Source organism: Aestuariibacter sp. GS-14, from assembly GCF_006494365.1.
GTDB classification, from domain to species: Bacteria; Pseudomonadota; Gammaproteobacteria; order Enterobacterales; family Alteromonadaceae; genus Alteromonas; species Alteromonas mangrovi.
In genome coordinates, this window is the sequence record NZ_VHIP01000001.1 from 115,343 (window position 1) to 173,013 (window position 57,671).

A 57,671-nucleotide genomic window follows, 5' to 3' on the forward strand; every position below is an offset into this window, starting at 1 on the left:
GTTATCTGGGCAATTTGGTTAGTGGTTAATCTGATCTAATCTGAGTTTTATATCAATGAGAAGCGGGCCTCGATGGCCCGTTTTTTTATTGCGGTTTTGGCTACGCCTGTGCGGTTATACCGGAATTAACGGTAGTTGCAATGTAGGCTTTGCGTTTGCCGACAGCGGCCTAAAATACTCAGTATTGGAATAAAAAGCATTGTTTTGCATTTCAAGCCAACCGGGGATCCCCAGCACGGGCAGTGGTTTTAGTATGTGTTTACTATGTAATCCGTCAAAGTGCACCAGCCGTTGTTCAAGCGAGTAATCTGCCATCTGATACTGTTGCTGCACTGAAACCTGCGTAAACTCGTCAGGCACTACCACCGCCAGCCATTTTGCCGTTAAGCCAATAAACGGATTAAGCAACATTTCGTAAATGGCATGCCCAAAAACAAGCGGATACACTCGCGAATACCAATCTTGCTGTAACTCACAAAATGCCCGCGTCCAATGGTGATGCGCCAATGCGTCAAGTAGCTGATTGCCTTGCTCAACAAAGGATGCCGGCACCGCCAGCACCACACCGCATTCGTCAAAATGCGTCAGCCTGTTTCGTCTTGGTGTTCTGGGATGCGCCCCAAACGTATTGATGTCGGCAATATGATATTGGTTTAAGCGCTGCTTGCTTGTTGGAAAAAGCGTCCAGATCATCGCATTGAACGCATCATGCCAACTGCCCTGCCGGGTGGGCACCTGCCCCGCTTCAGCAACAATGATTTCATAATACCGGGGGTCATGTTCAAACTGCTCAGCGTTAACAAATGCCGGCACTTCGCTCCCAGCCAGCGGCGAAAACTGCCTGGCTATCTGATTTAAAGTCGCAATGTCAGGTGCGTTTTTAGCATCTTGCAAAGAAAAATACGCAAACAAAGAGCGCAAAGGTAATGTGAGGGAAGCACTTTGGTTCAATGAATGGCTGACTGCGACGGATTTCATGCTGAATGATTGGTAGTTACGACTGATTTCTCTATACTGGGTCGCTATTGTAATGCAATAAGAGACAATAATATGAAAAAAATCGTCCTACCACTGGTGATGTCTGGCTGCGCACTGCTTACCGCCTGCTCACCCGCACCCCAGACAGAAAAGAACAACTTTGATGACGTATATGCGTCTATTACGCCGGAAAAAATTGCACCGCCACTGAAAACCCTGGCGTCTGACGAATTTGAAGGCCGTTTACCTACCACCGAAGGCGAGCGTAAAACGCTTGAATACCTCACCTCAGAATTCAAACGTATGGGTTTACAACCCGGAAATGGCGATAGCTATTTACAGGAAGTGGCCTTAATGGAAATCACCGCTGATCCCAATATGGTGATGACGATTGGCGATAATGAGTTTGTGTATAAAACAGATATGGTCGCGTCGTCAAAACGCGAGCAGTCTGTTGTGTCACTGGAAAATTCCGAGCTGGTATTTGTTGGTTACGGTGTTAATGCCCCGGAGTACGACTGGAACGATTATGAAGGCCTGGATGTCACCGGCAAAACCGTAGTCATTCTGGTAAACGACCCAGGTTTCGAAAACCCTGAAAGTGGTAAGTTCCAGGGCACCACCATGACCTATTACGGACGCTGGAGTTACAAATATGAAGAAGCCAGCCGCCAGGGTGCAGCGGGCGCTATTATCGTTCACGAAACCGCGCCAGCGTCTTATGGCTGGTCGGTGGTTGCCAATAGCTGGAGCGGCCCGCAGTACGGTCTGGTTAGCCCGGATCAAGGCGCGAGCCGCGTGGCTGTTGAAGGCTGGTTAACACTGGAAGCCGCTACCAAAGTGTTTGCTGATGCCGGGCTGGATTTTGCTACAGAAAAAGCCAATGCCATGCAAGGCCCCTATTCAAAAGCACTTGGTCAATCGATGACGGTAACCGTAAACAACACCTTTAAGGCATCTAAGAGCTACAACGTACTGGCTACGCTGCCTGGCACTGAAAAGCCGGATGAGCATGTAATTTACACCTCTCACTGGGACCACCTGGGTAAAGATGAAAGCCTGGATGGCGACCAAATCTACAATGGCGCCCACGATAACGCCACTGGCACAGCAGCCGCGTTGGTAATGGCAGAAGCCTTCACACAGCTAACTCCTGCCCCAAAACGCTCCATTTCGTTTTTGATTGTAACAGCGGAAGAACAAGGCTTACTGGGCTCAAAATACTATGCAGATAACCCGGTAATTCCATTAAACAAAACCGTTGCTAACATTAACATGGACGCCATGAACGTGTTGGGTAAAACCAAAGACGTGGCGGTCATTGGCATGGGTAAATCAGATCTGGAACAGGAACTCACTACCGCGGCCCAGCGTCAAGGGCGCGTGCTGACACAGGAAGACCGTCCTGAAGCGGGTTACTACTATCGCTCTGACCACTTCAGTTTTGCTAAAGCCGGCGTACCCGCATTATATGCCAAGGGCGGAAACGACCCGTTTGACGAAGCTACGGCACAATACCGCAAACACATGAAAGTAGTGGTAACCGGTTGCTATCACCAGGTATGTGACAAATTCCGCGATGGCTGGGATTTAAGCGGTATCTCTCAGGATACCCAGTTGCTCATGGAAGTGGGCTACATGGTAGCCAATAAAGCGGCGTGGCCAACCTGGAGTGAATCCAGCGAGTTTCAGCGTCCTTAATGTACGTTATGCGGTTATTCCCCACTGCGGGAATAGCCGCTCTCCTGCCTTGATCTTGCTACATCCCTGCTACATTCATGCTCCAATGCTACTAGCGGGGCGTTCCAGCCGCTTTTTTTATACTTAATAGCGAATTAATCAAAGATTAAGCTTGCATTTTTTACTCATGCTGGCACATTCAGTACTCGCGAGTGAAAAGGTTTATCCTGCAAAAAAATAATCCACCGCTGTATATCAAATCGAGCACCGACAGAAAACATTATCCTTTAACTATGTGACAAGAGAGAACGCTTCCTATGTGTGGTATTTTCGGTATCTTAGATATCAAAACCGATGTGTCTGAACTCAGAACCCAAGCACTTGAATTAACCAAAACGCTGCGTCACCGTGGCCCTGACTGGTCGGGTATCTGGAATAATGACAATACCATCTTATGTCACGAGCGTTTAGCTATCGTCGATGTCGACACTGGTGCACAACCGCTTATCAGCGATAATGGTCAGCAAATTCTGGCTGTTAACGGTGAAATCTACAACCACAAGCAGTTGGCCAAAGAACTGGCTACCCCGTATAACTTTAAAACCCGTTCTGACTGTGAAGTAATCCTTCCTTTATTCCAGCAACGCGGTGCAGAGTTTATTGACGATTTACAAGGCATGTTTGCCTTCGTTCTTTACGACGAAGCGCAGGATTCCTATCTGATTGCCCGTGATCATATTGGTATTATTCCGCTGTACACCGGTTACGATGAGCACGGTAATTTCTATGTAGCGTCAGAAATGAAAGCCCTGGCGCCTGTATGTAAAACTATCAGTGAATTTCCTCCGGGCCACTATATGTGGAGCAAAACCGGTGAATTAGTGAAGTATTACAAACGCGACTGGATGCAGTACGACGCCGTTAAAGACAACGAATCAAACATTGATGAGTTGCGCAAGGCGTTTGAAAAAGCAGTTAAGTCTCACCTGATGTCAGACGTACCTTACGCGGTATTGCTATCCGGTGGTCTGGACTCCTCACTGGTGTCGGCCGTAGCGGCTAAATACGTTGCCAAACGCGTAGAAGACGAAGACAGATCTGACGCCTGGTGGCCGCGTTTACACTCATTTGCGGTAGGCCTTGAAGGCGCGCCGGATTTGATTGCTGCCAAGAAAGTGGCAGACATGATTGGCACAGTGCATCACGAAATTCACTTCACCATTCAGGAAGGTCTGGATGCGATTCGCGATGTTATTTATCACCTGGAAACTTACGACACAACCACCATTCGTGCCGCTACCCCAATGTATCTGATGACCCGTAAAATCAAAGCTATGGGTATCAAAATGGTACTGTCAGGCGAAGGTTCAGATGAAATCTTTGGTGGTTATTTGTATTTCCACAAAGCGCCAAACGCCAAAGAATTCCATGAAGAAACAGTACGCAAATTGGATCGCCTGCACATGTTTGACTGCGCGCGCGCCAACAAGGCTACGTCGGCATGGGGTGTGGAAGCACGTGTTCCGTTCCTGGACAAAGAGTTCATGGACGTGGCAATGCGCCTGAATCCAAAAGATAAAATGTGTGGCAACGGCAAAATGGAAAAACACATTTTACGTGCTGCGTTCGACAATGGTGACACACTACCGCCTGAAGTACTGTGGCGCCAAAAAGAACAGTTTGGTGACGGCGTAGGTTACTCTTGGATTGATTCGATTAAAGACTTCGTTGCGAAGGAAGTAAGCGATCAACAGTTGGCCTCGGCTGAGTTCCGCTTCCCAATCAATACGCCTGATACCAAAGAAGGCTATTACTACCGCACCATCTTTGAAGGTTACTTCCCGCAAGAAACAGCAGCGCGCTGTGTACCGGGCGGTAAATCCATTGCGTGTAGCACAGTGGAAGCACTGGAATGGGATGCAAGCTTCAAGAACAACGCCGATCCGTCAGGCCGCTCTATGAAAGACGTTCACGGTAAAGCGTAAGCTTTATCAAATACAAAAAAACCAGCGAATTCGCTGGTTTTTTTTGCTTAATTTTTGTTACTGATTGGCTTCCGGCGTATGCTTTTCAGGGTCGAACCACAATGCCTCATCATCCAATGGTGTGCCCGGTGGCAATAATGGATTCTCCAGATGAAAGATCTTGCGATTACCAATGTCCATTTTTAGCAGTGCCTCGCGATGGTGGCTCACAAATATATTATCAAATGAGCCATCTTCCAGCGCACGTCTCAGTCCTGTTTCGATTAACCGGGCCATTGTAGGATTGGAGCGGTTAACGAAAAAGTACATTGCCGTTGGATAATGAATAATCAGATTTTTCTCTAAAACGATGTCGGGATCTAACGACGAATAACTCAACTCCCCCAATACTTCACTGATAGCACGTGGAAAGAAATCGCCCTGATGCATTGCCAGTCTGCTAAATGCCTCAGGAAAGTCACTGACTGTTTGCACGTTAAACCCGTTAGATTGCAGTATTTTGGTGTCTGGCCATTCCGCTCCCTGTAAAGGTGTAAACTTGGTAAGTGACTGAAAATCGGTTACCTGATCAAATCGGTCGATCATGCTTTGGTTAATTAAAAACACCCGCCAGCCTATGAGACCTTTGTGGATAGGAATGCGAATAGGCAACAATTCCTTTTCCCGCTGGGCATCGGTCATTACCCACAAGATATTGATTTCGCGGTTTTCTTTTAACTGCCGAATGGACTTGCCTTGCAACAAGATCCTTTCAGAAGGCGTAAGTGTATAGCGCACACCGGTTTTACTTAGCGCCAGTTTAAGCAACGTTAGAGGGTATTCGTGTCGCTGATCGTTTTCATCGATTGGCCGCGGGTAGTGAATTGACCAGTTGGCAGCCGACACCCACGCAGGCCACAACATAGCCCCGGCAGTGAACAGCCCTAGCGCTACTGATTTCAAGTTCATACCCTGTACCCGATTAACAACCCTGTTCCACAGCGTACCAAACATTCAGGCAATTCCCAGATATTTATGGGTTTGCAGCGACAAACGCCAGTTGCGCTCGATACAGGTTTTAATTGCCAGCTCAGTTGCCCTGGCCTGCTGACTGATTGGCTGTAAACACACTACTTTGTTGCCAAGCTCGATATTCTTTAGCAACGCATCCAGCTCATCAATGTGCTTTTGCATTGCAATAGGATGCTTTATCTCATTAGCGCGTTGAAGGGCGCTGGTTAGCACTTCATAGCCGCCTTTCATGTTGACCTTAGGCGATACCGTTACCCAGGTTTGCGGCGCGCACTTCACTTCAAACGTGCCACTGGTTTCAATTTGCGACGTATAACCGCGCTCATGCAACAACGTAGTTAACCCGGTGAGATCGTACATACAGGGCTCGCCACCGGTGATCACAACGTGTTTGGCGTGATACCCCTGTTGTTCAAACAAAGCCAGCAAACCTAAATCGGAGATACCAAAGAAACGTTCTGACTCTTCGCTTTTCCTGATCACTGCATCTACGCTGTCAATCAGGTTTTCATCGAGTACCCAGGTATGTTTGGTATCGCACCAGGGACAACCAACCGGACATCCTTGCAAGCGCACAAAGATTGCAGGTACGCCGGTGTACACCCCTTCGCCCTGAATGGTTTCGAACATTTCGTTAATATTGAGTACCTGATCTGTCAAATCTGTATTCCTGTCGTCTTGGTAGTTGGGATTTTAGCAGGGATAGCTTAAAATTCCGTTATGATTTCTATAATTATACTCCGTTATGTCTGAAAAAGTGATTGTGATCTATTCCGGTGGCATGGACAGTTTTACCGTGCTGAATAAAGCTATCGAAGAGGGCAAAACCCCTTATGCCCTGTCGTTTGACTATGGCCAACGCCATAAAAAAGAACTCGATTATGCGGCCAACGTCTGCAAAGAGCTGGGTATTTCCCACAAAATTGTAGACATCTCCGCAATTAATAGTTTGGTTGGCGGTTCGGCATTAACCGACGATATCGATGTGCCGGAAGGCCATTACGCCGAGCCCAGCATGAAGCAAACTGTAGTGCCAAACCGCAATATGATCCTGCTTTCGCTTGCGGTTGGTTATGCGGTAAGTATGGATGCCAACAAGGTATATTACGGCGCCCATACTGGCGATCACGCCATTTACCCCGATTGTCGCCCGGAATTTGTCGAGAAAATGAATGCGGTTTGCGCCATTGCCAACTACGAGGCCATTGAAATTGTTACGCCTTACCTGAAAGTCAGTAAGACGGCAATTTTAACGGATGGTCTGCGTATGGGGCTGGATTACAACAAAAGCTGGACCTGTTACAACGGACGTGAACTGGCCTGTGGAAAATGCGGCGCCTGTCAGGAACGTCTTGAAGCATTCCGTGACAACAATGCTACCGACCCACTTCAGTACGAAAGTTAATAACAATAAAAGACTGGCCAGGTAGTATGGAGTGATGGGGCAGTTATTGCTCCACACTGCTACCATACCTGGTTAGCTGACCCGTCAGTGCGGATAAATGGTAATTCGGCTTTGCTGGCGGTGACATAACCCTTAACCACTGCCAACAGGAAATTACAACAATGCTGCCGTGGCAGTAGCCTGATAACAGGCTACTTTTGACTTTCGGTAATAAAGTGGCTCAGTTCTTTAATGCAATAACGCAGCACAGGGTTGAGTCGGGTATTTTTGCCGTTCATTACAAATAATTCGTGGCTAAAGTTAAACATTTTACCGTTAGCAATGGGCACCAGTCCCAGTGCTACGCCCTGCTCTTTTGCCATGTAATCAGGCAGAATAGCAATGTACTCGCCCGTCATCATGGCAGACATAGCGGCGTCGAATGAATCGGAAAAGGTTTGAATTGCCAGGCGACTGTCGCCGTCGATGTAGTTAGCCGAAGACAAACCGGAGATCCCAATTGCTGGATAATTTTCAATCCGAACATTGTCGGGCAGTTTATCTACGTCGCGGAACTTGGCCAGCGGATGTGATGGCGCACAGTACAAGCGCCCCTTACAGGACGTACCAATGGTATGGAAAGTGACCGATTCCGGCTTCACCATATCATAAGTAGATACAACCAGGTGGCATTCACCTGAAAGCGCCACGTGCTCTACTTCGTTGTACAAGCGGGTTTGAATATTCACGTGAATATCATCAAACTTTTTCATGGTGCTTTTTACGGCACGACTCACAGCCAAGTGAATTGACAAAGGCAAGCCTGCCATCAGTACCAGCGTAATGTGACCTGAGTAATCGTCGTGCAGCGACTTCAGATTGAACACGAAGTTATCGAACGCATTAAAGATGCGCTTGGTTTCCTGAAATACCACTTCGCCTTCTTTGGTCATTTGAAAGCCACCACGACCTCGGTGACACAATACCAAATCCAGTCGTTCTTCCAGCTTTTTAATTGCCGCACTGATGTTAGGGCGTTGCATACGTAACACCGGCTCAGCAGCGGTAAATCCATTACAACTCGCTACGGCGTAAAACACCCGCAGCAGCTTAATATCTGACTCTTGCAATCGATTTAGCATGGTCGCACCATCTTTTGTTTTAGGTATAGTTATTGATACTCAAACCATAATAGGCAGAGAAACCAACATTTACAATCACAATTTGAACAGAATTTTTGTAAATTTTTGTTCCACTTAGCTCAGCGTAGTAAAAAGTCGTCACACATTAACGCAGACAAACGTATAAAGAGCCGCAATAATGTTACAAAATCAGGCAACTCATTTTGTTTTAGCAGCATGCGTATTCCCACTCTCATTGCGGCAATACTGGTTTTAATGAGTGCATGAGTAATACCCGGACACTGCTAGGAAACGGTGAACTTAAATATACAGCTGCATAGACAGGCGCCCATACTGCAGCACAAGCAACGCATTTAGCTAAATGAGACGTAACCGGCCATTGTAAGCTTGCCCGATAACACGGTAATCGAGCTGAGAGTTCAGGAAGACCACGAATACACGCTGGTTATTCAAACTATCGATGGCAAATTGAATAACGCTTATTAGTTGGATGGCAAAGAGGCAGCGTTTGATGAGCAGGCTAATCAGTGGTTTGCTGAGTATGTACCGATGATTGCGCAGGCTGTTCATTCAAAGTAGCACTTAATTGGATAAGTTCTGACCTGACGAAGTACAAATAAAGAACTCTATAAATTCTGACATTTCAGCTATTGGTAAAAAGCAGCCGTAGGGCACTTCAAGTGCCGATGGCTGCTTTAGTGTGAGTAGCGGACTTTTACAGACGTGGGACTCAACACCTGAGTTTTGTGGGAATTGTGCCTGATAGTAAGTACATCATTGTTGATTCACTCTCGCCATGGAATGCATTAGTGTTTTACAGCTTTATCCGTATTCTCCATATAGGGGAAGTAAAACTCACCTTTTCGCTGCTTTTCCAACTTGAGCGGTGTATCAGGAAATACTCCCATATAGACATCGGTTCGATTAGGTTCAACCAGCCACCATTCGGGAAATGGCGCAGCTTTAAGGCCATCCTTATTGCGTAGATTCATCCCCTCAGCCAGCTTTGCATTAAACGGTACTGACGGTTTGCTCCCATCTGCCGGCCTGAGGGCATTATAAAGCGCCTTGCGCAGGGGTAAAAGTTGTGACGCATATTTGGGATCTCTGATCAGATTACGCATTTCATTTGGGTCTGAATCCAAATCATAAAGTTCTTCGATATCCCAAACTCCGTGATATTGAATATACTTCAAATTATCTCTACGAATAGCAAAAGTGGTTGGTGTAGACGGGAACGACCATTCCCAATAATACTCGTAGACAAAATCGGGAGTATCCCAGTTTTCTTCATTGACTTTACCCGATGCTACCGGTAAAAAACTTTTACCTTCAAATTGCACAGGAGATGCCACGCCTGCTAAATCCAGAAAAGTCGGCGCTAAATCTAAATTTCTTACTACCGTATTTTTAATTTCCCCTTTCGGGAGTAGTCCGGGAGCGCTGATTACAAGCGGCACTCGTACTGAACCTTCATAAGCATTGCGTTTGTCTATCAGACCATGATCACCAATTAAAAAGCCGTTATCACTGTAAAATACAACCATTGTGTTGTCGATGAGATCGTTTTTTCTAAGATAATTCATCAATTCACCTAAACTTTCGTCAACGGCTGACAATGTTTCATAGTAATGTTTAATATACTCTTTCATGGTTAAGTCAGTGGCAAAAATAAAATCATTGCCATGCCAGCTGTTACGCTGATTATGAACCCACATCGGCTTATTCTTGGCGTCCTCTTCTGTCACTTCAGCAGAGTCTGGTAGTTTGAAATTTACATTATCATACTGACCTTTGTGCCTCTCAGCAGGTAAAGGATCTGAGTGAACAGCCTTATGACTTAAATACAAAAAAAATGGCTTTGATTTATCAATACCGCTTTCCAGCCAGTTCAATGCATAGCCAGTGAGTTCATCCGTTATGTAACCTTTCTGGTCAACATGTTGACCATCTACATTCAACTGATTTACCACACCCTGTTCTTGTAAATGGGGCGGAATATAATCGCTGGGATAGTAAGCGCCCTGCCCCGGAAAACTCACCCACTTATCAAATCCCTCTCTTGGCATATCCGAATGCTCACCCATATGCCACTTCCCAAAAAAGCCAGTTTGATAACCCGCACCCTGCAAGTATTTTGGGAAAAACACCAACCCTTCTTCTGAGGAGTTATTGTTGTCTACAATCTTATGATTTCGTGCTGTCATCCCCGTTAGAATAGTTGCCCGACTAGGCGAACAAAGTGAAGATGTAACAACTGCATTTGGAAAATAGACGCCACTTTCAGCGAGCTCATCTATGTTGGGAGTTTCAAGCTCGTCCTGTAAGAATCCCATACCGTCAAACCTGAGGTCATCGACCAACACAAAAATAATGTTTCTGGCACCGTCTGTTGACTCTGCTGAGACGATAGTGGCATTTATGAACAGCATAAAACCCACTGCATACGAGATTTTTTTAAAAAGTGAAGACATCTTAATATTGACCTTTTAGAAATGATTAATTGATGATGGTGTCCATTGACAAAGGTGAATCAGAAAATATTCTGTGACCTTGACTCAAACTCCTGAATCAGATTAATTTCAAGTAAGGTACGACCAATTTTATCGACACCTCCAATCAGATTATTCTTATGATGACTTTCTATATCGAAGGTATATGACTTACTTCCAACATGCAGCACCTGTTCAGGTAAGTCTAGTTTGAGTAACGTATCAGGCATACGCGAGACCAGGTCACCAATCTCGTCGATTGCAGCTGCAGGCAACGTTACAGGTAGAATTTGATTATTCAGGCAATTTGCCCTGAATATGTCGGCAAAACTTTTAGCCACAATAATGCGAATCCCGAAATCAGCAATCGCCCAAGGCGCATGTTCGCGACTGGAACCGCAACCAAAATTATCGCCGGTGACTAAAATCTCCGCCCCTCGATACTGCGCCTGATTAAGCACACAATCGGGATTCGGCACCGATTCCTCGCTATCAAGATATCGCCAGTCATGCAGTAAGTGTTTTCCAAATCCCTGGCGGGAGATTTCAGTTAAAAACTGCTTAGGAAGTAACTGATCGGTATCAATATTATCTTCTAATAGTGGAATTGCTTTCGCACTAACTACAGTGATTGCCTTCATATCGACTCTCCTACCGGTAACTGACGAACATCAACAAATTTTCCGTAAACAGCGGCAGCGGCAGCCATAGCCGGACTGACCAAATGAGTTCGAGCCCCCCTGCCCTGACGACCTTCAAAGTTTCGGTTGCTGGTAGAGGCGCATCGATCGCCGTCTTGCAGTAAATCGTCGTTCATGCCCAAACACATGGAACAACCGGGTAAGCGCCATTCAAATCCAGCGTTAATAAAAATCTGATCGAGGCCTTCCTGTTCAGCTTGTACCTTTACGCGATTAGAACCCGGTACAACAATAGCTGTTACTGCTGAGGACACTACTTTCCCCTTTACGACCAAGGCTGCTTCTCGTAAATCCTCTATCCGACTATTGGTACAAGAGCCAATAAAAACGTGAGAGACCGAAATATCGGTGGCCAGAGTATCAGGCGTCAGACCCATATATTGAAGAGCTTTATCGTTCGATATCCGAAGCGTGTCATCCATTGCAGAAGATGGATTTGGGACTGCTCCATCGACACCGATTACTTGACCGGGATTCGTCCCCCAGGTTAGTTGTGGGGCAAGGTCAGAGACCTCAATCGTAACAACTTTATCAAAGCTTGCGTCAGCATCAGACTGCAGTGAACGCCAGTAGGCCTTAGCTCGTTCAAAGTCTGCACCGGTCGGTGCATTCGCTTTACCAGCCAGGTACTCAAAGGTAGTCTCATCCGGTGCAATCATGCCTGCTTTTGCTCCGGCCTCAATGCTCATATTACACATTGTCATCCTGCCTTCCATCGACAGCGACTGCACCGCATCACCGGTATATTCGATCACATAGCCTGTAGCACCAGCTGAGCCAATCGCTCCGATAAGCGCCAGGATCAGGTCCTTAGCAGTGACGCCTTTAGACAATTGACCGTTAAACACCACTTTCATACTTTTAGCTTTCGACTGACGAATAGTTTGGGTAGCCAACACATGCTCGACGTCCGAAGTGCCTATACCAAATGCTAACGCTCCAAAGGCACCATGTGTGGCGGTATGAGAGTCACCGCATACCACTGTCATACCGGGATGAATTAATCCCATTTCGGGGGCCATTACATGCACAATACCCTGACTTTCATGACCTACCGGATACAATACAATGCCGTGTTCATTACAATTTTTTGCCAAGGTTCTCAGTTGCTGAGCGTTCTTTGGACCACATGCATCCAGAGAAAGCGAGCGTGTTGAAATACTGTGATCCATGGTAGCAATGGTTTTTTCGGGTCTTGCTACCTTGCGTCCTTTTTGGGCAAGTCCATCAAAGGCTTGCGGCGATGTCACTTCATGGATGAGGTGTCGGTCAATATACAACAATCCATCACCATCGATATCCGTGATGAAATGTGCATCCCACAATTTATCGTACAGTGTCTTACTCATCTTTCTGGTACTCTTTTGTATTCAATTAGTCGTCTATAATGCGATGCTGTGATTTTTCTTAAGCCAAGGCTTGGCGCGTCCTCCGGGAGAATTGCCGGTTAGCACAGAAACAAGATCAGAGGCTTTCAATAGCGCGGGCATATCTATTCCTGTCTGATATCCCATCTGTTCCACTAATAAAACGACATCTTCTGTAGCAACATTACCCGTCGCGCCGGGCGCAAAAGGACATCCTCCCAAACCACCTATTGAAGCATCAAACTGGCGTATCCCCGCCTCAATAGCGGCATAAACATTTGCTACGCCCATACCTCGGGTATCATGAAAATGACACGACAAATTATAAGCACCGACCTCATTCGCCAGCCGTCTCATTAACTTATACACTGCATCAGGATCTGCTGCGCCAATTGTGTCTGCAATCACAATTTTGCTTGCCCCGCCTTCCAGAAGTAAGGCACTTAATCGCAATACCTCATCTCCCGATACACGGCCTTCAAATGGACATTCCCACGCCGTAGCGACATAGGCTTGTACCGCCGACGCTCTCTCTTTTGAGAGTTCGAGAACAGACTGTGCCATCTCAAGGGCATACGCCGTCGTCATGCGAATATTTTTTTCGTTCATCGTTGAACTGGCAGCCAATACTAACGACATTAAGGGAACATTGAGATCTGCTCCATGCTTAAAACCCTTTGCATTTGGAATTAACGCGGAATAAACCACACCATCGGAATGATCCAATTGCTGAAACACTTCGTCGGTTCCAGCCATTGCGGGAACCGCTTTGGGTGAAACAAAAGCGCCCACCTCAATTGCAGGTAATCCCGCATCAACTAAAGCGTTAATGAGTAACAAGCGTTCATCAACTGACAAGTGTTTCGTCTGATTTTGGAGCCCATCACGTGGCCCTACGTCGTTAATCGTAATAATTTCCCTGGTCGTCATCGAATTGCTCCGATTTCACGCAACGTGGCAACTTGCTCTTTAGATAAGCCAGCAACTCGCATCAGGACTTCCTCGGTATGCTCGCCTACCTCAGGCGCGGCACTGAAGGATTCTTCGTTGGTACGGGAAAATTTGATCGGATTTCCAGGCCCTTTTGTCACATTGCCCTTCGAAGATGTGAGTTCTACCACCATATTGCGGTGCAGAACCTGCGCGTCGGACAACGCATCAGAGAATTTATTAACAGGGGCACATGGGATCCTTGCTTTTTCAAGCTTTTCAATCCAGTAAGCGGTGGCTTTCTGTGACAGAACATCATTGAGCTTATTTTCAATAAAGTCCCGCTGTGCCCAGCGGCCCGGCTGACCATCGAGTTCCGGAATGTCTAATTCAGGAATATTGACGACGCCTTTCAGGTTTTGCCAAAAATTATCGGTAATCACCGCGATCACTACAAAGCCATCTGCGGTTTTAAAGGTGTTATATGGCACATGAACAAAATGCGAGTTACCAATGGGCTCGGGGTTTTCTCCTGACAGGAAATACATAGTAGCCATATAATTGAGTAGCGATATCTGACAATCCAGCATCGATATATCAATATCCTGACCAAGACCACTACGTTCCCGCTCTAGCAAAGCGGCTTGGATCCCCATCACCGCAAACATACCACCGCCAAGATCGCCAATAGGAATACCGGCCCTAACCGGGCTTTCCGGATCCATCCCGGTAATCGACATACCACCACCGGTCGCCTGCGCCACCTGATCAAAAGCCGGCCGTTTAAAGTTTGGTCCATTGCTGCCAAACCCGGTAATAGAGCAACAAATAATGCGAGGATTAATGGCTTTCAAATGCTCGTGGTCAATTTTTAACTTAGCTGGAACGCCCGCACCAAAGTTGTTGACCACCACATCTGCAGCTTTTACCAGTTCGTAAAATACTGCCAGTCCGTCTTCAAACTTTAAATCAATACAGACACTTTGCTTGTTTCTGTTTAGCGTTATGAAGTAGGCCCCCATCCCATCCAGAGAGTTTTTCGGATCAGTTGCCAGTAACTTTCGTGTACCTTCGCCCTGAGGCGGCTCTACTTTAATCGTTTCGGCACCTAAATCAGCCAGAATCATGCCGCAGTAAGGGCCCGATAGCATATGCGTCAGGTCGAGAATTTTAATGCCATTTAAAGGTTTACTCATGGTGATCTCTAATTTTTAATAACAAGGGTTAATCTAATCATTACAACTGTCCGTTTTTGACTTTATTCGCTGCATAGGCAGCCGCTCTGGCGGTAAATGCCATATAAGTTAAAGACGGGTTTTGGTTGGCTGACGAGCTCATTGCTGCGCCATCGGTTATAAATAAATTGGGGATATCGTGGGTTTGATTCCATTTATTCACCACGGAGGTGCGCGCATCGCTACCCATTCGTGCGCCTCCCATCTCATGAACCGCGCTGCCCGCATTTTCCGGTTCATCAAAAGAGGCCAGTATCTCGCTTTTCGTCAGGCCAAGCATTGCACGTGCTTGCTGTGCGGCATCCTTAAGAAGTTTATGTTCGTTGTCGCCGTGTTTGAGTGAAATATCAAGGAGTGGCAACCCCCATTTATCCTTCTTATCAGCAAGACGAATACGATTACTGGCTACCGGAAGACTTTCCGCAAAAGCAACCATTAGTAGACGCCATTCACCTTGCTTCGACAGCTTATTCTTTAGTTTTTCGCCGGTACCGGCTTCATGGGCACCGCGTTTCCAGTTAGCTCTGAATCCAACCCCCTGGTAACTGTAACCACGAAGAAACTGTTCTGACGCCGTATTGATATTTCTGAATCTGGGAATAATAAAATTAGAAGGACGATTACCAAAATAGCTGCGATCGTTCAGTTCATCGATACTTGCAGCGACAGACAATGTTGTCGCATGGTCCATAATATATTTGCCCAACGTGCCGCTGGAATTTGCCAGACCGTTTGGGAAAGTGTCATTTTGGGAACGCAAAAGAATGCCAACACTGTTAAACGCCGACGCATTCAAAAATACGATTTTTGAAGTAAATTGCTCTCGTTTACCAGTAATGGCGTTAATACATGATATACCCGACACCTTTTTTGCTGTTGGGTCATAATTTACCTTTTCGACAATCGTATCAGTCAATAACGTGAGTCGACCGGTTTTTCGTGCAGCCGGCAAGGTAGAACTTTGCGTTGAAAAATAAGCGCCAAAACTACAGCCCCGATGACAGATATAGCGATACTGGCAAGGTGCCCGCCCCTCTTTTGGAAGCGTGAGATTAGCGGAGCGACCAGGAATCAACCGCCGATCGTCATAGGAACTTGCAATTCTGTCTGCCAATAGCTGTTCAATCGCACTCAACGGCATATGCGGTTGGAAAATACCGTCAGGGAGTTGTATCAACTCTTCCTTTGTTCCGTTAACGCCAATGAAAGATTCAACATGATCATACCAGGGCTTGAGATCTGCATATCGTACAGGCCAATCAGTGCCATATCCGTCTTTAGCATTAGCCGAGAAATCAATATCGCTCCATCGGTAACATTGCCTGCCCCAGGTTAAAGACCGACCGCCAAGCTGATAGCCTCTGCGCCACTGAAATGGCTTTTCTAACGTTGTTTGATAGGGATGGTCAGAATCTTTAACAAAATGATGCATTGACCATTCATCAAAGTTAGTACCTTTGCTTTGAACGGCATAATCTGCTGCCAGCATTTCAGGATTATTAAAGCCTTTAAAGGGCATTTCCCACGGCGACTTCATTTCATTTTTGTAATCAACGCGATGCTCAACAGCAGGACCGCGTTCAACCATCAATACAGTAAGTCCTCGCTCGGTTAATTCTTTGGCTGCCCAGCCACCAGAAATACCAGAACCTACTACAATTGCGTCGTAATCATTTTTCATGTGAACCACACTGCTAACCAATCGTTATACATCGCCGGCGTTGCTTCGGCTATTGAGATATCCGGACGCCATTGCCCAGGTACGGGGTGATAGGACAAAGTTCCTGAAGCTCCAATCTCAGAACTGAAATACAGACTCAGCAAACCGTTTTTTAAAAGAAGCCAGTGTTGGGACTCAAGCTTATCAGGGCTGTTGTAACAGCACTCATCAAACTCAGACAAAACAGCACGCTGTTGTGCCAGTGTCAGCTCAGAATATTTGTTGCCTTTAAATGAATCCAAACTGTGTTTAACCACAGCAATAGAATTCTCCGTTAGACCGAGCCACCCTACTTTGACTAAATCCTTGAGCAACTTCGATGGTTGTATTTTAAGCGCCCCGGGGATCAGCGCTTCGGCGACACAACATATAAACGCATCATTTTCATTTTTTTCAACCACGCTAAAAGTATCCATGGATACCACCAGCGGCAGCGCTGCTAATAGCTTTACCAGCGTGCGTCGCTGAAGTAATTTCGCGTTTTGCATAACTGTAAACCCACTTCTTTGCCAAAATGATTTTTTTACTTTTACTTAATTTAGAGATAAATGTAAAGCTTTACATTGACGCATCAAAACAGTGCAATTGCACTAAAATCAAACAAAAACACTCGCTAAAAATCAATTTCCAACAAAACTAGATATATAACAAAAACAACCATAAAAACTTAAATCATTGTTTTATATTAAATTTAAAAATTATCTTCAGCATAAGATAAAAATGGTTTTATTTTTGAATGATATTATGTAAACGTTATCATAAATAACCAAGTGGAGTTAGAAACTATGTTCATTAATGTCAACCGACAAATGTCGACGCTAGCAGTAGCTATATCCCTAGCACTACTTCCTCACGCAGCCCAGTCACAAACGACTGAAATGCCGAAAGAAGATAATGGGACTATTGAGAAAATTCAGGTTACCGCGACAAAGCGAGCTACCGAAGAGCAAACCACAGGTATCGCTATGGTGGTACTCGATGATAAAGCGTTGAAAGACTCGGGCGTAACTGAGCTTAACGACTTAGCCAACGTCGCCCCAACATTGAACATTGCTCAGAATAACGACAACACCCTCATCACCATACGTGGCGTATCTAGCCGCGATTACTCTGAAACGGGTGATCCTGCAGTTGCGGTCAGTATTGACAACTTTTACCTCCAGGACTCCAAAGGCCTTAATGCGGCAATTTTTGATATCCAACAAGTGGAAGTATTGCGCGGACCTCAAGGCACTCTGCATGGAAGAAATGCAACAGCCGGCGCGGTCAACATGATTACAGCAAAACCAACATTCGCCAAAGAATACCGGGCAAGTGTTGATGTTGGTAATTATGACACCGTTGATACCGAGTTAATGGCAAATATCCCCGTTAATGATGAACTTGCTGTGCGTGTTGCAGGTATCTTCCGTGACACTGATGGCTATCGCGATAACGGATTAGCTGAAAACGGCGATGCAAAACAAGAAATGGCCGGCCGTATACATGTTAGATACGAACCAAGTGAAGATTTTTCTGCCTTATTAACTGCTGAACTTGTTGATGTCGATGGCACAGGCTCAGTACTCAAAGGTATTTCCTATGAAGACATCAATAGTGATGGTACTTTGCAGTTAGGTGACGATAAAAAATGGGACCTCAATAATCAGGGCGTCCTGAATATTAAAACGCAAACGTTCCGTTGGGAGTTTAACTATAACCTTAACGACTATACAGTGAGTTATTTAGGTGGTAACCGGAACCTGGAGTTTGATCGCAATAACGACCAGGACGGCGGAACAAACGCCGGTTGGGGATTTAAACAAGGTTCAGAAGTCGACACAGTCAATCATGAAGTTCGTTTAACGTCTAACTTAAATGGCCCTTTTAACTTCCAAACAGGATTATATTATTTTGACCAAGAAGGCAAAGGACCAGCTTATTTCCAACTTGATGTCGGTGCCGATGAACCTCTTGATATCTATACCTTTGATTATGTTACAACCTCTGAATCAAAGGCCGTTTTCCTCCAGTCTACGTTTGATATTACGGACGATCTAATGTTCGAATCAGGTATTCGTTATACCGATGATAAAAAAACACAAACGGGTCAGGCTGATGTCGGTACGGGCACTTTCTCACAAGTTGATAATGCATTTTCCGATGATGAAGTTACCTGGCACCTGGGATTAAACTGGACACAGTCTGATGATCACTTCTTTTACGCCAAAATAGACCGTGGCTACAAGGCGGGTGGATTCAAAGATACCTCATCATATACCTCAGAAGAGATTTTGGCTTATGAAGTCGGCTCTAAGAGTTTCCTGCTCGATAACACCATGCAGTTGAATTCAAGTGTTTTCTACTATGACTACACTGACTTACAGGTGCAACAGACCAACCCTGACACAGGCGTAGCACAGGTATATAACGCAGGTGAAGCCAGCATTTATGGTGCTGAGCTAGACATGAAATACCGTCCTACCAAGCAGGATAATGTCACACTCAACTTATCTTTGCTGAAAGCAGAGTATGATGATTTTTGCACAGTTAGCTCTTCTACCTGTCCTTCTGAAAACGATTACAGCGGCAATGAACTACCACAGGCTCCGTCTTTTGCAGCGGCCTTTGGATATTCACATGATTTCGTGTTTGAAAACTCTCTGTTGACTGCAAAATTTCAAACACGATACCAAGGTGAAAACTACTTTAGTTATCGAAACATCGCTACGGAATATCAGGAAGCTTACACAAAATCAGATCTTATTCTGAAGTACTCTATCGACGGCTCGGCCTTTGAATACAGTGCCTATGTCCGCAATATCGAGGATCAGAAAATTCTGACATTGTCGGAAGAAGCAGGCTACGCTGGCGGATATCTTGTGCAATTTGCAGCACCACGAACCTTTGGCGTAAAAGTCACCTACGAGTATTAATTTTAGTAATTTAGATACCAGAATGTAAACGTTTGTTGGAAATCTGAAATATGCGCTTTTTATTCTGAATCAGGATGATTAACATAGGCAGATCTCCAACAAAACAGGTAATAGCCGGTGGCTAATATTAAGGATATAGCTGAACACGCGGGAGTGTCCATTGCGACGGTTTCCAGAACCCTGAGAGAACCGCACAAGGTAAAACCCGAAACTGCCAAGAAAGTCATGGAAGCAGTAGACTCGTTGTCTTATAGAACGAACATGCTGGCAAGTGGCTTAAGAACACAACGTTCTGACTCAGTCATCGTGGCGGTACCAGATATTTCCAACCCGTTTACTTCTGGATTTGTACAGGGCATTGAAAATATAGCGCGTGAAAATGGCATCAAGGTGATGCTTGGTATTACAGAAGGTAAACAGGAACTACTCGACCGGCATTACGCCATGGTCGCAGGTAAACAGGCTGATGGCATGATTATTCTCGATACGAATATCCCGGGCCCGGTGAAGCACTTAGATGTGCAAACGTCACCTACACCGGTCATATTAGCTTGTGAATATAATAGCAACGCGCAATTACCGCGCGTACGGTTTGACAATATCGAAGCTGCTGCACTGGCAGCAGATCATATTGCTAAACTGGGCCATACCAAAGTTGCCTGTGTAGGTGGTGTAGCCTCACTCCAAATGAGCAGAGACCGCCAAAAAGGGTTTCGGTTGGGGTTGAGAAGACAAGGGATCATAATCAACGAAACACTTTTTGTTGAAGGTGGTTATACCCTTGAGTCGGGCGCTAAGGCAACCAAATACCTGTTATCTCTGGATATTCCATTTACAGCCATCTTGTGCGAAAACGATGAAATGGCGATAGGAGTCATTCATACACTGGCGAAAGCAGGAATTAGAGTTCCTGAAGATGTCAGCGTTACTGGAATGGATAATTTGCGTTATGCAGAATATGCCAATCCAGGACTTACTTCTGTCGCTCTTCCCTCTTCGTTAGTGGGCGAACAAGCGATGCGGTTGATGTTAGATTATTACATTGATCCGGCATCTTCAGTACGAGAAGTCGTATTGGGTCATGAACTTGTCATCCGCAACAGCACCGCGCATATAAATTAATGCCCCTAAACCAACAACCGGACTGACCACTTGTAAGTTAGTTCGTTGGAGTTAGGAGTTAACCTTGAAACGTCGAGAATTTATCAAGGCATTATCATGCTTGGCGGCGGCGTCTTACGCTGCCCCCTCAATGGCCTTAGGACGTGAATACTATTCAAAACCTGGCCTGCAACTATTTACCGTCATGAAGTTGCTGGATGCGGATTTTAGCGGCACTTTACAAAAAGTATCTGAAATCGGATATCGCAAAGTAGAGACCATGGGCTCATTTAACCTGGAACCTACTCAGTTAAAAGCGCAACTAGACGAATTTGGCCTGAAAACGTATTCCCAGCATCTGATGCCTGGAAATTTATATGAATCGTTCTCAAAGTATAACCGCGGCCTTATCAGTTGGGATGAAATCATTAAGATATTCATCGCAGCATTTGATTTTAACCGGGTCGACGCATTCGTAAGCGAAGCTATAGAACGCGCGCAAGTTTTAGGTCAAAAATACATAGTCTGGCAGCTTAACTGGCAAGAATCCTATGGTTTAGCCGAAGTTAAACAACACATCAAAGCGTTTCATCTTGCCGGAGAACTCTGTGCGCAAGCAGGGATGAAGTTTGCCCTGCACAACCATAATCATGAATTTGCGCCGCTTGATAACAGCACTGCATACGACCTGATGGTGCAGGAAACTAACCCAGACCATGTGAAACTTCAAATGGATTTCATGTGGGCAAGTTTTGCTGGTGTTGATCCTGTGAAATACCTTGAGCGATACCCTACCAGATACCGCCTTGTGCATCTTAAAGACCACGATAAAAAGGGAAAAATCGTTTTGCCTGGTCATGGCGTTGAAGACTTTGGGCGCTTATTAAAAGCCAGCCAAATAGCCGGCGTTGAACATGCTTATTTCGAGTTTGATCAACCAGTCAAACCTTTAGAAGAAATAACCCAAGCTTACGACTTTCTATCTAAGGTCCCACGCCGGTAACCGAATGCGTCAGGTAGTTCAACCTGCATAGCACCGTATTGCTATCGCAAACACGTTAACTACCTGACCACCTGCGGTTATTGCCGTTATAAAAACTGTAAATCACCGGTTTGATTCTCAATTTCAGACCGGAGGGCACTGCTGTGCCCGAATTTAGGCACGAGCATGAAATAACCGATGAAAGCGATGCCTCACGGCAACGCTTGAAGGAAAGTAATTCGCTTTTATTTGAAACGGGTATAACCCAAAACACTCTGCATTAGCACAGAGGCAAGGAGACAATTATGGCTTACCGATTAGGTGTAGATGTAGGGGGAACCTTCACGGACCTCCTTTTAATAAACGAAGAAACCGGTGAGAAGTTCACCGCTAAGGTACCTTCAACCCCGCAGGACTCCTCTATTGGTGTTCTCAATGGGGTAAATCGAATCTGTGAGGAATCTGGCGTTGATCCTAAGAAAATAAAACGCGTAATGCACGGAACAACCGTAGCAACCAATGCGGTTTTAACCGGCAAAGGCGCTAATGTTGGTCTGGTGACCACAGCAGGATACGAACAGATATTGCAGGTAGCACGTTCTTATTGCCCTGGCGGTCTGGGTGGCTGGGTTAACTATGTCAAACGCCCATTGTTGGCGCCGCTCACTAATACCATTGGTGCAACGGGCCGTATTGATGCCAAAGGTAACATCGTCACTGAACTGGATACCGATAAGTTGCGTCAGGATCTTATCAGGCTGAAAGCAAAAACGTCGTTGGAAGCACTTACTATTTGCTTTATCAACTCTTACATTAACCCAGCCCAGGAACAACAGGCGCGTGACATTGCGGCGGAAATTTTTACCGAGATTCCGATTTCCATATCCAGTGAAGTAGTGCCGGAAATGCAGGAGTATGAGCGCACAGAAACCACGGTAGTGAATTCTTTTGTTCGCCCTGAAGTGTCGCGCTATGTACACAATCTGAGCCAGTCTCTTGAAGAGAAAATGGGGAAAGACGTTCAACTGTCTATATTACGTTCTGATGGCGGCCTCGCCTCAACAAGAAGTGCCGCAGACTCACCGGTTAACCTGCTAATGTCAGGCCCGGCTGGCGGCGTTGCCGGTGCAACCTATTTTTGTAGTCGCGCCGGATACAACGATATTCTGACCTTTGATATGGGCGGCACCTCAACAGACGTTGCGTTGATTCAGGATGCTAAAGCCATGGTGCGCCGCGAGACTATCGTGGGTGATGTGCGTGTGCGCGCTCCATCAGTTGATATTCGTACGGTTGGGGCTGGTGGTGGCTCAATTGCGTTTGTTCCCGAATTAACCAAAGCGTTGCGAGTGGGTCCTGAGTCCGCTGGCGCGGTGCCCGGCCCTGCCTGTTATTTAAAAGGTGGTGAAGAACCCACAGTCTGTGATGCAAACGTGGTGTTGGGTTACCTGCCCTCCGATGCGCAACTTGGCGGCAAGATGACAATAAGTCGCGAAGCCTCTGAAAAAGCAGTTAAAAAAGTAGCTGATGCCATGGGCATTGACATTATGACGGCTGCTGAAGGGATCATTGAGATTGTTAACGAAGCCATGTTTGGCGCACTGCGTTTGGTTTCTGTTGAACAAGGCTATGACCCACGTAACTTTGCCTTAGTAGGTTTTGGCGGTGCCGGTCCACTACATGCTAATGCACTGGGGATTTTATCCAACGCCTGGCCAGTAATTGTGCCGCCGGGCCCCGGTGTACTGTGCGCCTATGGTGATGCGACTACGCAAGTACAGGATGAAGCATCGCGAACTTACCTGACACAGGCATCATCGCTGGATAAAGCCACGCTTCTGAGCGATCTGACAGCGCTGAAAGATAAAGCCAGTGAAACCTTACTGGCAGATGATATTCCGGTTGAGCAGCATGAAGTAACCTATCAGGCCGATCTGCGTTATGTGGGTCAGGCGTTCCAGATTACAGTCAACTTTACTGAAGCTGAACTGCAATCGCAGGGCGTTAGCCTACTCACTGAGCAGTTCGATAAAGAACACGAACAGTTGTTTAGTTTCAAGCTGGAAGATGGTCACGAAATTCTCATGATCCGTGCGGTGTCTAAAGTGAAAAGTCAGTCATTGGAAATTGTAAGCAACGCCAACAGCGCCAATACCCTGGCAGACTGTAAGATTTCTGATACGCGCTTTTACTACAGCGGCCAATGGCATGACGCGGTGATTTACAATCGCGCAATGCTTCACGAAAACCTCATTGTGGTAGGTCCTGCCATTATCAGTGAAATGGACTCAACCACGGTCATTCTGCCAGACCATCAGGCTAAAACCGATGCCGTTGGTAACTTATTGATCACCCCTGTTGAGTAGGAGAGACACATGTCAGCTAGAATTATTGAAACAAACAATACACCGTTTACCTCACCTGACGTCCCTGGCGTAACGGTCGACCTTATTGAAAACGCATTGCGCAATGCCCGTGAAGAAATGGATGCGGTACTGTTCAGAACCGCCATGTCACCGGGGATCCGCGAGCAAGGCGATTGCTTTCCGATGATTGCAAACCGTGATGGCAAAATGGTCGTCGGTCAGTTTGGTTCTTTTATCCGCCCTTTTTTAGAGGTGTATGAAGCCGATATTGAAGAAGGCGATATCATTCTTACCAACGACCCTTATATGTGTAATGCAGCGGTTTCTCACCTACCCGACTGGCTTGTACTGGTGCCGGTATTTAAAGATGGGCGACTAATTGCCTGGACGTCGATGTTTGGTCATATGTCTGACAATGGCGGTATGGTGCCGGGTTCGATGCCGATTGAAGCAACCAACATCTTCCAGGAAGGTGTGCGTATTCCCCCCACCAAGCTGTATAAGAAAGGTCAGTTACAAAGCGATTTGCTGGAGCTTATTTTACACAATGTAAGAACACCACAGTGGAACCGCTTTGACTTAAACGCCTTGGTTGCTGCCTGTAACACCGCTTCGCGTCGCTGTGTGGAAATTGCAGAACGTTTTGGTGACGATGTGTTTAACACTACGATGGACGTCATGTTAAAACGTAACTTTGATGCTATGGAACATATCATCCGCAATTTTATCCCAGAAGAGCCACGTACCTTCACCGATTACCTTTGTGATGATGGCATGGGCATGGGTCCATATAAGATTCAATGCAAAATGTGGCGCGAAGAGTCCAAGGTCTTTTTCGACTTTGATGGCACCGATCCTCAGGCGCAAAGTTCGGTTAACTTCTTTATGAATGAAGACATGTTCAAAATGTTCTTCGGTTCTTTTACCATTAACGTGGTCGACCCGCAAATTGTCTTCAATGACGGATTTTATGATCTGGTTGAAGTACGCATTCCTCAGGGCAGTCTGTTAAAACCAAATTATCCTGCAGCCTTATCTGGTCGTACCCACGCGCTTGGGCGTATTTTTGACATTCTTGGTGCCTTGCTCGGTATGGGCGCGCCAGAGCAACTGCTCAACGCAGCGGGCTTCTCTGATTCACCGCACCTGTTCTACTCAGGTTACGATGACAAAGGCGAATGGTTCCAATTGTTCCAAATTGGCTTTGGCGGCATTCCGGGTCGGCCTGTGGGCGATGGACCAGACGGTCATTCCTTATGGCCAGGTTTCACCAACGTCCCTAACGAATTTATTGAATCGTATTTCCCACTGCGTGTTGAGCGTTACGAGACCATCCCGGATTCAGGCGGTGCTGGTTTGCATCGCGGCGGTAACGGCCTGAGTGTGGCATATCACTTCCTGTGTGATGGTGAAATTGGTATTCACGATGACCGCTGGTTAACTTACCCCTGGGGTGTGTTGGGAGGAAAACCCGGTGCCCGCTCCACTAAGAAGATGGTACGTTCAGACGGCACTGTCGAATGGCTGCCCGCGAAAAAAGAAGGCATTAAAGTACAAGCCGGTGATGTGCTGTACTTCAATACCTGGGGTGGAGCTGGTTGGGGTGATCCGCTTAAACGCGACCCTCAATTAGTGAAAGATGATGTTGATCGTAATTTAGTTACCATTGAAGGTGCTAAAAACTATGGTGTCATCATTACCAGTAACGGCGAGGTGGATGTAGAAGCAACAACTGCATTACGTGCGTCTATGGCTAGTGAAAGACCCGATGAACTCCCCCTCTTTGACGGCGGTAACGACATCGAAACGCTTCGCGCAAATTGCGAAAAAGAAACGGGTTTACCCGCACCCGTGGCCCCTGTATTCATTAAATAACTATGTAAATGGAGCATGCGCAAGCATGCTCCAGGAGTTTTTATGTCTCTACAATCTACACCTGTTCAGATTGGCAAACGACCAGCACTAATACTGGTAGACCTGGTAAAAGGGTTTACGGATCCGGCTTGTCCATTAGGCTGTGACTGCCCCGATGTTATTGCTGCCAATCAAAAACTGCTGGCAAGCTTCAGGGCAAAAAGCTTACCGGTCATTTTCACCACCGTTGTTTACCACAATGAAGCGCAAGCCAGTGTATTTAGGGCAAAGCTGCCTGATTTAAACGTTCTGACTCCGGACTCTGAATGGATTCAAGTTGATCACCGATTGTCCCCGTTACCGACTGAGAAAGTCATTGAGAAACGTTGGGCAAGTTCCTTTTTTGGTACATCTTTAACAGAAGACCTTAAAACAATGGAAGCTGACTCTTTAGTCGTTACAGGCTTAACCACCAGCGGCTGTGTCAGGGCAACGGCGATAGATGGCTTACAATCAAATTATCCTGTCATTATTCCTGAAGAAGCCGTAGGCGATCGCAATCAAGCTGCCCATCAGGCCAATCTGCACGATTTGAACTTAAAATACGCTTCCGTTGTGCCCCTGGATAAACTTTTATCTCAATTATCATAATGTTGAGAGAACTTCTCAGGCCAACAGACATAAAGGGTAGTCATGATTACTGAGCTTCTGAGCGTCATTGCGCCTATTTTCGTGTGTATAGGTATTGGTATATTCTGGGGACGAAGCAGTCATGCTTATCCCGCCGATTTTATTACCCGTATGGTCATGAATATTGGTGCACCTTGCCTGGTTGTCTCAGTATTGGGTAAGGCGGATATTGAGTTGCAACTGTTGCAGAAAGTTTCCCTGGCTGCTTTTACAGTGTTTACTTTCAGCGCCATCGTCATTTCTGTTATTTTGTATTACTCACGCCAAACAATAAGGCAAATTCTCCCTCCCTTACTATTTGGTAATAACGGGAATATGGGCCTTCCTTTGGCACTTTTTGCTTTTGGTCAAAGTGGATTAGCATTAGCGTTAGGCTACTTTTGGACCCTGGCGATGCTGAATTTCACGCTGGGTATTGCCATGCTCACCTGGGGCGGCAATCTCTTAAAGTCACTGTTAAATATGTTCAAACAACCATTGGTATATAGTTCAGTAGTTGTGCTCATGTTGTTTGCCACAGATAGCACATTACCGTTAGGGCTGCAGAATACCGTTGATTTATTAGCAGGTATGACGATTCCACTGATGTTAATTACGCTTGGCGTGTCATTAACACAACTTAGTATAGCTGATGTTAAAGGAAGTTTTTTTCTTGGCCTACTGCGCTTAACTGTTGGTTTTACTATCGGCTATTTAACAGCAAAAGCGCTCGATTTAGAGGGTATTTTGAAAGGTGTCGTAATACTACAGGCCTCAATGCCTGCGGCAGTGTCAAACTATTTACTGGCTTTAAAGTATACTGAAAAGCCAGAAAAAGTTGCTGGTATTGTAGTACTTTCAACCATCATGTCACTGGCTACGTTACCTATTCTGATCAGCTTTATCACACCGTGACAGCACTTATATTGAGCTTAAACCAGACGGCCTGGTATTGAAACGTTGAAGCAGTATCTAAACCCCGTTCCAATTCAAGTAATCAAAAAGCATTGAATAGCTCGAAAGAACTTGTTTAGGAACGGGCAAATAAATTTATTGACCGCGCTCACTGTTCAACAGGATTACTTTTACTACTTCTTTTACTTGCAGCATAAGCACTAAGAAATGCGTATCCTCCAATACATTCCATTGCATCTGGACAAAATTTAGCCACACCCATGTTACCGGAACCTCTATTTTTTTAATATATTTTGAGTTCCACTTAATGAATTATAAATATCAGCATCACTCCAAGAATTATCTCTACCCCCTCTGTAAATGACTCCGAGAACTGGGTCTAAAGTCAGTCTGGTTCTAAATCCAGGTGGTAGGTCGCTCTCATCACTTGCATTCACGGATAGCGAAAAACAGAGCGTAAATGCGAAACCAAAAAACTTAGAAAGTGAGCGTTGTAGTCTGTTGTACATTGCTTCCGTGCTATAACGTAGAATGTGTATTTTTTAAAAGTCAGTGACTGATAGTGCATCGTCAACTTTGAGTGATATTTAAGCAAGAAATGCATTCGCGCTAACTTAATTTCGACCTGATTTCTGTAAAGTAACCAACGGCCAATTTCAGACAACAAACAATTTGGTGAGTGTTGGTTAGGAACGATTGGAACTCAGTATTCTTTACCGCCGCTTATGTCCGCTATTCGCTCTTTTCGGGCATTAACTTATTGCAGACTGTCGGGTTTGGTTGAACTCAAAATCCCAGACTGTTAGCTCGTGTATGAGTCAGTACAACTTAATACTCACATACTTCGCTGTAAATCAGTGCTGTTGGTAAGCCTGATTTCAACAAATAACCAAACAAAACCCGCCTATTGCCGCCAGGGTGACGTTTCAACAAACGTGGCAATATACAGCTGTTCTACCTTATCTCGCGCCCATTGTGTTTTACGCAAAAATTTGAGCGATGACTTAACTGACGGATCGCTCTTAAAGCAATTGACATTCACCCTTGCCGCCAGGCCATCCCAACCGTAATGGGCTTGTAATCGGGTAACAATGTTTTCCAGCGTAACGCCATGCAGCGGGTTGTTTTGTTGTGCTTTAGTCATGTTAAATATTTCTCAATTGTGGGTATATGCCTTTGCCAAACAATCCCTTAAGACAACGACACTACCTGCTTGCGAAGCTGTTCAATTTCATCGCGCAACGATGCTGCTTTTTCAAACTCAAGCTCACGTGCGTACTCAAACATCTCTTTTTCCAATTCACCAATTCTGCCCATAATTTCGGTAGCAGAGGCAGCTTTGGCGGCCTGTTTGGATTCGGCCACCTTGCGAAGTTTAATTTTACCTGCCTGTGGCGCAACAGAATCGCCCAAATCCATAATATCGGTAATGGGTTTATTCAGGCTTTGTGGCGTCAGTCCATTCGCTTCATTGTGCGCTATTTGCTTGGCGCGCCGGCGTTCTGTTTCGTCAATGGCTTTGCGCATTGATTTAGTAATGGTATCAGCATAAAGAATGGCTTTACCATTAATATGCCGTGCGGCACGGCCAATGGTTTGTATTAACGACTTCTCTGCACGCAGGAAACCTTCTTTATCGGCATCCAGAATGGCTACTAACGAGACCTCTGGCATGTCCAGACCTTCCCGTAACAGGTTAATCCCCACCAGCACATCAAACTTGCCAATACGAAGATCGCGGATGATCTCAATACGTTCAACCGTATCAATATCTGAGTGCAGGTAACGCACTTTCACACCGTGCTCATTAAGGTACTCGCTGAGGTCTTCTGCCATGCGTTTGGTAAGCGTGGTTATCAGTACCCGCTCGTTTACAGCAACCCGCAATTGTATTTCAGATAACACATCGTCAACCTGAGTTGCTACGGGTCGAACTTCAAGTACGGGATCCAACAATCCTGTGGGCCGCACTACCTGCTCCACCACTTCACCGTCAGACTTTTCAAGCTCGTAATTTCCCGGGGTAGCAGATACGTAGATAGTTTGCGGTGAAATGTGCTCAAACTCTTCAAATTTGAGCGGCCGGTTATCCAGCGCAGAGGGCAAGCGGAAACCGTATTCCACCAGCGTTTCTTTACGTGAACGGTCACCCTTGTACATCGCACCTATCTGCGACACGGTAACATGGGATTCGTCGATAAACAGTAAGCCATCGGCCGGAAAATAATCCAGTAATGTTGGAGGCGGCTCACCAGGCGCACGGCCAGACAAATAGCGCGAATAGTTCTCAATACCCGAGCAATAGCCCAGCTCCATCATCATTTCAATATCGAACTGTGTTCGCTGACTGATGCGCTGTTCTTCCAGCAGCTTATTCACACTTAACAATTGTTTCTTGCGGTCGGACAGTTCCACTTTAATGCTTTCAATGGCCTCCAGAATTTTTTCCCGAGGCGTTACATAGTGGGTTTTAGGAAATACCGTTGCCCGCACCACATTTTTGTCTATCGAACCCGTTAGCGGATCGAACAAGCTAATACGGTCGATTTCTTCGTCAAACAATTCTACCCGTACCGCCTGCTTTTCTGAGTCCGCAGGGAAGATATCAATCACATCACCGCGCACACGAAACGTGCCACGCTCAAAAGCCAGGTCGTTGCGCTTGTATTGTAGCTCTGCAAGGCGACGCAAAATATCGCGCTGATTAATCGTATCGCCCTGGCGCAAATGCAGCAGCATTTTCATGTAAGATTCGGGATCGCCCAAACCATAAATGGCCGACACGCTGGCCACAATAACAACATCGCGGCGTTCCATTAGTGCTTTGGTTGCCGACAATCGCATTTGCTCGATATGATCGTTTATTGACGCATCTTTCTCAATAAAGGTATCAGTACTGGGCACATAAGCTTCAGGCTGATAATAATCGTAGTAAGACACAAAGTACTCTACGGCATTATTGGGAAAGAACTCTTTCATTTCGCCGTATAACTGGGCAGCCAGGGTTTTATTGTGTGCCAATACCAGAGTTGGGCGTTGTAACTGGTTTATAATATTCGCCATGGTGAAGGTTTTACCCGACCCTGTAACCCCAAGCAGAGTCTGGTGGGCAAGACCACTCTCCAATCCGTCTACCAGGGATGCAATCGCCTTAGGCTGATCACCAGCGGGTTGATATTTGGATACCAGTTCAAAACCTTTCGTCATGCTGTTACCTGCTAATCAGTTTGAGTTTGTAAAACACGTAAAGAGCGGCGGAACCAATACATCGACACCATTGCCATGCAAAGGTTAGCTGCCACTGCGCCCGCAAAAATGCCGGTTAGGCCAAATGCCCAGCCCATTGCTACTGTTATAGGTACGAAGAATACAAATAAGCGGATGATACTTAACGTTAATGCAGACATGGGCAGGTGACACGCATTTAACGATGAGTTGGTGAGAATAATGATCCCTTGTAATCCATAACCAAAAGGTACAATAAGCAGGAATAATTGGATTAGATCTGCTACCGCCTGCTCTTTAGCAAATAATGACGCAATAACTTCAGACAGCAGCCAAAGCACAATACTCAGCAACAACTGCCAGCCCATCACAAATTTTACTGACGTCCAGTATGCCTGTTTTACCCGGTCAAATTTGTTTGCGCCCAAATTCTGGCTTACGAAAGGGGGTAACGTCATCGACAATGCCAGCACCACGATGGTGGTAAACGATTCCAGCCGGCTTCCCACCCCCCAGGCTGCAACTGCTTCTTCACCATAGCCAGACACGACTCGCGTCAGAATAGCGCCAGCAATGGGCGTTAACATATTCGCGCCCGCCGCAGGCAGCGCTATATGCAAAATGGAGCGGCTACTAACCATAAACTCTGAGGGCGTGAGCAAACGCGGTAAAATATACCCCCGTTGTTTTGCCAGGAGATACAATATCCATACTGAACACACGATCCAGGATATGAGAGTAGCTAACGCGGCACCACCAATTCCCATTGCAGGGATTGGCCCCACCCCAAAAATAAGAATGGGATCGAGCACCGCATTAATACCTCCACCGGTAGCCATTATCACGCTGGGTGTTTTGGTATCGCCTCTGGCTCTCAGAACACTATTCCCCACCATCGGAATAGCCAGGAAAACCGACGCAAAGTACCAGATATACATATAATCCTGAATGAATGGCATCAGGTTGTCGGTGGCGCCGAGTAAAGAAAAAACCGGCGCAACGGTAAAGCCGCCGATTACCGCAAGAATGCCCACTAATAATGAAGATAACATTATTGCACCGGAGCCTGTTTCTCTGGCGTTATCCTGATTCCCCTGCCCGGCTAACTTTGCAATCACGGCAGACGTGCCCACCCCTAAACCTATATTCAGGCTAATAAGCGTAAACGTCACCGGGAAGGTAAAACTGATGGCTGCCAGAGGCTCAGTGCCAAGCAAACTCACAAAAAACGTGTCTACCAGCCCAAAACTCATCATCATGATCATGCCAACGATCATAGGCACCGTCATGCTTTTCAGTGTCTGGCTTATGTCGCCATTTATTAAATCTCTTGACCGGTTGTTGGCTGCTGACATGGTTTTAATCACACGTTACGGGATGAACAGCACGGCAAATGCTGACGCATTGCTATCTGATCATACGGTGGTTTAGGGTAAAGGATTTATTGTACTGGACTGCTGTAAATAACAACAGTATTTTATCGTGAAATTAATATAGCGTGCGGAATAACGCTATTCATCGCATTTTTATCAATTACACCATCAATAACGGAATCTTATTTATTCCAATCAGGCTAAAAAGGTCAGGTAATCGCAATTTGTGCCACCGATAGCGCAATTAACTTATTCTGCGCACAATATTCGGCCCATATAGCACGAGCTCGAGAAGGCTACTGCGGAGTGACGCCCCTACTTTTGTGTAAACAGCTTGTTAAACTGTCGATTTTTCAGACCAACTGGTGAATCAGTAACACACAAGCCAAATGCTGATCATTTTGGTGCATAAAACATTGACACTTTGTTACACAGTTGTGCAAAAACAATAAATTTAATAAATTAATCATACACTTAAAAAAGATAAAAGATGACAGCTATGTGACGCTTTTTTGACAACCCGTACGCGTGACTCGCTTTGAAACACATCTATCAACATAGTTATCCACAGAATTCGTGGATAACTCTTAAAGGCCCAGTATTGGCGCGGCTTTACAGCAGATCACCAAAATTTTATGTAAGTGATGACTAACCTTCTAACTTCACACAATCGGTCTCACATGCACTAAAAGCTGTACATACGAACAGTGTTCAACGTTTTTTTAATAGCTTTTAGCTATAATTATTTTGCTTTTTATTCCTTTATGTATTTTTAATTAAAAAACGATAAATATGCAAAATACTAAAACTATATTTTTCATAGCATTAGCTTGAATTTAATTTAGCAAAGCATAAAAAATAGCCAGTTAGGGGCGATTTTGTATTAAAGATCGCCAAAATGACATTTTTTAACCAAACGAAATAAAAATATAACGAAGTATATTGACACATCATCGTTACCTCATTAATATTCGCAGCCGTTGAAACACAGGTCCCCCTTAGCTCAGTTGGTTAGAGCGACGGACTGTTAATCCGCAGGTCCCCCGTTCGAGTCGGGGAGGGGGAGCCAAGTTTCAATTACCAAAGATAGTTCCCCCTTAGCTCAGTTGGTTAGAGCGACGGACTGTTAATCCGCAGGTCCCCCGTTCGAGTCGGGGAGGGGGAGCCACTTTTGGCTCAACTACCTTCGAGCATCCCGCTTAGCAACAAATCCCATAACAACTTTCCTAGTTTATTGATTAATTCGGCAGCACGTATAGATCAGTCGGCGCAAATTTCCAGTATACGTTTTTAATTACTCGAAAAATAAGAGATAATGCCGCGATTATGAATGCGTAAATTTATCCTTAATCTACTGGCCTGGTTGGTATTACTAAATCGCAATGACTGAATTTTTCCTGCTTCTTATCAGTACGGTGTTAGTCAACAATTTTGTACTGGTTAAATTTCTGGGTTTATGCCCCTTTATGGGCGTTTCCAGCAAACTGGAAACCGCCATTGGCATGTCTATGGCTACCACTTTTGTGCTCACCTTAGCGTCCGTGTGTAGTTATCTGGTAGAAACCTATTTGTTACAGCCATTGGGCATCAGCTTTTTACGCACGATTAGTTTTATTCTTGTGATTGCTGTAGTGGTGCAATTTACTGAAATGGTAGTGCACAAAACCAGTCCAACTCTCTACCGTCTGCTGGGCATCTTTTTGCCCCTTATCACGACCAACTGCGCGGTACTAGGCGTTGCATTACTCAATCTCACCGAACAGCACAATCTGATTCAGAGTATTGTGTACGGATTTGGCGCCGCTGTTGGGTTTTCCCTTGCCATGATTTTATTTGCGGCCATGCGCGAACGACTTGCAGCGGCTGACGTCCCTACCCCGTTCAAAGGCGCATCGATTGCCATGATCACCGCAGGTTTAATGTCACTGGCGTTTATGGGCTTTAGCGGATTGGTGAAAGTGTAATGATGGTAGTGGCACTGATCGCGCTGGGACTCATGGCGCTGGGATTTGGGTTGGCACTGGGTTACGCCGCCATTCGTTTTCACGTTGAAGGTGATCCGCTGGTTGAGCAAATTGACCAGCTTTTGCCACAAACACAATGCGGCCAGTGTGGCTACCCCGGTTGTAAGCCATATGCAGAAGCCATTGCCAATGGTGACGACATTAACAAATGCCCGCCGGGTGGTGAAGCGACCATTAAACAACTGGCTGATTTAATGGGGGTGGAAGCCAAGCCTCTGGACGCCGCTCACGGTGAAGAAAACGCCCCCAAAGTAGCTTATATTCGCGAAGACGAGTGTATTGGTTGTACTAAGTGCATTCAGGCTTGCCCGGTGGATGCCATCGTGGGTGCAGCCAAGCAAATGCATACCGTAATAACCGATGCCTGCACAGGCTGTGACTTATGTGTTGAACCCTGCCCGGTAGACTGTATTGATATGGTCACAGTGAACCCCACCACTGCATCCTGGCAATGGGATTTCTCGCAAACGCCTCAGGGCAATATTCCGGTGAAAGTGATTTCCTGATATGCCAAACGATTTTCCTCAAATACTTCAGCGTCTGGATCAACAAAAGCTATGGGACTTCCCTGGTGGTGTTCATCCTGACGGCCGTAAATCCCTGTCAAACCAAACGTCTATTGGTACATTAGCGTTACCACAAACACTGGTTATTCCGGTAAAGCAGCACATTGGTACTGCGGGAAGCTGTTTAGTTGCAGTGGGTGATCGCGTGCTGAAAGGTCAGCCGTTAACACAAAGCCCCCACCCTTTTTCTGTGCCGGTGCACGCCCCAACGTCGGGCGACGTAATTGCAATAGAAGAACGCACCACCGCACACCCCAGCGGACTTGCTGAGCTTTGTGTAGTGATTAAACCTGATGGCCAGGATCAATGGACAAGCATTAGTGGCTTTAATGATTACACTCATGAAGAGCCCAATGCATTGATAGCGGCAATATGTGATGCCGGTATAGCCGGAATGGGTGGCGCAGGCTTTCCAACGCACATTAAATCAACCGCCAGAAAAACCGTTGAGTTTATAATTATTAACGGCGTGGAATGCGAACCCTATATTACCTCTGACGACCGCCTTATGCGTGAACACGCCTGGCAAATCCGTCAGGGTATTGATATTTTACGTCACCTGCTCACACCTAAAGTTACCCTTATCGGTATTGAAGACAACAAGCCTGAAGCCTATGAGGCAATGCGAAAAGTGTGCGAAGACAATGCACAAATTCGCGTAGTGTCGGTGCCAACCAAATACCCTGCAGGCGGTGAAAAACAACTAATTCAGGTGCTTACCGGGCGTGAAGTCCCGCGTGACGGCCTGCCCGCCGACATTGGCGTAATGATGTTTAACGTAGGCACCAGCTATGCCATTGCCGATGCCATTTTGTACGGCAAGCCGCTGATTCAACGGGTGGTAACCTTAACGGGTGAGGCGCTTCAGCACCCGCAAAATGTGTGGGCACTGATTGGCACGCCAATTCAGACACTGCTGGCGCAAGGCAGTTATCAACCCAAGCGTCAGGCCAGCCCAACAGTGATCATGGGCGGTCCCATGATGGGCTTTACCCTGCCGTCAACCGACGTGCCCGTGGTGAAAACCACCAACTGCATTCTGGTACCGGCCAAAAAAGAACTGCGAATGAATCAGCGTGAGCTCGCTTGCATTCGCTGCAGTGCGTGTGCCGACGCCTGCCCTGCAAGTTTGCTACCCCAGCAATTGTACTGGCACAGTAAAGCAAGCGAATTGGAGAAAGCCGAAGAATACAATTTATTCGATTGTATTGAGTGCGGAGCCTGTGCGTACGTTTGCCCCAGCGAAATTCCGCTGGTGCATTACTATCGCAAAGCCAAGTCGCAAATTCGTGTTCAGAAAGACGAAAAAGACAAGGCTGAAAAATCCAGGCAACGGTTTGAAGCGCGTAAAGCGAGGCTAGAGCGCGAAAAAGAAGAGCGCGAAGCTAAACATCGTCAGGCCGCGGAAGCGCGTAAACAGGCAATGGAAGCTCAGCAACAACGCGCGGCCGCTACCAAAAATGAAGACACCGCCGCCAGTCCGGCCAAAGATAAAGTTGCTGCCGCACTGGCCAGAGCGAAAGCCAAGAAGGCAGCGCAGCAATCAGAAGCCGAAGGCGTTTCTGAAGCTGCCCCGCAAAGTACACCATCTGACGCAAAGCAAGATAAAGTGGCCGCAGCCATTGCCAGAGCAAAAGCGAAGAAAGCTCAGCTAGCAGCTGGCGCATCCGATGCTGAATCAACACCAAGTGATACCGTGTCACAAGAAAGCAGCACCGGACACGACGCCAATGCAGATCGCAAAGCCAAAGTGGCTGCTGCGATTGCTCGCGCTAAGGCTAAAAAAGCCGGCTTGACGAGCCCGGAGGAAGCGTTGGGTAATGCCCCTGCGACTACAGATTCAGCGACAACCGATAGTATTGAGACAGCAGTAACGGATCCCGCTGCCGAGCGTAAAGCCAAAGTCGCTGCGGCCGTTGCACGAGCGAAAGCCAAAAAAGCTGCGGTTGAAGCTGATAGCAACGCTGAACAAACCAATATACAAACGTCCGTCGAAAACGCAGAACCGGTTGAAACATCAGCGACTACCGAAACTGATGATGCCGAAACACAGCGCAAAGCCAAAATTGCAGCAGCAGTAGCACGTGCAAAAGCGAAAAAGGCGTCGAAAGAGTCAGATAGTGCGGTGCAGACCTCAACAAGCGAAACAGAAGAGTCAACCGGGCACGGCGACGAATCACTAAGCCCAGAAGCCCAGCGCAAAGCCAAAATTGCCGCCGCGGTAGCCCGCGCAAAAGCGAAAAAAGCGGCAACTGATTCGTCGTCGCCTTCGCCGTCGCAAGTTCAGGAAGTAGCCAGCGAGAAAAGTGAATCAGCCGACGACTCAATGAGTCCCGAAGCCCAGCGCAAAGCCAAAATTGCCGCGGCTGTTGCGCGCGCCAAAGCAAAAAAAGCGGCGCAGGAAAACAGCAGTGGCGAGCAGGAGCAAGATAACGCATGAAGTTAACCCTATCGAGTTCTCCTCACCAACACGTTCGGCGCACCACCGATCAGGTTATGCGCTGGGTACTGTACGCCATGATCCCTGGCGTCATTGCTCAGGTCGTATTTTTTGGCTGGGGTGTAATAATACAAATGCTGTTAGCGGCCATTACTGCGGTAGTCACGGAAGCGGTTATTGTCGCCCTGCGAAAGCGAGAAATAGGCCAGGCTATCGCCGATTACAGTGCCATCGTTACTGCACTGTTACTGGCGGTAAGTTTACCGCCATTGTTGCCCTGGTGGATGACCGTGCTGGGCAGCTGGTTTGCTATTGCCATTGTTAAACAACTTTATGGCGGCTTGGGATTCAATTTATTCAATCCAGCTATGGCAGCATACGTGATGCTGTTAATTTCATTCCCTGCCGCTATGAGTGGCTGGTTGCCACCATCTTCGCTGGCACTGCATACCTTGTCGTTTGGTGACGCCGTATCCGTAATATTTACCGGGTTTAGTCAATCGGGATACGATCTTACTCAGCTGCGCGCGGGTGCCGATGGTTTTACCATGGCAACCCCTCTCGACTACGTTAAAACCCAATTGAGTCAGGGATACACTTACACGGAAGCCCTTACCCCCCCATTGTTCGGCAACGGAATAACCGAAGCCGCTGGCGCTGGCTGGGGCTGGATTGCACTGGCGTACTTAGCTGGCGGCGTATTGCTCATTCAACTGCGCATTATTAGCTGGCATATTCCTGTCTCGCTGTTAGCCAGTGTTGCGGTAACCGCCGTCTTTTTGCAGCTTATCAATGGCGATTTATATGGCTCTGCCTTATTTCACTGGACCAATGGTGCGGTAATGCTGGGCGCATTTTTTATTGCAACGGATCCTGTCTCTGCCTCCACAACGCCTAAAGGCCGGTTGGTATTTGGTGCGGCTATTGGTTTTTGGGTAGTAATGATACGCACCTTTGGTGGCTACCCCGATGCCATCGCATTTGCCGTGGTGATCATGAATATGGCCGTCCCCCTGATTGATTATTACACTCAGCCAAGAGTGTATGGTCAGAAGCCCAGGAAAAAGCCTTCAGAGGGAGACGCCTGATGCCCAACAGCATATTGAAAAACGGTGGGTTATTGGCCTTATTCGCCTTAATTACGACAGCCCTCATTGCGTTTACCTACGAAAGTACCGAACAGAAAATTGCTGAACAGCGCGCCAAACGACTGCTGAGCACCTTAAATGAGGTTGTACCGCCCGCGCTTTACAACAACCAATTGGCACTGGACTGTGTGCAACTCGATACCCCTGAACTTGGCCGTGGCTTGCACGCGGTGTATCGCGCCCGGTTGGATAGCAATAATGCCGCACTGGCCGCAGAATTTACCGCGCCGGATGGTTACAGTGGCAACATTCATTTAATTCTTGGGGTGAATACCCAAGGTGAAGTACTCGGCGTAAGAGCGCTGGATCATGCTGAAACCCCCGGACTGGGCGACAAAATAGACATGGCAGTGAGCGACTGGATGCTGGGATTCAACGGTAAGGTATACCAGGCTGAAGACGCTAAACGCTGGCAGGTAAAAAAAGATGGCGGGCAGTTTGATCAGTTCACTGGAGCCACTATTACGCCAAGAGCGGTAGTTGGCGCAGTAGCCCGCACTCTGGATTACATCAATCACCAGCAGACCCGGTTATTTGATTTACCCACCAACTGCCCTGCCCAGGCAGAATCACAGGAGTAAGTGCGTATGTATCAACAGCTCACACTCGAAGGCTTGTGGAAAAACAACCCCGCACTGGTACAGTTGCTTGGGTTATGCCCGTTACTGGCGGTTACATCCAGTGTCATTAATGGTTTAGGACTGGGGATAGCCACAACGCTGGTGCTCATTGGCTCAAACGCAACGGTGTCATTAATTCGCAATTATGTCACCTCGGCCATTCGCATTCCGGTTTTCGTCATGATCATTGCTGCGTTCGTAACCGTAATTCAACTACTGATGAATGCCTATACCTACGAATTGTATCTGGCCCTTGGGATATTCATTCCGCTGATTGTGACTAACTGCGCCATTATTGGCCGTGCAGAGGCATTTGCATCCAAAAATCCCCTAGCGGCATCGGCCTTTGACGGACTGATGATGGGACTGGGCTTTACTCTGGTTCTGGTTATTCTGGGTGGTATCCGTGAAGCACTGGGCAACGGCACATTGTTACACGGCGCAGAGCGGCTGTTTGGCCCTGTAGCAACAAACTGGCAAATCACCCTGTTTAGCCCCGATAATCCGTTTTTGCTGGCCATATTGCCTCCTGGCGCATTCCTGGGACTGGGTTTTTTGATTGCATTGAAAAACATTATCGATAAACGGCTGGCCGAAAAAGCGGCCGCAAATGCGCCCAAAACCGTGGTTCGCGCACGCGTGACTGCCGAAAATTAGTAATACAAAGCGTATAAACTGGTACCCATTATGAGTAGTTCCCTTACAAAACAACAAAAAGTACAGGCCATCATGACCATTCTGGATGAACTGTACCCGGAAATACCCATTCCACTGGATCACAAAGACCCCTATACACTGCTGATAGCGGTATTATTATCTGCCCAGTGCACCGACGAGCGGGTAAACCAGATTACGCCAAAATTGTTTGCCAGGGCCGATAACCCCTTTGATATGGTGAAAATGAGCATTGACGACATCCAGGCAATCATCAAACCCTGTGGCTTGTCGCCGATGAAGTCAAAAGGTATCTGGCATCTGTCGGATATGATCATAAAACTGCACGGCGGTGAAGTACCACAGGATTTTGAGGCACTTGAAGCCATGCCAGGCGTAGGCCACAAAACGGCATCAGTGGTAATGTCCCAGGCATTTGGTGTACCCGCCTTTCCGGTGGATACCCATATTCACCGCCTGATGTACCGATGGGGCTTGTCTAACGGCAAAAGTGTGGAACAAACCGAGCGCGATGCCAAACGTCTGTTCCCTAAAGAGCGCTGGAACGACCTGCACCTGCAAATTATTTATTACGGACGTGAATACTGCCCGGCCAGAGGCTTTGTGCTGGACAACTGCATTATTACCCGTCAGTACGGCCGTAAGCGTTTTATTAACGAGGTATTGAAAGAACAAGAAAAAAAGCAGCTGTCAAAACAAAAGAAAGTTGTAAAAAGGTCAATTAAGTAGCAAGTCTAAAATTTGCAGTGCTCATAGCCTATTGACACAAATACCGTTTTTTCTGACATATTTACCTTATTTCATCATCGTTTTTTCAAGGAGAATACAATTTGGAAGCTTGGGTAGAACGCGTAATGTATGCGTCACGATGGTTACTTGCGCCTATTTACTTTGGGTTAAGCCTGGCTTTGGTGGCCTTGGGCATTAAGTTTTTTCAGGAACTCTTTCACCTGCTGCCCCACGTACTGGAAATCAGCGAAGCAGACATTGTTCTGGTGGTGTTATCGCTGATTGACATCGCACTGGTATCGGGCCTGATCATTATGGTGATGTTTACCAGTTACGAGAACTTTGTGTCGCAAATAGACCTGAAAGAAGGTACTGAAAAACTGGCGTGGCTGGGCACACTAGACACCAGTTCACTCAAGAGCAAAGTTGCCGCGTCGATTGTCGCCATTTCGTCTATTCATTTACTGAAAATTTTTATGAATGCGAAGAATATCGATAACGACAAGCTCATGTGGTACGTGTTGATCCACCTCACATTCGTTATCTCGGCCTATGCCATGGGTACACTGGACAAATCCACCCGCAAGCATTAATAGGCTCGGTATCCCTCCTGAAACCAGATTCACACCTGGTTTCAGGAAACAATCACGCTAAGCGGTTACCACTCTCAAGCGTTCAACCGGACGTTCATCAATCCACAAATGCAGTAATGCAGTGACCACCGCAATGCCGCAAGCCGCCCACCACACCACATCGTAAGAGCCGGTAACGTCAAACAAGTAGCCACCCAGCCACACGCCACTGAATGAGCCTAACTGGTGACTTAAAAACACAATGCCATACAACAATCCCATGTAAGGCAACCCAAACATTTGCGCCACCAGCCCGGACGTGGGAGGCACCGTAGCTAACCACAGTAAGCCCGTAATAATTGAAAAGGCATAAACAGAATGCGCTGACATGGGGAAATACATAAACGCGGCAATGGAAACCGCACGTAATGCATAAATACCTGTGAGTATTTTCGCCTTGGAATACTTGCCTGCCCAGGAGCCAGATAGCAAGCAACCAAATATATTAAACAATCCAATCAAAGCCAAACTGGCAACCGCAACATCAGAGGCAAAGCCCCTGTCACTCAAAAACGCCGGCATGTGCACGGTAATAAACGCCAATTGAAATCCACATACAAAAAAACCGGCTACCAGTAGCCAGTAGTGTGAATAGGTACACGCCTCGCGCAGCGCTTCCGACATCGACTGTTTCTTGACAGTACCAGCCGTTTGCCCGGTAGGTTTTGTCGCTTCACGCAGAGGGGACGCTAAAAACATCATTAACAAAGCGCAACCTGCCATCAGCATAAGCGCTATGCTCCAACCATAACCGGCAATAAACGACTGTGCCACAGGCACTACCAGCAATTGCCCTGCAGAGCCAGCTGCACTGCCCAAACCCAATGCAAATGAGCGTTGTTCCGGTGAGACCATACGGGCCATGGCCGGCAATACCACCCCGAAACCGGTTGCGGCAATGCCCATTCCCATCAAAAAGCCTGCGCCCACATTCAAGCCTTGAATCGTATCCGCTGTAGCGGTGACATAGAGCCCCAGCGCATAAAGCAGAGTACCTGCCACCACAGTTTTAACCGTACCAAACCGATCAGCAAACGCACCGGCCACCGGCTGACACAATCCCCACCACAGATTTTGCAGCGCCAGTGCAAAAGCAAACACCTCCCTGCCATAACCAAATTCGGCAGACACCGGTGCCATAAAGAATCCCATGGAAGAGCGCAGTCCAAAGTTAAGCGCCAACAGCACGCAAGCGAAGGCAATGGCGACACTGAAAAGTGATTTATATTGAGACATGTTGATTTGAGGAATCCTGTTGTTTATAGCGCTAAAGGAAATACCCACTATAACGCACTTCTTAACGTGATTACGCAATGAATGTATACCATGTGGATATCTACCTGAGTAATGCTGACATTAACTCACCCACTGCTGGATCAATATTTAAAAAACAATTAAGTTATGTTCAGATAGCATAGAACATAACCGTACAAGCGCTGGATAACCATAATAATGAACGTTTTTTTAACAGAGCTTAAACGCCGGAATGTGATTAAGTCGGTATTGGCTTATTTAGGTATTTCCTGGCTGGTTTTGCAGGTAGTAGAAGTATTCTCCGGTTTAATTGACATGCACCCGCTGGTAGGCCCAGCCGTGATCCTCACGCTAACCTGTGGACTGCCGGTTATTGCCTACCTGTCGTGGCATTTTGACATTAGCTTAGACGGGATCCACAGAACGCCCCCAGCAGATGGTCAGACTTTAAAACCCCTTGGTCCAGGCAGCTGGCTGGGGTTAGGCGGCATCGGAGTGCTGTGCGTGTTCATTGGTTTGCATTTTTTTACTGCCATCGAAGCAGACTATAAGGCAGCAAGTGAAGGCCAGCAGCAAGTGATGCAGGCTGACTCAATTGCCGTTATTCCCTTTACCGATCAAAGCCCGGAACGCGATCAAAACTACTTAGCATCCGGTTTAGCTGAAGAACTTACCAGCCTGTTGGGGCGTACCGACGGATTCAGGGTTGCGGCCTCTAAATCCAGTCAAATTCTCGCAGAAAAAGGCTTGTCGCCGGTTGATATAGGCCGTCGCCTGAATGTTCAAACCGTACTAACCGGTAGCGTAAGAGCACAAGGTAGCCGCATTAAGATTCGTGTTGAACTGGTGAATACGCAAGATGGCCATACGCTTTGGACTGAGAACTTCCTCAGAGACTTTTCAGACGTTTTTAAATTGGAAAGCGAAATTGGCCGTGCTGTGGTTAATTTGTTGCAAGACAAATACATTGAAGCAGGTTCCTTTCAGGCTTTCGCTACCACCACCAGTACCGACGCCTATGTTATGTATTTAAAGGGCAAGGAACAATACCGGCTGCAAACCACCGAATCGATGAAAGCCGCCCGCACGTTGTTTGAACAATCCATCGCCCTCGATCCGGAGTTTGCTCAGGCTTATGTAGCACTGGCCGATACGATTGCACTGCTAGCTGAAGGAGAAAGCCGCTTTGGCGTACTCAACACCAATATTGCTGCGCAGCTAGCCAAACAAAATCTGGATAAGGCCATCGTTCGGCAGCCCAACAATGCAGAAGCCTTTGCTGTAAAAGGCTACGTAGAGTTCATGACCGAGGAATACGACACTGCCCTGACTGATTTGGATAAAGCGCTAGCAGTAAACTCAAACTTGTCTATTGCGTTTATGTGGCGATATTTAGTTCATCGGGAATTAGGACATTTTGATCAGGCACTAACCGATCTTGAACAAGCGCTTTCACTGGATCCGATATCCAGAGCAAACCTGGCTAACATGGGATTTGAGTATTCCCGGCGCGGAGAATACGAAAAGGCAAGGTCATATCTGACGCTGTTAACCAACGATTTCCCTGATTATCCGCAAGCGTATGTAAACCTGGCTGACGCGAATTACCTGGCGGGTGAACATTCGGCGAGTCTGGAAAACTGGCTAAAGGCGTATTCACTGTCTAAAGACAACCTCAACTATCGCAATAGCGCAGCGAGTATTCTTATTGAACTTGGATTAACGGAGAAAGCCAGACTGCTAATTGATGAGGACGACTTGACCTATCAGGCATTTATTTTGGTACGAGAACAAAAAAAGCAGCAACTGGTGGAGTTATTAGCGTTTCAGGTAGCCAGTGATCCCGATGACTATTGGGCCAAAGTTGAACAGGCTATTTATTTAGGCTGGACGGGGGAAATAAACCAAAGTGCGGAATTATTTATCGCGCTTGAAAAAATCACTCCCGAACAGGAAATGTATGCCATGCCCTATTGCTCACCGGCCATTGAAATTGCCTGGGCACAAGCCGAATTAAAGACACACCCGGTTGCACAGAACGCATATATTTCTACCTGTCAAAAGCAACTCGATAAAGAAATAAAAATATTTAAAGACAGCATTCTAATGTATTTGTCTGCTCGAATTAGCGCCCTCAATGGCGACACTGATGGATTTATCTCGCACTTTACCAATGCATTAAATAATGGATGGTTGCAGTGGTGGACTGAACTGGATCCGCTCGTAGCCACGATGTTTCAAGAAAGCGAAGAAGCGCAGGCACTGCTTCAGCAGCACAACGAAAAATTAGCGAAAGAAAAACAAAAGGCCGACAACGTCGACCTTTCTAACTATTTGTAGTAATTATAGTTTACGTCGACGACGCTGAAACATAAACAGAGCAGCAAATGCCCATGCACCTGCCATTGCAGGTGCGGCTACTTCCTGACTTCTGGCCATAATCCGCAGGGTTTCAGTAAAGCCCTGATTCACACTAAAGGTAAGTGTGTCCGACGCGTACAATCCTCCGCTGATGAAGCAAAAATCGTCAGGGTTGGTTACCGTCATACAATCTACCGACAAACCACTGTGCTCATCCTGATAATAAAAAAACGTTTTATCGCTGCCAGAATGCATAGTGACATCTACTGTAATACTGTATTCCCCAACCGGCATGTCAAACGGAATAGCGGCATTTAAAAACACCATGCCCTGCTCTGAATACTCCTGATATCCATATTCATCGGTGTAAAGATACTGACTGCCACCTGTGTGGTCTATTGAGGTATCTGCATCCGTAAATTGCCACATTTGCCCTGCGGCATTACTGAGTGTCCAGGTAATATCATAACTGGCTGCGCCTACCAAATAAGCGAAAAAGCTGCCAAATGCGAAGAGATTCTCGTCGGTATAAAACTCATAACTACATCCACCCCAAACCGGTAAATATTCTGGCGGCGTATTGTTATACGTATCGTAATCCATTTCCTGATAGCAACCACGTCCTGGCACCGGTAATAAATGTTGGTTGCCTGACGTAAACCCGTATTTCGGGGCCTGACTCATCACAGTTTGGTAATCATATGCCGATAACGTGGTGCCATAGGGCCCCATCACTGTATCCGCATCATTGATAAGATAATAACTTTGTGGCGCGGTAGAGGTAGGAGAACCTCGCCCCCCGCTTCGAATTAACGCTGACTCTGCAATGGTGGAATACACCATTCCGGACATGACAACTAACAGTAATACTCGATTTCTGAACTTCAACATGGCGTGCTCCTGCCAACGACCGACGGTCTTGTGTGTGGTGTAATTGCTGCTTTTATTTTTATTGTGTCTGTTATCCTAGACTACTCGACCGGACTGCACAATTTTTAATCAACAGATTAGACCAATTTCGCCACTTTTCGGTTGATGACAGGTTGAATACGATCAGTATGTCCCGACTATCTCGTGCAGATGTTATGCTATTTATCAGACGATGTTGCCACCACTGGCAAAAATGACACTGGCATGTCATCAGGCTGCAATCTGATTGAATTACAGTACCCCGAAGAGGAGAACAACTATGCGAATGCTTCACACCATGTTGCGAGTCAAAGACTTAGACACGTCACTGGCCTTTTATACTGAAACCATGGGCATGAAATTGCTGCGTACCAGCGTAAACGAAGAATACAAATATACGCTGGCATTTGTGGGTTATGCGGATGAATCGGAACAGGCCGTACTGGAATTAACTTACAACTGGGACACGAATCAGTACGACATGGGCACCGCTTATGGGCATGTGGCCTTTGCCGTTGACGATATTTACCGCTTCTGCGAACAACTGGAAGCAAAAGGTGCCGATGTTTACCGTAAGCCCGGCCCCGTAAAAGGCGGTAAAACGGTTATTGCCTTTGTACGCGACCCGGATGGTTATGCCATCGAACTCATTCAACCGGAATAACTGACTATGCGTGTAGCCCGATTATTTTCTGTTTTTTTGATAACATCAGCAAGCCTGTCGATGTCAGTACAGGCATTCGAGATTATTGCTCACCGGGGCGCGTCGGGGTATCTGCCCGAGCATACCCTGGAAGCTATGGCACTGGCGCATGCACAAGGGCCGGATTACATTGAACAGGACCTGGTGCTCACACGCGATAGCCAACTGGTTGTGCTCCACGATATTCATTTGGAGACCGTAACCGACGTAGAACAGAAATTTCCAGAACGTGCCCGGGAAGATGGCAGATATTATGCGCTGGACTTTTCACTGGCGGAGCTAAAAACCTTGCATGTGCGTGAGCGCCAGAATGCCGACGGCACGCCAGTGTTTTCCAATCGGTATGCCGGCAATGGCCACTTCACCATCGCCACCTTTGAAGAGCAGCTCACCACAATAGCTGAACTGAATCGACTGACAGGCCGCAATATTGGCTATTACCCGGAAATAAAGTCGCCCGCCTGGCATCGTGCAGAAGGTTATGACATTAGTTCGCTGGTGCTGGCAACACTGCGAAAATACGAACTGGACTCTCCAACTGCCCCTATTTACTTGCAGTGTTTCGACTTTGCCGAAGTGAAGCGCCTGCGCAACGAACTGGGTGCAAAAGTGAAAATGGTGCAACTGATTGCAGATGACGAGTGGGGTGAATCCCCCACCGATTACGGCGCACTTAAAACACCGCAAGGAATGCAGGAAGCGGCAAAGTACGTGCAAGGCATCGGCCCCTGGCTAGGCCATGTTACGCAGACCAGCAACCCGACTTCATTTGAATTGGCCGACTGGGTTAAAACCGCTCAGGCAGAAGGACTGCACATACACCCCTACACATTCCGACTCGACGCGCTCCCTCCCGGCATAACCGCAGAGCAACTACTGCAATTGATTACAGGGAAATGGCAATTTGATGGTGTATTTACCGATCAGGTACCGCCAGTAAAGGCGTTTATTGAACGCTCTACCGACTGATACATTTTGCTATTTTTTAGAAGTTAACATGAAAACGGCCGCAAAAAGCGGCCGTTTTCAACTAAACCATTTCACACTTAAGACTTTGCCAGCCTAACCACTACCCGGCGGTTTGTAGCCCGCGAATGACTGTTGGTATTCGGGGATATATGACGCTTCTCACCATGGCCGGTAATTTCAATCCGCTCGGGATTCACCCCTAAACTGGTGAGATAACTTTTAACTTCATCTGCGCGGCGAACCGATAATTGCTGGTTATTCCACGAACCGCCATAGCTATCGGTGTAACCGTCTAATAATACCAGTTCAAGATTGTTGTCTTCGCGGAGGTAATCGCCAATCATAGCCAGCCGCTTCTTAGAGTATTTAGACAGCTCTACACTGTTTTTCTCGTAGCTCAGTACCGTATAGCTGATGTCGTCAAAGCTGTAAGGCAGCAAATTTGACACACAACTTACAAACTGCTGATACACCGGCATAAAGTTACTGGCATTTAGCCCCACTGCTACTTTGTCAGCCGGGTTGTACCAGTCCTGATAATAAATTGTGGGCCAGAATCCTTTTTCCAGTTCACTGAGCATGGTCCAGGCAGTGTCTTCGGGTAAATCACCATCGTATTGCGTGCGAATGGTCATATCAGCGATTTGACGTGCACGCTCTCCAGGCATCCAGGCTGGCGGCACAGAATATACCGTTGCCGTATCAAAACGCTTAGGTAAACGCTGCATGTCCAGTACAAACTCCATATTGAGCTGTTTGGATGCAACACTGGTAAACTGCGCTTCGCCGTAACCAGGCAGCGCGTGCGACAAGGTACAGCTCAACCGTGACGGTTCACTGATCTGCCAATTGGATGTTTCTACCGCAGCGTGATACTGACGCAACGCCCCCTGAGCAGAGAGCGCCGTTAAGCCCAACGCCAACAAAATTGACCTACGCAAAATGGATTTACCCATAATAGCCTCTGAATATGCCTCGTTACCTTATCGACAATCGCCGAGAAAAGTTTAGTTGCGGGTAGATACTCTCGCTTAATGTTGACATAATTTGCCCCTGAATGAGAACTGACTTTACGTTTAATTCGCGACATCCGCGATATTCGATTCGTCCACAACGTTTTTTTGAGTGATATGTCCCACACTAAACCTCAGCTAGTAAACCGTTTCAGAGGCTATTTTCCTGTTATTATCGACGTTGAAACCGCCGGCTTTAACGCCAATACCGACGCCTTATTAGAAATTGCCGCGGTCACCCTGCACATGGACGAAAATGGCATGCTGCACCCGGATCAAACTTATCATGCCCATATCCATCCATTTGAAGGGGCTAATCTGGAGCCAGCGGCACTGGAGTTTAATGGTATTGACCCGAACTGCGCGTTGCGCGGCGCCATTGACGAAGACGAAGCCATAAAAGAACTGTGTAAGACTATTCGCAAACAACAAAAAGCAGCAGAATGCCAGCGTTCCGTTATTGTGGCCCACAATGCCAATTTTGATCAGAGTTTTGTGAACGCTGCCATTGAACGCTGCAATATCAAACGCACACCGTTTCATCCATTTGTATCGTTTGACACCACTACGTTGTCTGGCCTGGCATTGGGCCAAACCGTATTAGTAAAAGCCTGTCAGGCAGCGGAAATTGCCTTCGACCAGAAAGAGGCCCATTCCGCATTGTATGATGCCCAAAAAACGGCTGAACTATTTTGCTATATCGTGAATCGGTATGCGTCATTAGGCGGCTGGCCACTTCCTTAGCAACTCAAACGTTAAATAGTTGTAAAAAATCATTGTATCTTTGCAATTGAGTTGTACACTTACAAAAACTTAAACGATTAAGATACAACTATGCTGAGTAATAAATTACTGCTTTGGAGCATTACTGTTGCCTGTGCCGGTTTCTTATTTGGTTTTGATACCGCTGTTATTTCAGGTGCCGACCAGCCTATTCAGGCGCTTTGGCAAACCTCTGACATCACACACGGGTTGTTCATCATGTCTTCTGCCCTATGGGGCACTGTAATTGGTGCACTAGGCGCGAATATCCCCTGCGACCGCTTTGGTCGCAAACCCACCTTAGTCGCCATTGGCATATTGTATTTGCTCTCGGCGCTGGGTTCTGCGCTGGCAAACGACCCGGTGACGTTCAGTTTGATGCGTTTTATTGGCGGTATTGGCGTGGGTGTTTCATCAATAGCCGTACCTGCTTACATTGCGGAAATTGCACCAGCTGCCAATCGAGGCCGATTGGTGGCGCTTTATCAGTTTCAAATCGTATTCGGCATTCTGATTGCTTTTCTCTCTAATTATTTGTTAGCGGGCGTATTTGCTCTGGATTGGCGTTGGATGCTGGGCATTGAGGCGCTGCCCGCAGCAATTTATCTGTTGTTGGTGATATTTGTGCCTGAAAGTCCTCGCTGGTTATTACTTCACAAACAGGATCACCAGGCCGCAAGTCAGATTCTTCAGGCGGTTGGCGAACCTAATCCACAGCAACTTATTAGTCAAATTGAAAGCGAGCATCAACAACGTGCCAGCGAGCGCTTGTTCAGCCATGCATACCGTTGGCCGGTGTTACTGGCATTTCTACTGGCCTTATTTAATCAATTATCGGGAATAAACTTCGTTATTTACTTTGCGCCGCGTATTTTTAGTCTGGCCGGTCTGGATAGCAGTGCGGCCTTGTTGTCCAGTGCAGGCATTGGCTTAGTCAACTTATTGTTTACGGTACTGGGTATGGTACTCATTGATAAAGCTGGCCGAAAAACGCTGCTAATCATAGGTTCAATAGGTTACATTGCGTCTTTGGCAGCACTCACTATTGCATTCCATTTATCGTTGGCGGGCAATCTGGTGGTGGCGTTTATTTTCATGTTTATTGCGTCACATGCCGTTGGTCAGGGTGCCGTGATTTGGGTGTTTATCTCTGAAATTTTTCCCAACTCCGTTCGCACCAAAGGGCAAAGTCTGGGATGTGGTACGCACTGGGTACTGGCTGCACTCATCACGCTGGTGATGCCAATGGTATTGGGCACATTTACCCCCACGATGATTTTTGGCTTTTTCACTGTGATGATGGTGTTGCAATTAATGTGCGTGCTGAAGCTGTTCCCGGAAACCCGGGGCAAGTCAATTGAAGAACTGGGAATCGCCCTATCCAACAGCCGTTGAATAAACGAAAAAGGCGCCAATCGGCGCCTTTTCACGAATAAATCGATAAGCTTACAGCTCTTCTGATTTCTCAGCCAGGTACTTAGCAACACCTTCTGGGCTTGCATCCATACCAGATTTGCCCTGAGTCCAGCCAGCAGGACATACTTCGCCGTGCTCTTCGTGGAACGCCAGCGCGTCAACCATGCGCAGCATTTCGTCGATGTTACGACCCAGAGGCAGATCGTTTACTACCTGGTGACGTACCATACCGGCTTCGTCGATCAGGAATGAACCACGGAAAGCAACACCGGCTTCCGGATGTTCAACGTCGTACGCCTGACAAATTTCGTGCTTCACGTCAGCAACAAGTGTGTACTTAACCGGACCAATACCACCTTGGTTAACCGGCGTGTTACGCCACGCATTGTGAGAGAATTGAGAGTCGATTGATACACCAATCACTTCAACACCGCGCTTTACAAACTCGTCGTAACGTTTGTCGAAAGCAATCAGTTCTGAAGGACATACAAAGGTAAAGTCTAATGGATAAAAGAAAACAACGGCTTTTTTACCCTTAATGGCATCGCTTAAAGAAAAGCTATCAACAATTTCACCGCTACCCAGCACGGCAGCAGCAGTAAAATCCGGGGCCGGACGGCCTACCAGTACGCTCATATTTTGCTCCACTTGTGTTTGTGATTTTTCCTGATGGCATTATTGCCAACGTTGCTCACGCGCTTGCGTCAGCTTCTCTATTATTGGTGCGCTTTTCAATAAAACAACAGCTTTCACAGAAACTTTCTGATAATCCGACCAGTTTTTTGCGCAAATCCCCGCTTACCGATACAGGCGTATTCAGTTCGCTACAAAATTGTTCATAAATCGCTACACTCACCAGAAATGAATATAACAGCGTTTTTCACGATCCTATTGAAAAGGCATTGCAAACAACATAAATAACAACTATTATCATTTGCAACATTAGTTAGAGGTTTTTTTATGTACGTGTGTATGTGCTACGGCATTACCGATACTGCTATCAAAAACGCTGTCAAAGAAGACGGTGTGGGTAACATGCGTCAGTTAAAAGAACTACTGCAAGTAGGTTCTCAGTGTGGCCGTTGTATCCAAATGGCACAACAAATCATCGACTCTACTATTATCGACGAAACACTCTTCAAAGACGTGGGTTAATACCCAAAACGCCTAAATACTCTTGTCTCCACTACTATTGTCTACACACTACCATTTGGCGTTTAACGCCGCAAAATAGTAACTGCCATCAATGCCCCCCGGGCTGGTTGACGGGTATTTTGCGCCAGCTACAAACCTATACGGGTTGATATCTGGCTGAGTATTAAACACATTATTTACCCCGATGGTCATACTCCACTTCGGATCCAGTGCATACTGCCACCGGGCATCCAACGTAAAACGTCCACCCGTTTCAATATCCAGCCCAGCCGCCGCATCCAGGTGATCTTCGTAAAATCCGCCGTAGTAGTTTAATCGCCAGCTTAGCTCTGTTGGGCCAAGTTGCTGATTCATAGTAATGTTGGCTCGCCAGGCAGGCAAATTATCTTCCAGCATGCGGATACGTTGCCGGGTGAGATTAGCGATATCGTTGTTGCTGGCAGTTTGATGTAATGACACCCGGGTAACCTGCGTATCTGTCCAGTTTATGCTTGCCAGCAAATCGTTTTGCCAGTTACCCAGTGGAAAACGCCAGTGAAAAATCATGTCCATTCCACGAGTGAGCGTATCAAAGTCATTGGTGAAATACTTGGCACTACGGTAGGTTTCAGCTTCTTTAAACCCCTGTGCGAGTAGCAATTCAATGGTAACTTCTGAGAGTGGAATAGCTGACGTTGTGCTGATCCGGTCGGTAAGGCGGATTTGATAGAAATCCAGGGTAAATTGCGCCACAGACGCAACCTTGGCGACCAATCCAATACTCAGATTGGTGGATTCTTCTGGCGCCAGTGCTGACGCACCCAATAGTTCAGCAACCGGATTCGACGGCGGCAGGGTAACCTGATCTTCCAGCCCATTTAAGCCAAACTTGGTACTGATATTAATAATATTGCTTTGTCCAACGGTGGGCGCTTTATAACCAGAACTCACTGAACTGCGCAGGGCCATATTTTGACTAAACTGCCAGCGAGCACTGAATTTACCGTCTAAATGCGTACCAAAGTCAGAGAAGTCTTCTGCGCGAATTGCGGCACCAAACAGCCAGGCCTGAGAGAAAGGTATGGTTGCATCAACATATATCGCACGATTGTTGCGTTGCCACTGCCCCGACGTTTCAGGGCGATAACCCGGAAATCCGTTTGCCCCTACTGAAAACCCGGAATTAACCCCTGTGACATTTTGCGCAAACGGGCCAACTAAATAGGAGGCTTCCTCACCCTGAATTTGCTTATACAGTTCACTGCGCCACTCTATGCCCATTGCCAGCGTAACGGGTTGATGCAATTGCGCGTTGACCTCCTTTACCAAATCCAGACTGGCATTTTTCTCTAATTGCGCGGCCCCACCAGGATTAAACGACGTAGGGGAATCAGGGCCTAGTGAAGGATTCACGGTATTGTCTATGTAATACTGAATCCCCGAATACCCTACTCCTGCGCTAATATCGTAAAACCAATCATTGCCAAGATCGCCGCGGATCCCAGTGTACCAGGTAGCATCTTTGACTTTGCCGCCAAAGCGCGGCGTAAATCCACCCGGAAACCATTCGTTGAACGCAAAGCAATTACGTCCGATTTCAGTGCCAGGGTCGCTAATTTGCAAATACGCCGACGACGTTAACAGATTTTCCCCAGTAACGTTCACTGAAGGACATTCAATTCCTTGTCCGATGCCGTCTAAATCCGCAACGAGCAATGCCCGCTGACCATTTATATTATCGGTAACAAACACCCCCTGACGGGATTGAGGATGCCGAAAATAAAACTCCCCTTCCATTTCGCGAAGGGTACCCAGCGCAAAACTGTACCATTCTTTGCCATTGGAAAGTGGGATCGCCGTATTCAGTGCTAACTTAATATCACTGTCCATGTCTGCACTACCCCATTGCTGAGCAGGACTGGCGATAAACGTATTACCAGCATCAATCAGATTTTGGGCATCACTGCGCTGTACACTTCGAGAGGTAGGTTGCTGTTGCTGAAATTCGCTGCTGACATGCAGAAATCCACCATTCTGAAAACCAATACCCTGGCTATATTGCACGCCAATCATTTCGCCATCACCTGCAGAATACTGACCGCTGGTTAGGGTAAATGAGCCGCTTTCTGGTGCGCTTTTGAGCTTAAAGTTCATCACACCGGCAATGGCATCCGATCCATATTGGGCCGCCGCACCATCGCGCAGTACTTCAACCTGTTCTATGGCGCTTACCGGTAATACGGAAATATCCGGACCTTGTGCCCCGTCAGACAAGCCGCCGCCCAAAAACGTGATCACTGCAGAGCGGTGACGCCGCTTGCCATTGAGTAACGTTAAAGTGTGATCCGATGCTAACCCGCGCAAATTGGCGGGGCGTACCAGCATGGCGGCATCGTTAGTGGTTTGCGCATTCACATTCAACGACGGCACGGTTTGAGTTAGCGCATCCAGCATATTCTGGCTGCCCTGAAAGAAAGGCTGGTCAAGCGCAATGATATCCAGCGGAACCGCTGATTCATAAGCGCCTCTTGCCGAAGCGCGGGTACCCAGTACCGAAATGCGTTCAAATTGGGGAAGCTTTTCTTCAACTGGCGTAATAAGGGCTGTATCCGGAGCGTCAGCGCTTTCAACGGTATTACTTTGCTCAACTCTCTGAATAATGGTTAAAAAGCCATTGTCGTCCAGATTTAAGGCCAGCGGCGTGTCGTTTAACAATAACTGCAACACTTCCTCAAGGGTGTACAACCCTTCTACGCCAGGTAATACAATTTTTTGCGCCAGCTCGTAGGGAAATAACAGTGTGGTTTTAGCCTGAGTAGCAACCTGAATTAACGCTTTATCTGCGGTTTGCGAGCGAATAGAAAAAGAATAACGCTGAGCAGTGAGCTGGCTGTTAACGCCTTGAGAGGTCTGTGCATAACTATTTACCGGCGCGACAGAGCCGCTGGTAACCAGTATCAAAAATAAAGAAGCGCTTGTCCAATACCTAACGTGCAAGGATGAATGTTAATGCTGCGTAAAATTCCGCTAATATTTACATAAACTCAACCGCAGTGCACCCATTCTCTGTAAATAGCCTGCTATGTGCGGTTAAATCGCACTATCTGCACGATGTAAATGAATATTTTGCTCGCTGTCTTTATAAGATTGAATGTCAAAACTGTTTTGCAACGCTGCCAAAAGACCGTTGATATCGCCTACCCGGAAATAGCCGGCAATACGCGTATCGACGATGCGCTTGTCATCTATGACAAATTTTACCCGGGTGTAGCGACTGATTTCATCCAGCGCCTTAGTGAGCTCCTGACCCGTAAACACAATCTGACCATCCTGCCAGGCCAGACTCTGAGCAATCTCAGACTGTGTTAATGCCGTTCTTGCCGAAACACTCTTGTTGATCAATGCCTGTTCACCCGCGAACACCATTACGCCTTCCAGTTCTATTGGTAATGGCGCACGGTTGCGCTGGGCAGACGTTGTGGCGTCGGATACTGTTTGCTGGCTTACCCTGACCTTACCCTCAGTAACCACCAGCTCGAATGCTTTGCCCTGGGTGTATTCCATATTAAATGCCGTACCCACCGCAGTGACAGAACTGTCGCCTGCAAAAACAGTAAAGGGACGTGCGGGATCGTGAGCTACATCAAAATGGGCTTCGCCTTTTAACAGCTCAATTTGCCGGAAGCCAGGAAAAAAATTCACGCGGATTTGCGAATCCGTATTTAAAAATACTTTGCTGCCGTCTGCCAGCAACACCGTTTTCTGTTCACCCACATTGGTTGCCGAGTCCTGAGAGACACTGGCAACGGCTTCTTCGGGCTGAATGGAGGGAAGCATATTCCAACTCAATGCGCCGGTTACCGACACAGCAATAAGCGCCGCTGCAGCTAACCATTTGCGGCTACTGGCTGTGCGTACCTTTTTACGAGGTTGATAGGTCACCAAACCTTGCAAAGCATGCATTACACTCATGTCATCCCACAGCGACGCCATATCGAACAGCATTTTCTGGTTAGACGGATTCGCTGCCAACCAGTGTTGCAGTTGAACCGTTTCCTCTGCTGAAATACCGCGATCGATAGCGGCAACCCATTCACAGGCTTTGGCCTGAATGGTTTCTTTGCTGTTGAATTGACTAATGTTACTCATGACTACTGCTCTGCTTTACCCCAGATTAGACTGGCTTTCGTCCCTGTTATGGGGCTGCTGTTGCCGCGCTAAAAACTGTGCACACTGCATCAGGCCTTTGGCAACATGCTTTTCCACGGTGCTTTCGCTGATTTGCAAAAGCTCTGCGATGTCCCGCTGGCTCATATCGTACACTTTCTTTAACAAAAATACGCGCTTTACTTCTGCCGACAGGTTTTCAGTTGCCTGACAAAAGTGAATAAACCGTTGTTTGCTCTCAACCTGTCGCTCTATCATTTCATCACTGAAATCGGTTGCCAGTACATCCATATTCTCAACCTGATCGTTGAGTTGATGAGCTGCCCGGGAAACGTGATTAAGCGCCAGATTCCGCACTGTTCTGAGCATATAAGTGCGTTCGTATTGTATTTCTTGCTTTAACTCTGCTTCGTAACTTTTTACAAAGGCATCCTGCACAATGTCTTCAATATCGTTGTCGTCCACAATTGAACTTATCGCCCGCATTAGCTTGCTGCGATATTTTACGTAGGTGGTAGCGATTTTCGATGTGCCGCTCATTATTCAGTCTTATTTAACCTGTTGCGATTTTATTATTATAGCTTCGGCTGAAATGGCCGGCCGGCATTATACCGGTCGACCATGGTTTCAGGGAAACAAATCACCTTAGAAGGTGTAAATACCTCTCAGGTAATAGAAGCCACCGTTAATACCGATTGGTGACGTAGTTGGGTACTTAGAACCGGCAATTTCGTTATCGTACAAGACGTTTTCGTCAGGACGCTCGTCGAACAGGTTCTTAGCACCAGCAACCAGTTGCAGGTTTTCGGTAAAGTGATAGCCCACTTCTAAATCGAAAGTGTATTCAGAACCAACCAAATCGATAGGCAAACCTGAATCAAGGTGATCCTCGAAGATACTGCCTGCATAATTCAGTCGACCCAGCACGCGCCAGTCACCATTGGTGTGGTTTGCTGTCAAGCTATAACGCGTTGCTGGCAGGTTGTTCTCCAGCATGCGAACGCGGTCAGCTGAAATGTTATCTGACGCTTCGTCTACTGTGGTTGACGTCCAGTTATATGCCAATGAGAACTTGGTTTCGCCGCCCATCATGTCCATTGAGTAGTTAGCAACGATATCAACACCTTCAGTGGTGGTATCAAAATCGTTAGTGAAGAAGCTGACTTCAGAGAAGCTTGACGCATCTTCTACACCTTGAGCTAACAGCGCAGCGATGTCTTCAGCAGTTAACTTGATACCAGAAGTCGTACTGATACGGTCAGTTACTTCGATGTGGTAATAGTCAACGGTCAGGAACAATCCGCTGTCAAATTCAGCAATCATACCAACGCTCATGCTTTCCGACTCTTCAGGCGTTAATTGCGAACCGCCTTTTTGTACAGAGATAGGATCGGTTGGAGGCAGCGTTGCACGGTCGATAAGCTTACCGTCAGTACCAAATGCCGTAGTAACGTTACGCACGTTGCTCTGACCAATGGTAGGCGCTTTAAATCCAGTGCTATAAGCACCACGGAAAGCGATGTCGTCGGTTAACTGATAACGCAGCGACACTTTACCTTTGGTGGTATCACCAAAGTCAGAGAAGTCCTCATAACGAAGTGCCGCGGTTAACAGTAAATCTTCGGTAAGTGACACTTCTGCATCAACGTACATTGCAATATTGTGACGTGACGCTTCACCCGCACTGCGCTCAGACAGGCCAGGGAAACCGTTCGAACCAATGCCAAAGCCCTGTGACGCCAATGGACCAATTGCCCAGGACGCCGCATCACCCGCTACGCTTTCGTAAGTTTCATGGCGATACTGGAAACCACCTGCTAAATACAATGGCTCAGACAAACCCACATCAAATGGCTTGTTCAGATCGATATCCAATGATTTTTCAGTTTGCGTGTATTTACCTGGTTTAAACGAGGTAGGCGTATCTGGCCCCAATGATGGGTTAATGGTATTGCTAATCGCAAAGTCCACTTCGTTCTGACCAAAGTTCAGGCTGATGTCGTAACCGATTTCATCGCCAAACTCACCGCTGGTACCCACGATGACAGACATATCCTGAACGGTACCACCGAAACGCGGTGTGAAGCCGCCTGGGAACAGTTCGTTAAACGCAAAACAGTTAGC

The 57,671-nt window shown here is 46.9% G+C and carries 47 protein-coding genes and 2 tRNA genes (2 of these 49 running past the window's edge); 27 read left to right on the forward strand and 22 right to left on the reverse strand.

Annotated features, from left to right (window positions below; all coding sequences use genetic code 11):
- Positions 1–39, forward strand: partial view of a Yip1 family protein gene (locus tag FJ444_RS00455; RefSeq protein WP_140955948.1) — the 3' portion only. 666 nt of this gene lie to the left of the window's left edge; the window shows 39 of its 705 coding nt (coding positions 667–705); its start codon lies beyond the left edge, outside the window; it ends in the stop codon at positions 37–39.
- A 75-nt stretch (positions 40–114) separates the two neighbouring features.
- On the opposite strand, the gene FJ444_RS00460 is transcribed toward FJ444_RS00455, so the two are convergent.
- Entirely contained in the window at positions 115–978 is an 864-nt protein-coding gene (locus tag FJ444_RS00460) for a DUF3025 domain-containing protein (protein WP_140955949.1), read from the reverse strand.
- Between the two features lie 72 nt (positions 979–1,050).
- Here FJ444_RS00460 and FJ444_RS00465 point away from each other — a divergent pair, with 72 nt between their 5' ends.
- Together FJ444_RS00465 and asnB are read left to right on the forward strand one after the other, a co-directional pair.
- Entirely contained in the window at positions 1,051–2,679 is a 1,629-nt protein-coding gene (locus tag FJ444_RS00465) for a M28 family metallopeptidase (RefSeq protein ID WP_140955950.1), read from the forward strand.
- 296 nt (positions 2,680–2,975) lie between these two features.
- On the forward strand, positions 2,976–4,643 hold the full coding sequence (asnB, locus tag FJ444_RS00470) for an asparagine synthase B (RefSeq protein ID WP_140955951.1): 1,668 nt from the start codon (positions 2,976–2,978) through the stop codon (positions 4,641–4,643).
- Positions 4,644–4,700: 57 nt separating this feature from the next.
- On the opposite strand, the gene FJ444_RS00475 is transcribed toward asnB, so the two are convergent.
- Both FJ444_RS00475 and queE read right to left on the reverse strand, forming a co-directional pair.
- A complete protein-coding gene (locus tag FJ444_RS00475; RefSeq protein WP_140955952.1) occupies positions 4,701–5,591 on the reverse strand; it encodes an amino acid ABC transporter substrate-binding protein in 891 nt (296 codons plus the stop codon).
- A gap of 45 nt (positions 5,592–5,636) precedes the next feature.
- Entirely contained in the window at positions 5,637–6,284 is a 648-nt protein-coding gene (gene queE / locus FJ444_RS00480; RefSeq protein ID WP_140956439.1) for a 7-carboxy-7-deazaguanine synthase QueE, read from the reverse strand.
- Positions 6,285–6,399: 115 nt separating this feature from the next.
- On the opposite strand from queE, the gene queC reads away from it, so the two are divergent.
- Positions 6,400–7,059 carry a 7-cyano-7-deazaguanine synthase QueC gene (gene queC, locus FJ444_RS00485; RefSeq protein ID WP_140955953.1) on the forward strand — a complete coding sequence of 220 codons (660 nt, stop codon included), beginning with the start codon at positions 6,400–6,402 and terminating at the stop codon, positions 7,057–7,059.
- Positions 7,060–7,250: 191 nt separating this feature from the next.
- Here queC and FJ444_RS00490 read toward each other — a convergent pair whose 3' ends face one another.
- From FJ444_RS00490 to FJ444_RS00525, 8 genes are all read right to left on the reverse strand, one after another.
- The gene (locus FJ444_RS00490) at positions 7,251–8,180 is read right to left on the reverse strand and encodes a LysR family transcriptional regulator (protein WP_140955954.1); all 930 of its coding nucleotides are present in this window, start codon (positions 8,178–8,180) and stop codon (positions 7,251–7,253) included.
- An 806-nt stretch (positions 8,181–8,986) separates the two neighbouring features.
- Positions 8,987–10,654, reverse strand: coding sequence for a sulfatase (locus FJ444_RS00495; RefSeq protein ID WP_140955955.1), 1,668 nt, complete (start codon positions 10,652–10,654; stop codon positions 8,987–8,989).
- A 59-nt stretch (positions 10,655–10,713) separates the two neighbouring features.
- Positions 10,714–11,313: a 3-isopropylmalate dehydratase small subunit gene (leuD, locus tag FJ444_RS00500; protein WP_140955956.1), complete on the reverse strand. Its 600-nt coding sequence runs from the start codon at positions 11,311–11,313 to the stop codon at positions 10,714–10,716.
- Positions 11,310–12,722 (reverse strand): 3-isopropylmalate dehydratase large subunit, encoded by a 1,413-nt coding sequence (gene leuC, locus FJ444_RS00505; RefSeq protein ID WP_140955957.1) that lies wholly within the window; start codon positions 12,720–12,722, stop codon positions 11,310–11,312. The genes leuD and leuC overlap by 4 nt, the downstream gene beginning before the upstream one ends.
- A gap of 33 nt (positions 12,723–12,755) precedes the next feature.
- A complete protein-coding gene (locus FJ444_RS00510) occupies positions 12,756–13,670 on the reverse strand; it encodes a hydroxymethylglutaryl-CoA lyase (RefSeq protein WP_140955958.1) in 915 nt (304 codons plus the stop codon).
- A complete protein-coding gene (locus tag FJ444_RS00515) occupies positions 13,667–14,866 on the reverse strand; it encodes a CaiB/BaiF CoA-transferase family protein (protein ID WP_140955959.1) in 1,200 nt (399 codons plus the stop codon). Before FJ444_RS00515 ends, FJ444_RS00510 begins: the two co-directional genes overlap by 4 nt.
- Positions 14,867–14,906: 40 nt before the next feature.
- Positions 14,907–16,586: a GMC oxidoreductase gene (locus FJ444_RS00520; RefSeq protein WP_140955960.1), complete on the reverse strand. Its 1,680-nt coding sequence runs from the start codon at positions 16,584–16,586 to the stop codon at positions 14,907–14,909.
- Complete coding sequence (locus tag FJ444_RS00525; protein ID WP_140955961.1) at positions 16,583–17,113, reverse strand: gluconate 2-dehydrogenase subunit 3 family protein; 531 nt, start codon at positions 17,111–17,113, stop codon at positions 16,583–16,585. Before FJ444_RS00525 ends, FJ444_RS00520 begins: the two co-directional genes overlap by 4 nt.
- A 297-nt stretch (positions 17,114–17,410) precedes the next feature.
- Here FJ444_RS00525 and FJ444_RS00530 point away from each other — a divergent pair, with 297 nt between their 5' ends.
- The 7 genes from FJ444_RS00530 (at position 17,411) to FJ444_RS00560 (ending at position 27,427) form a co-directional block, all read left to right on the forward strand.
- Positions 17,411–19,540 (forward strand): TonB-dependent receptor, encoded by a 2,130-nt coding sequence (locus FJ444_RS00530; RefSeq protein WP_140955962.1) that lies wholly within the window; start codon positions 17,411–17,413, stop codon positions 19,538–19,540.
- A gap of 117 nt (positions 19,541–19,657) precedes the next feature.
- Positions 19,658–20,662 (forward strand): LacI family DNA-binding transcriptional regulator, encoded by a 1,005-nt coding sequence (locus FJ444_RS00535; protein ID WP_140955963.1) that lies wholly within the window; start codon positions 19,658–19,660, stop codon positions 20,660–20,662.
- 64 nt (positions 20,663–20,726) lie between these two features.
- Complete coding sequence (locus tag FJ444_RS00540; protein WP_140955964.1) at positions 20,727–21,644, forward strand: sugar phosphate isomerase/epimerase; 918 nt, start codon at positions 20,727–20,729, stop codon at positions 21,642–21,644.
- A gap of 284 nt (positions 21,645–21,928) precedes the next feature.
- Positions 21,929–23,989, forward strand: a complete 2,061-nt coding sequence (locus tag FJ444_RS00545; protein ID WP_140955965.1) for a hydantoinase/oxoprolinase family protein — start codon at positions 21,929–21,931, stop codon at positions 23,987–23,989.
- A 9-nt stretch (positions 23,990–23,998) separates the two neighbouring features.
- Positions 23,999–25,864 (forward strand): hydantoinase B/oxoprolinase family protein, encoded by a 1,866-nt coding sequence (locus FJ444_RS00550; RefSeq protein ID WP_140955966.1) that lies wholly within the window; start codon positions 23,999–24,001, stop codon positions 25,862–25,864.
- A 15-nt stretch (positions 25,865–25,879) separates the two neighbouring features.
- A complete protein-coding gene (locus FJ444_RS00555; RefSeq protein ID WP_255438839.1) occupies positions 25,880–26,494 on the forward strand; it encodes an isochorismatase family protein in 615 nt (204 codons plus the stop codon).
- Between the two features lie 42 nt (positions 26,495–26,536).
- Positions 26,537–27,427, forward strand: a complete 891-nt coding sequence (locus FJ444_RS00560) for an AEC family transporter (protein ID WP_140955967.1) — start codon at positions 26,537–26,539, stop codon at positions 27,425–27,427.
- 904 nt (positions 27,428–28,331) lie between these two features.
- Here FJ444_RS00560 and FJ444_RS00565 read toward each other — a convergent pair.
- The 3 genes from FJ444_RS00565 to FJ444_RS00575 are packed head-to-tail and all read right to left on the reverse strand — an operon-like array spanning position 28,332 to position 32,007.
- Positions 28,332–28,571: a VF530 family DNA-binding protein gene (locus FJ444_RS00565; RefSeq protein WP_140955968.1), complete on the reverse strand. Its 240-nt coding sequence runs from the start codon at positions 28,569–28,571 to the stop codon at positions 28,332–28,334.
- A gap of 47 nt (positions 28,572–28,618) precedes the next feature.
- Positions 28,619–30,634 carry an excinuclease ABC subunit UvrB gene (gene uvrB / locus FJ444_RS00570; RefSeq protein ID WP_140955969.1) on the reverse strand — a complete coding sequence of 672 codons (2,016 nt, stop codon included), beginning with the start codon at positions 30,632–30,634 and terminating at the stop codon, positions 28,619–28,621.
- Between the two features lie 11 nt (positions 30,635–30,645).
- Complete coding sequence (locus tag FJ444_RS00575; protein ID WP_255438840.1) at positions 30,646–32,007, reverse strand: MATE family efflux transporter; 1,362 nt, start codon at positions 32,005–32,007, stop codon at positions 30,646–30,648.
- 1,010 nt (positions 32,008–33,017) lie between these two features.
- Here FJ444_RS00575 and FJ444_RS00580 point away from each other — a divergent pair.
- The 10 genes from FJ444_RS00580 (at position 33,018) to FJ444_RS00625 (ending at position 40,820) form a co-directional block, all read left to right on the forward strand.
- Positions 33,018–33,094, forward strand: a tRNA-Asn gene (locus tag FJ444_RS00580).
- 22 nt (positions 33,095–33,116) lie between these two features.
- A tRNA-Asn gene (locus FJ444_RS00585) sits at positions 33,117–33,193 on the forward strand.
- A 214-nt stretch (positions 33,194–33,407) separates the two neighbouring features.
- Positions 33,408–33,989: an electron transport complex subunit RsxA gene (rsxA, locus tag FJ444_RS00590; protein ID WP_140955970.1), complete on the forward strand. Its 582-nt coding sequence runs from the start codon at positions 33,408–33,410 to the stop codon at positions 33,987–33,989.
- Positions 33,989–34,555, forward strand: coding sequence for an electron transport complex subunit RsxB (rsxB, locus tag FJ444_RS00595; protein WP_140955971.1), 567 nt, complete (start codon positions 33,989–33,991; stop codon positions 34,553–34,555). The genes rsxA and rsxB overlap by 1 nt, the downstream gene beginning before the upstream one ends.
- A gap of 1 nt (position 34,556) precedes the next feature.
- A complete protein-coding gene (gene rsxC / locus FJ444_RS00600; RefSeq protein WP_140955972.1) occupies positions 34,557–37,055 on the forward strand; it encodes an electron transport complex subunit RsxC in 2,499 nt (832 codons plus the stop codon).
- On the forward strand, positions 37,052–38,143 hold the full coding sequence (gene rsxD, locus FJ444_RS00605) for an electron transport complex subunit RsxD (RefSeq protein ID WP_140955973.1): 1,092 nt from the start codon (positions 37,052–37,054) through the stop codon (positions 38,141–38,143). Before rsxC ends, rsxD begins: the two co-directional genes overlap by 4 nt.
- Positions 38,143–38,784, forward strand: coding sequence for an electron transport complex subunit RsxG (gene rsxG, locus FJ444_RS00610; protein WP_140955974.1), 642 nt, complete (start codon positions 38,143–38,145; stop codon positions 38,782–38,784). The genes rsxD and rsxG overlap by 1 nt, the downstream gene beginning before the upstream one ends.
- The gene (locus tag FJ444_RS00615; RefSeq protein ID WP_140955975.1) at positions 38,785–39,480 is read left to right on the forward strand and encodes an electron transport complex subunit E; all 696 of its coding nucleotides are present in this window, start codon (positions 38,785–38,787) and stop codon (positions 39,478–39,480) included.
- 30 nt (positions 39,481–39,510) lie between these two features.
- Positions 39,511–40,227, forward strand: a complete 717-nt coding sequence (gene nth, locus FJ444_RS00620) for an endonuclease III (RefSeq protein ID WP_140955976.1) — start codon at positions 39,511–39,513, stop codon at positions 40,225–40,227.
- 101 nt (positions 40,228–40,328) lie between these two features.
- Positions 40,329–40,820, forward strand: coding sequence for a TIGR00645 family protein (locus tag FJ444_RS00625; RefSeq protein WP_140955977.1), 492 nt, complete (start codon positions 40,329–40,331; stop codon positions 40,818–40,820).
- 57 nt (positions 40,821–40,877) lie between these two features.
- Here the strand turns inward: FJ444_RS00625 and FJ444_RS00630 are convergent, their stop codons facing one another.
- Positions 40,878–42,095: an MFS transporter gene (locus tag FJ444_RS00630; protein ID WP_140955978.1), complete on the reverse strand. Its 1,218-nt coding sequence runs from the start codon at positions 42,093–42,095 to the stop codon at positions 40,878–40,880.
- 216 nt (positions 42,096–42,311) lie between these two features.
- Between FJ444_RS00630 and FJ444_RS00635 the strand changes: the two genes are divergently transcribed.
- Complete coding sequence (locus tag FJ444_RS00635) at positions 42,312–44,453, forward strand: tetratricopeptide repeat protein (protein WP_140955979.1); 2,142 nt, start codon at positions 42,312–42,314, stop codon at positions 44,451–44,453.
- 3 nt (positions 44,454–44,456) lie between these two features.
- On the opposite strand, the gene FJ444_RS00640 is transcribed toward FJ444_RS00635, so the two are convergent.
- Entirely contained in the window at positions 44,457–45,365 is a 909-nt protein-coding gene (locus FJ444_RS00640; protein WP_140955980.1) for a hypothetical protein, read from the reverse strand.
- Between the two features lie 298 nt (positions 45,366–45,663).
- Here FJ444_RS00640 and gloA point away from each other — a divergent pair, with 298 nt between their 5' ends.
- Complete coding sequence (gene gloA, locus FJ444_RS00645) at positions 45,664–46,047, forward strand: lactoylglutathione lyase (RefSeq protein ID WP_140955981.1); 384 nt, start codon at positions 45,664–45,666, stop codon at positions 46,045–46,047.
- Positions 46,048–46,053: 6 nt separating this feature from the next.
- Entirely contained in the window at positions 46,054–47,055 is a 1,002-nt protein-coding gene (glpQ, locus tag FJ444_RS00650) for a glycerophosphodiester phosphodiesterase (RefSeq protein WP_140955982.1), read from the forward strand.
- 77 nt (positions 47,056–47,132) lie between these two features.
- Here the strand turns inward: glpQ and FJ444_RS00655 are convergent, their stop codons facing one another.
- Entirely contained in the window at positions 47,133–48,011 is an 879-nt protein-coding gene (locus tag FJ444_RS00655) for an OmpA family protein (protein WP_140955983.1), read from the reverse strand.
- A gap of 174 nt (positions 48,012–48,185) precedes the next feature.
- On the opposite strand from FJ444_RS00655, the gene rnt reads away from it, so the two are divergent.
- Together rnt and FJ444_RS00665 are read left to right on the forward strand one after the other, a co-directional pair.
- A complete protein-coding gene (gene rnt / locus FJ444_RS00660; protein ID WP_140955984.1) occupies positions 48,186–48,812 on the forward strand; it encodes a ribonuclease T in 627 nt (208 codons plus the stop codon).
- Between the two features lie 90 nt (positions 48,813–48,902).
- Entirely contained in the window at positions 48,903–50,225 is a 1,323-nt protein-coding gene (locus tag FJ444_RS00665) for a sugar porter family MFS transporter (protein ID WP_140955985.1), read from the forward strand.
- A 51-nt stretch (positions 50,226–50,276) separates the two neighbouring features.
- Here the strand turns inward: FJ444_RS00665 and FJ444_RS00670 are convergent, their stop codons facing one another.
- Entirely contained in the window at positions 50,277–50,882 is a 606-nt protein-coding gene (locus tag FJ444_RS00670; RefSeq protein WP_140955986.1) for a peroxiredoxin, read from the reverse strand.
- A gap of 324 nt (positions 50,883–51,206) precedes the next feature.
- Here FJ444_RS00670 and FJ444_RS00675 point away from each other — a divergent pair, with 324 nt between their 5' ends.
- Positions 51,207–51,401: a (2Fe-2S)-binding protein gene (locus tag FJ444_RS00675; protein ID WP_140955987.1), complete on the forward strand. Its 195-nt coding sequence runs from the start codon at positions 51,207–51,209 to the stop codon at positions 51,399–51,401.
- Between the two features lie 48 nt (positions 51,402–51,449).
- On the opposite strand, the gene FJ444_RS00680 is transcribed toward FJ444_RS00675, so the two are convergent.
- The 4 genes from FJ444_RS00680 to FJ444_RS00695 all read right to left on the reverse strand — a co-directional run.
- Positions 51,450–54,341 carry a TonB-dependent siderophore receptor gene (locus tag FJ444_RS00680; RefSeq protein WP_140955988.1) on the reverse strand — a complete coding sequence of 964 codons (2,892 nt, stop codon included), beginning with the start codon at positions 54,339–54,341 and terminating at the stop codon, positions 51,450–51,452.
- 129 nt (positions 54,342–54,470) lie between these two features.
- Positions 54,471–55,529, reverse strand: a complete 1,059-nt coding sequence (locus FJ444_RS00685) for a FecR family protein (protein ID WP_140955989.1) — start codon at positions 55,527–55,529, stop codon at positions 54,471–54,473.
- Positions 55,530–55,544: 15 nt separating this feature from the next.
- Positions 55,545–56,087, reverse strand: coding sequence for an RNA polymerase sigma factor (locus tag FJ444_RS00690; RefSeq protein WP_140955990.1), 543 nt, complete (start codon positions 56,085–56,087; stop codon positions 55,545–55,547).
- A gap of 105 nt (positions 56,088–56,192) precedes the next feature.
- Positions 56,193–57,671, reverse strand: the 3' portion of a protein-coding gene (locus FJ444_RS00695) for a TonB-dependent siderophore receptor (protein ID WP_140955991.1). 1,101 nt of this gene lie beyond the right edge of the window; 1,479 of the gene's 2,580 nt are visible here — the last part of the coding sequence; the start codon falls outside the window, past its right edge — the gene reads right to left on this strand; the stop codon is at positions 56,193–56,195.

Excerpts from the sequence above, each read along its gene's own strand:
- FJ444_RS00545 (WP_140955965.1), top strand. The coding sequence starts at position 21,929 with ATGGCTTACCGATTAGGTGTAGATGTAGGGGGAACCTTCACGGACCTC.
- FJ444_RS00635 (WP_140955979.1), top strand. The coding sequence starts at position 42,312 with ATGAACGTTTTTTTAACAGAGCTTAAACGCCGGAATGTGATTAAGTCG.
- asnB (WP_140955951.1), top strand. The coding sequence starts at position 2,976 with ATGTGTGGTATTTTCGGTATCTTAGATATCAAAACCGATGTGTCTGAA.
- FJ444_RS00565 (WP_140955968.1), bottom strand. The coding sequence starts at position 28,571 with ATGACTAAAGCACAACAAAACAACCCGCTGCATGGCGTTACGCTGGAA.
- gloA (WP_140955981.1), top strand. The coding sequence starts at position 45,664 with ATGCGAATGCTTCACACCATGTTGCGAGTCAAAGACTTAGACACGTCA.
- FJ444_RS00675 (WP_140955987.1), top strand. The coding sequence starts at position 51,207 with ATGTACGTGTGTATGTGCTACGGCATTACCGATACTGCTATCAAAAAC.
- FJ444_RS00495 (WP_140955955.1), bottom strand. The coding sequence starts at position 10,654 with ATGTCTTCACTTTTTAAAAAAATCTCGTATGCAGTGGGTTTTATGCTG.
- FJ444_RS00525 (WP_140955961.1), bottom strand. The coding sequence starts at position 17,113 with ATGCAAAACGCGAAATTACTTCAGCGACGCACGCTGGTAAAGCTATTA.
- FJ444_RS00515 (WP_140955959.1), bottom strand. The coding sequence starts at position 14,866 with ATGAGTAAACCTTTAAATGGCATTAAAATTCTCGACCTGACGCATATG.
- FJ444_RS00575 (WP_255438840.1), bottom strand. The coding sequence starts at position 32,007 with ATGTCAGCAGCCAACAACCGGTCAAGAGATTTAATAAATGGCGACATA.
- FJ444_RS00550 (WP_140955966.1), top strand. The coding sequence starts at position 23,999 with ATGTCAGCTAGAATTATTGAAACAAACAATACACCGTTTACCTCACCT.
- queC (WP_140955953.1), top strand. The coding sequence starts at position 6,400 with ATGTCTGAAAAAGTGATTGTGATCTATTCCGGTGGCATGGACAGTTTT.
- FJ444_RS00530 (WP_140955962.1), top strand. The coding sequence starts at position 17,411 with ATGTTCATTAATGTCAACCGACAAATGTCGACGCTAGCAGTAGCTATA.
- rnt (WP_140955984.1), top strand. The coding sequence starts at position 48,186 with ATGTCCCACACTAAACCTCAGCTAGTAAACCGTTTCAGAGGCTATTTT.
- FJ444_RS00490 (WP_140955954.1), bottom strand. The coding sequence starts at position 8,180 with ATGCTAAATCGATTGCAAGAGTCAGATATTAAGCTGCTGCGGGTGTTT.
- FJ444_RS00465 (WP_140955950.1), top strand. The coding sequence starts at position 1,051 with ATGAAAAAAATCGTCCTACCACTGGTGATGTCTGGCTGCGCACTGCTT.
- FJ444_RS00510 (WP_140955958.1), bottom strand. The coding sequence starts at position 13,670 with ATGACGACCAGGGAAATTATTACGATTAACGACGTAGGGCCACGTGAT.
- FJ444_RS00460 (WP_140955949.1), bottom strand. The coding sequence starts at position 978 with ATGAAATCCGTCGCAGTCAGCCATTCATTGAACCAAAGTGCTTCCCTC.
- nth (WP_140955976.1), top strand. The coding sequence starts at position 39,511 with ATGAGTAGTTCCCTTACAAAACAACAAAAAGTACAGGCCATCATGACC.
- FJ444_RS00475 (WP_140955952.1), bottom strand. The coding sequence starts at position 5,591 with ATGAACTTGAAATCAGTAGCGCTAGGGCTGTTCACTGCCGGGGCTATG.
- FJ444_RS00665 (WP_140955985.1), top strand. The coding sequence starts at position 48,903 with ATGCTGAGTAATAAATTACTGCTTTGGAGCATTACTGTTGCCTGTGCC.
- rsxD (WP_140955973.1), top strand. The coding sequence starts at position 37,052 with ATGAAGTTAACCCTATCGAGTTCTCCTCACCAACACGTTCGGCGCACC.
- FJ444_RS00555 (WP_255438839.1), top strand. The coding sequence starts at position 25,880 with ATGCGCAAGCATGCTCCAGGAGTTTTTATGTCTCTACAATCTACACCT.
- FJ444_RS00670 (WP_140955986.1), bottom strand. The coding sequence starts at position 50,882 with ATGAGCGTACTGGTAGGCCGTCCGGCCCCGGATTTTACTGCTGCTGCC.
- uvrB (WP_140955969.1), bottom strand. The coding sequence starts at position 30,634 with ATGACGAAAGGTTTTGAACTGGTATCCAAATATCAACCCGCTGGTGAT.
- FJ444_RS00560 (WP_140955967.1), top strand. The coding sequence starts at position 26,537 with ATGATTACTGAGCTTCTGAGCGTCATTGCGCCTATTTTCGTGTGTATA.
- rsxG (WP_140955974.1), top strand. The coding sequence starts at position 38,143 with ATGCCCAACAGCATATTGAAAAACGGTGGGTTATTGGCCTTATTCGCC.
- FJ444_RS00630 (WP_140955978.1), bottom strand. The coding sequence starts at position 42,095 with ATGTCTCAATATAAATCACTTTTCAGTGTCGCCATTGCCTTCGCTTGC.
- glpQ (WP_140955982.1), top strand. The coding sequence starts at position 46,054 with ATGCGTGTAGCCCGATTATTTTCTGTTTTTTTGATAACATCAGCAAGC.
- rsxB (WP_140955971.1), top strand. The coding sequence starts at position 33,989 with ATGATGGTAGTGGCACTGATCGCGCTGGGACTCATGGCGCTGGGATTT.
- rsxA (WP_140955970.1), top strand. The coding sequence starts at position 33,408 with ATGACTGAATTTTTCCTGCTTCTTATCAGTACGGTGTTAGTCAACAAT.
- queE (WP_140956439.1), bottom strand. The coding sequence starts at position 6,284 with ATGTTCGAAACCATTCAGGGCGAAGGGGTGTACACCGGCGTACCTGCA.
- rsxC (WP_140955972.1), top strand. The coding sequence starts at position 34,557 with ATGCCAAACGATTTTCCTCAAATACTTCAGCGTCTGGATCAACAAAAG.
- leuD (WP_140955956.1), bottom strand. The coding sequence starts at position 11,313 with ATGAAGGCAATCACTGTAGTTAGTGCGAAAGCAATTCCACTATTAGAA.
- FJ444_RS00520 (WP_140955960.1), bottom strand. The coding sequence starts at position 16,586 with ATGAAAAATGATTACGACGCAATTGTAGTAGGTTCTGGTATTTCTGGT.
- FJ444_RS00655 (WP_140955983.1), bottom strand. The coding sequence starts at position 48,011 with ATGGGTAAATCCATTTTGCGTAGGTCAATTTTGTTGGCGTTGGGCTTA.
- FJ444_RS00690 (WP_140955990.1), bottom strand. The coding sequence starts at position 56,087 with ATGAGCGGCACATCGAAAATCGCTACCACCTACGTAAAATATCGCAGC.
- FJ444_RS00640 (WP_140955980.1), bottom strand. The coding sequence starts at position 45,365 with ATGTTGAAGTTCAGAAATCGAGTATTACTGTTAGTTGTCATGTCCGGA.
- FJ444_RS00685 (WP_140955989.1), bottom strand. The coding sequence starts at position 55,529 with ATGAGTAACATTAGTCAATTCAACAGCAAAGAAACCATTCAGGCCAAA.
- leuC (WP_140955957.1), bottom strand. The coding sequence starts at position 12,722 with ATGAGTAAGACACTGTACGATAAATTGTGGGATGCACATTTCATCACG.